We start from the raw sequence: 57,534 nt of genomic DNA on the forward strand, positions 1-57,534 counted from the left end.
CTGTCGGCCGCGGAGGAGATCTTCGAGGTGCTGGAGACCCCGTTGCCCGTGGGCGGTACCGGGGAGGTGCCGGCCTCGCTGCGGCTCGAGCTGGAGGACGTGACAGTACGTCGTCCCGGGCGTGCCGAACCGGCACTGGATGCTGCGTCCTTGGTCGTGGAAGTCGGAGAGACGGTCGCCGTCACCGGGCCGAGCGGCGCCGGGAAAACTACGCTGTTGCAGGTACTGCTGGGGCTGGTGACCCCGGACGAGGGCCGAGTACGCGTCGGACCGGTGGAGCTGGCCTCCCTGTCTGCGGAGCGGTGGCGGCAGCAGATCGCCTGGGTGCCGCAGCACCCGTATCTGTTCGCCGGCACGATCGCCGAGAACGTGCGACTGGCACGGCCGGAGGCAGCAGCGGGTGCGGTGGCGGATGCGTTGCGGGATGCCGGGGCGCACGACTTCGTCGCCGGCCTGCCCGGCGGGATGGACACGGTGCTCGGCGAGGGGGGCACGGGCCTGTCGGCAGGCCAGCGCCAACGGATCGCGCTGGCCAGGGCCTTCCTCGCGGACCGGCCGCTGCTGCTGCTCGATGAGCCGACGGCCGCACTGGACGGGGAGACCGAGGCCGGGATCGTCGAGGCGGTACGGAGACTGGCGGCAGGCCGCACCGTGCTGCTGGTGGTGCACCGGCCCGCGCTGCTGGCCGTGGCCGACCGGGTCGTCTCGCTCGCCGCACCGTCCTCCGGACCTTCCGCTTCCGCGGCCCCATCAGCGGCGGTGCCCGGATCGGCTGCCGGCCGAGCAGTCCACAGCGCGAGGCCCGAGGCTCCGCCGGCCGATGACTGGTCACCCCGCGACCGGGCACCCGATGATCGGCTCCCCGCCGAGTGGCTTCCCGCCGAGCCTGGGCGGGGCGGATCGCGGCATCCACTGGCGCGGTTGCGCGAGTCGGCGGGCGGACTGCGTGGACGACTGATGCTCGCCCTGCTGCTGGGGAGCCTCGCTCTCGGGTCGGCCGTCGGCCTGATGGCGACCTCCGGCTGGCTGATCTCGCGGGCCGCGCAGCATCCGCCGGTGCTCTACCTCATGGTCGCGGTGACCGCGACCCGGGCGTTCGGGACCGGTCGGGCCGTCTTCAGGTACGCGGAGCGACTGGTCTCGCACGACGCGGTGCTGCGGATGCTCGCCGATGTGCGCGTGGCCGTCTACCGCAGGCTGGAGCGCATCGCACCGGGCGGGCTGAGCCGGGTACGGCGCGGGGACCTGCTGTCACGGCTCGTCGCTGACGTGGACGCGCTGCAGGATTACTGGCTGCGGTGGCTGCTGCCGACAGCCGTGGCCGCAGTGGTGGGGGCGGCCGCGATCGGATTCACCTGCTGGCTGCTGCCTGCGGCCGGCGCGGTACTCGCCGCAGGTTTGATCATTGCCGGGGTGGGTGTGCCGGCCCTCAGTGGTGCTTTTGCCCGACGGGCCGAGCGGCACCTCGCTCCGGCACGTGGGGCGCTGGCCACCCAGGTCGCCGACCTGCTCTCCGGGACCGCGGAGCTGACGGTCGCCGGAGCGGTGCCGGGCCGCTTGCGGGCCACCCGTACGGCAGACCGGGCACTGACCCGGATCGCGGCCCGAGGCGCTGCCGCCACCGCGCTCGGCGGTGGTCTGACGGCGCTGGTGTGCGGGCTGACCGTCGTAGCCGCGGCGTTCGTCGGCGTCGCGGCCGTGCATGACGGGCGGCTCGCAGGGGCGGAGCTCGCGGTGGTGGTGCTGACTCCGCTGGCCGCCTTCGAAGCCGTCACCGGACTTCCGCTCGCCGTGCAGCACCGCCAGCGGATCCGCCGGAGTGCCGAGCGGGTCTACGAGGTCCTCGACGCGCCGGAACCCGTCCAGGAGCCGGCCCGGCCGACGCCCGCCCCGCGATCGCCGTTCCCCCTCGATATGCGGGGCCTGACCGCCCGCCATGCGGGACAGCGGCACCCGGCACTCGAGAGTGTCGATCTGCGCCTCGAGGCCGGCCGGCGGGTCGCTGTCGTCGGCGCATCGGGATCCGGCAAGACGACGCTGGCCCAGGTGCTTCTGCGCTTCCTCGACCCGACGGCGGGCTCCTACACGCTCGGCGGGGTCGATGCCGATGCGATGGACAGCGACGAGGTCCGGCGGCTCGTCGGGCTGTGCGCCCAGGACGCGCACATCTTCGACAGTTCGCTCCGGGAGAATCTGCGGCTCGCCCGCACCGACGCCACCGACGCGCAGCTGCGCGCCGCGCTGGCCGGAGCCAGGCTGCTCGACTGGGCGGACGGTCTGCCCGACGGACTCGACACCCCGGTGGGGGAGCACGGCGCCCGACTTTCCGGCGGCCAGCGTCAGCGTCTGGCTCTGGCCCGGGCGCTGCTCGCCGATTTCCGGATGCTCGTGCTGGACGAGCCGGCCGAGCATCTCGACCTGGTGACCGCCGACGCGCTCACGGCGGATCTGCTGACCGCCACCGAGGGCCGCACGACAGTGCTCATCACACACCGGCTGCGTGGGATCGAGGCGGTCGATGAGGTGATCGTGCTGGACGCCGGCCGGATCGTGCAGCGCGGGCCGTATGCGGAGCTCGCAGCGCTGGACGGGCCACTGCGACGGATGCTGGAGCGAGAACGGGACAGTGATCTGGCGGGAGCCGACAGAGTCTGACTTTCCACCCCAAACGGGACTTACTAGGCTCTGTGGTATGTCCTCGGATTCCGCGGATCCCCTCGGCGCCGCCGCTCGCGCAGCCTCCGGTCTGCACGGCCTCTCCGGCGAATTGTCGGCGCGGGTGCCGCGATTGCTTGCGGCGATGCGGTCGGTGGGTACCGGCCTGGACCTGCAGCCCACGCTGGACAGGATCTGCCGGACCGCCGCCGAACTGGTGGATGCCCGCTATGCCGCCATCGGCGTGCTCGATCAGAAGCGCACCGGCCTGACCGACTTCATCACCCATGGCGTGTCCACGGAGCAGGCGGCGGAGGCCGGGCGGAGACCCGACGGCCGCCGGGGGCTGCCGGGTGCGCTGATCCACGATCCTGGTGCGCTGCGGCTCGCCGATCTGACGGCCGACGCGCGGTCTCCCGGATTTCCTCCGCACCCTCCGACGTTGCGGACCTTCCTGGGCGTTCCCATCCAGGTGCAGGGGGAAGTCTTCGGCAACCTCTACGTGGCCGAGAAGCGGGGCGGGGGCGAGTTCGACGACAGTGACCTGCAGATGGTGCGGGTGTTCTCCGCGGAGGCCGGGATCGCGATCGGCAACGCCCGGCTGTACGAGGCGGCCCGTCGGCGCGAGCGGTGGATCGACGGCTCAGTGGCCGTCACCACGGCGCTGCTCTCCGGCGGCGACCCGGATGAGGCGCTTTCCGTGGTCGCCAAACAGGCGCGAAAGCTGGCGGACTCGGTGGCGGGGGTGGTCCTGCTGCCCGCTGCCCGCGGTGGGCTGGAGATCGTCGCTGTCTCCACCGATCACCCCGGTGACGCCCTCGGGAAGATCATCCCGGCGGGGAGCCCGGTGGTGCGGGCCCTGCTGTCCGGTCGGCCGGTGTTCGTGGACGACCCGGACACGGATCCGCGGCTCGTCACCGGCTTGGGACGCAGGTTCGGGCCGAGCATGATGCTGCCGCTGCACAGCGGCGGCCGGGTGCTCGGCGCGCTGGCTACCCCACGGGCGCGGGACGCCCGGCCGTTCACCGAGACGGAGCGGACCCTGGCGACCCAGTTCGCCTCACAGGCGGCGCTCGCTCTGATGATGGCGGACGCGCAGCGGGACAGGGAGCGCCTTGCCGTCTTCGAGGATCGCGACCGGATCGCGCGGGATCTGCACGATCTGGTCGTGCAGCGATTGTTCGCCACCGGGATGATGCTGGAGGGCGCTCACCGCCAGTCCGTGGTCCCGGACGTGCAGCGGGGTGTCGCCAGGGCCGTGGAGGAACTGGATGTGACGATCCAGGAGATCCGCACGGCCATCTTCGCCCTCCAGCGGAGCTCTTCCGAGACGCCGTCCGGGCTGCGCGTACGAGTACTGCGGGAGATCAACATGGCGGCCGTGCCGCTGGGGTTCAAACCGGGGCACCGCTTCCTCGGTGACGTCGACAGAACGGTGGGCGACCTCACCGGGAAGAACCTGATCGCAGCGCTGCGCGAGGCGCTCTCGAATGCCTTCCGGCACGCCGGGGCCTCCCGGATCGAGGTGGAGGTCGACGCGACGGCACAACTGGCCGACGGACGCCCGGCGGTGCGGCTCACCGTCTCCGACGACGGGGTGGGCATCCCGGCCGGCGGGCGGCGCAGCGGTCTGCACAATCTCAACCGGCGCGCCGAATCGCTGGGCGGCGCCAGCCGGCACGGTCCCGGACTCGGTGGCGACGGCGGTGGTACGTCGGTGGTGTGGGAGGTTCCGCTGTAGACCGCGTCGGGGAGGACGCCTCGGAAAACCTTGAGGACGCCTCGGAGAACTTTCAGGATCGGTCAGAGGGCTCCCAGGATCTGCTCGATGACGACCGCGACGCCGTCCTCGTTGTTGGCGACCGTACGACCCGAAGCGGCGGCCACCGCCAGGGGGTGAGCGTTGCCCATCGCATACGAGGTGCCCGCCCAGCTCAGCATCTCCACGTCGTTCGGCATGTCACCGAAGGCCACCACCTCGGCGGGGGCGACGCCGCGCTCGGCGCAGCACAGTGCGAGAGTGCCCGCCTTGGAGACGCCGGGGCCGCTGATCTCCAGCAACGCGGTCGGGCTGGACCGAGTGATGGACGCGCGGTCACCCACGGAGGCCCTGGCCAGGGCGAGGAAGTCGTCGGGGGACAGCTCGGGGTGGTGGGCGAGCAGCTTCAGCACGGGCTGTCCCGCGGCGTCCGCGTGCCGGGCGAGCAGCTTTTCGGCCGGGGCCACACTCGATGCCGGATCGAAGGTGAGAGGCGGGTAGCCGGGTTCATGGTGGATGCCGCCGGTGCGCTCGACGGCGAAGGACGTGCCGGGAGCGGCGGCCCGCACGAGGGAGATCACGTCGAGTGCGTCGATGCGCTCCAGTGGGAGCACCTTGACGAAGACGTGTCCGCCCTCGTCGCCGTGCAGATCGACCACTGCCGCGCCGTTGCCGCAGATGACAAGGCCGTGACCGTGCACGTGGTCCCTGACGACGTCCATCCACCGGGCCGGGCGCCCCGTGACGAAGAAAACGTCGATGCCGGCCTTCTCGGCGGCGGCGAGTGCCGCGATCGTTCGGGCCGACACGGTTTTGTCGTCGCGCAGCAGGGTCCCGTCCAGGTCGGTGGCGATCAGCCGGGGCGGAGGAATGGAAGCGGATGCGAGGCCGTTAGCTGAGGTCACCGACGTATTGTCCCGCACCGGGTGCACGGACGTGCGAAGGGGCGCACATGTGAGAGCTCACGCGGCCTCCGCGGTCCGGTCGGAGACGCCTAAGCTCGGACCATGCGTCTGAGCACCGTGATCCTTCCCGTCCGCCGCTGGTCCGATGGCGGCCGCGACCAGTGGCGGCGAGCCGAAAGCCTCGGCTTCGACACCGCGTACACCTATGACCACCTGTCGTGGCGCACCTTCCGCGACGGGCCCTGGTTCGGTGCCGTCCCTACGCTGACTGCCGCGGCGGCCGCCACGTCACGGCTGCGGCTGGGCACCCTCGTCACCTCACCGAACTTCAGGCATCCGGTGACGCTCGCCAAGGACCTCATCACGCTGGACGATGTCTCCGGTGGACGGATCACGCTGGGCATCGGCGCGGGGGGCAACGGCTTCGACGCCACGGCACTGGGCCAGGAGCCGTGGACCCCACGGGAGCGGGCGGACAGATTCGGAGAGTTCGTACCGCTGCTCGACCGGCTGCTGACCGAGGAATCGGTCTCGTACCGGGGCGCGCATTACTCCGCTGAGGAGGCGCGCAACATCCCCGGGTGTGTGCAGCGGCCCCGGCTTCCCTTCGCGGTGGCCGCCACCGGGCCCCGCGGGCTGAAGCTCGCCGCGCGGCACGGCCAGGCTTGGGTGACGACGGGCGACCCGAAGCTCTTCGAGGCGGGGACCCCCGAGCAGTCCGTGGCAGCGATCCGCGGACAGATCGGCAAGCTCGTTGCGGCTTGTGCGGAGATCGGCAGGGACGCCGCCGAACTGGACAAGGTGCTGCTCACCGGCTTCACGCCGGACCGGGCGCGGCCGATGGAATCCCTGGACGCCTTTGTGGACTTCGCGGGCCGCCACTTGGCGCTCGGTATCACCGACATCGCGATCCACGCGCCCATCCCCGGGTCGGATTTCGCGGCCGACGAGAAGGTGTTCGAGCAGATCGCGACCGAGGCGCCGGCGCAACTCCGGGGATAGCGCCTCCGGGAGAGCAGTGATCCACAGGCAGGCGGGGTTGTCCACAGGCTGAGGGACGAAACTGTGGACAAGTCAACGCCCTTGTAGTGCCTTTGGCCCTCATGGGGTCTTTGGGTCGTCGTCCCGGCTTCTGTGTCGAGGTGCGGTCAGTGCGTCCAACGTCCTTGCTTGCAGCTCTCGTTCGGTGGCCGCGGTGATGAACGCTGCCGCGTTCTCCCGGCCGACCAATTCCTCGACCGCGCTCAGGGTGCCGGCGGCGACGGGCACCGCGGGCTCGCCGGCATGCGCCGGCGGGGCCCCGTGCATGAGGTGCTGCTGGAGGTGTTGAGTGGCGAACAACCGCATGGCCCGGGCCAGTTCGGCGTCCACGCTCTGCTGGGCCAGCGGCCTCAGCCGGCGCACCAGCGAGGCCGCTTCGGCTGCTTCGCCCTCGGTGGGTGGGGGGTGCCCGAGATAGCGGGCGAAGACGTGCTCGGTGGTGAATTCGAGGAAGCGGGAGGCGATGTGCTCCACCTGCCCGCGCAGCTCGCGCAGGTGGCCGGTGATGGCCCGCAGTGGGACGCCGGCGGCATGCAGTTCCACGGCCACCGCGAGCTCCTGAGGACTGGGCACCAGAAATTCGTCCTCCCGGTCGGCGATGGGCTCCAGTACGCCCAGTGCCAGCGCATCGGCGACGGCGTCGTTGTCTGAGACACCGCCGAATCTCTCGTCCAGCTCGGCACGCGAGAGGCGGGCGGGTTCCTCGTCAGTCCACGGGCCGCTGACCTCGGCGACCAGGCCCAGCACTCCGCCGAGCCCGCGCCCCGCGTCCCAGGCCTCCAGCAGTTCCTTGATCGAGGCCAGGGTGTATCCGCGGTCGAGCAGATCGGCGATCTGGCGAAGCCGGGCCAGGTGGTTGTCTCCGTACACATTCGACCGGCCGCGCCGCTGCGGTCTGGGCAGCAGTCCGCGGTCCTGGTAGCCACGGATCGTACGGACGGTGGCGCCACTGTGATGCGCCAGATCCTCGATCCGGTATTCGGCGCCCGCCTGCCGGGGGTCGGGCCCGGATGCCGACACCTGTGCCGGCGCCGCCCGAGACCCCGCCTGTGCCGTTGTCTGCGACCCGGTCTGTGCCGCTGTCTGGCCGGACACGCTCACTCCCTATGCTGCCGGGCCTGCTCAGGCGCTTCGGTGCCCCGCCTACGACAGAGCCGCCCGTCCGATCGCACCGGCCGCCGCCCGGGCGGCGGGTGAGACCGCGAGGTACTCGACCGCCTTGCGCAGCGAGCCCTCCTGCGAGGGATGGTACGACCGCTTGAAGTAGCGGGGAATCGCCGACCCCAGTTCGCCCCAGCGCGGCAGCAGCCCTTTCGCAACGGCTCTGTTGTGCTCGCGCAGTGTGTAGCGGAGACCGCTGAGCTGAGGGTCGTTGCGTATCAGATACGAAGTGCCCCACACCCACAGCCACAGGAGCACCGGTGCGACGATGACCATCCCCTCGGCCCTCCGGGCGTAGCGCGAGAACCCCGTGCCACCGCAATGCTGGTACATGTCGAAGGCCACCGACCGGTGCTCGACCTCCTCCGCGCCGTGCCAGCGCAGCAGGTCCAGCATCACCTCGTCGGACCCTGCCAGGTCGAGGCCCTCCGCGCTCAGCACCCAGTCGCCGAGAATCGCGGTGAACTGCTCGATCGCGGCGACGACGGCGAGCCGGAAGCGAAGCCACTCCGGCTCCCGGACCGGTATCCCGAACGGCGGCTGCTCGCCGAGCAGCTTCTCGAAGAGATAGTCGACGTGCCGGGTGTACGGCTCGGTGGCGAGGTGCTGGGCCGCGAGGTGGTCGAGGACATGGGAGTGCTGCACGCTGTGCGTGGCTTCCTGGCCCATGAACCCCTTGACGTCCTTGAGCAGTCCTGCGTCCCTGACCAGGGGCAGGGCGTCCTTGAAGACCTTCACGAACCACCGCTCGCCCGCCGGGAGCAGCAGATGCAGCACGTTGATCACATGGGTGGCGGTCGGCTCATCCGGAATCCAGTGCAGCGGGGTGCGCTCCCAGTCGAAGGAGACGCGGCGCGGGGCGATCACATGCGTGTCGTCGGCCGGTTCGGGCGGGGTGGTCTTCCCGGTGCTCACAGCGGTGGCTCCAATCGGGCGATGGCACGAAGCGACGCGGGGGCGAAGCGAGAGAGCAGCAGGGCACCGCGGGCCTCGGGCGTGACCGGGACCACCGCCCGGTTCTGCACCACCGCGGCCAGGATCGCTTCGGCGACCTTCTCCGGCGGGTAGTTGCGCAGCCCGTAGAGCCGCGCCGTCTTCTTCTGCCGGCGCTTCTCCTCGGCCGCGGAGACCCCGGCGAAACGCGCGGTGGAGGTGATGTTGGTGTTGACGAAGCCGGGGCACATCGCGCTGACCCCGATCCCCTGTCCGGCCAGCTCCGCACGCAGGCAGGCGCTCAGCATCAGCACGGCCGCCTTGGACGTGGAGTAAGCGGGCAGGGCCCTCGAAGGCTGGTAGGCGGACGCGGAAGCGGTGTTGACGATGTGGCCGCCCTGCCCGCGGTCCGCCATCTGCTTGCCGAAGAGCCGGCAGCCATGGATGACGCCCCAGAGATTGACGTCGAGGACCTTCTGCCAGTCCTCACTCGTGGTGTCGAAGAAGGATCCGGAGAGACCGATCCCAGCGTTGTTGACCAGGACGTCGACGATGCCGTACTCGGCGGCGACCTTCTCGGCGAATTGCTCCATCGCCCGTTCGTCGCTGACGTCCACCGCCTCCCCCCACGCACCGGGAGCACCGATCAGCCGTGCCATCTCCGCCGTACGCGCCGCCCCTTCGGCGTCCCGGTCAACGGCCACGACCCGGGCCCCGGCCTCGGCGAAGCTGAAGGCGGTGGCCCGCCCGATGCCGCTGGCCGCGCCCGTCACGAGGACGAGAGCGCCGGCGAATCGCGCCGCGTACTTTCCGGTCGGCGCGGTGCGACGAACCGGGCCGGGATCCTCGTGGGCTGTCACGAACTCACCGATCCAGGCGGCCAGCCGGTCCGGCCGGGTCCTTGGCACCCAGTGCTTGACCGGCAGGGTTCGCCGCGTCAGCTGCGGTACCCACTGCTCCAGTTCGTCGTACAGATGCTCCGAGAGGAAGGCGTCCCCGGTCGGCGTGATCAGCTGGACCGGTGCGTGCGCATAAGCGTCCGCACGGGGTCGGCGGAGCCGCGCGCGTACGTTGTCCCGGTAGAGCCAGGCACCGTGCGCGGCGTCCGTGGGCAGTGAGGCCGTCGGGTAGTCACCCGGGGGCAGCTTCTCGGCGCGCTGGAGGATCTTCGGCCACCGCTTGCCGAGCGGTCCTCGCCAGGCGAGCTCCGGCAGCACCGGCGTGTGCAGCAGGTACACGTACCAGGACTTGGCGCCCTGGCCGAGCAGTTGGCCCACCCGGCGCGGGGTGGGCCGGGACAGCCGCTTCTTGATCCAGTGCCCGAAGTGGTCGAGTGAGGGCCCGGACATCGAGGTGAACGAGGCGATCCGGCCTTCGGTCCGGGACAGCGTCACGAACTCCCAGGACTGCACCGAACCCCAGTCGTGGCCGACCAGATGCACCGGCTTGCCGGGGCTCACCGCATCCGCCACGGCCAGGAAGTCATCGGTCAGCTTCTCCAGGGTGAAACCCCCGCGCAGCGGGGCGGGAGCCGTGGATCCGCCGTGGCCACGGACGTCGTAGAGCACCACATGGAAGCGGGGTGCGAGCCGGGTGGCGACCTGGGCCCAGACCTCCTTGCTGTCCGGGTAGCCGTGCACCAGCAGCACGGTGGGCCGGCCCGGGTCCCCCAGCTCGGCGACACACAGGTCGACACCGCCGGTGCGCACCCGGCGCTCGCGGGCTCCTTCGATGGCCCTGCTCATGTGGCTCTCTCCTCTGCCCAGCGCCGCACATGCGGCAGGTCGTCGTCCAGCCAGAAGGCGCTCTGCTCCGGGTCACGGGAGTCCGTGACCACCAGGATCTCCTCGAACTTCGCGCCGGTGCCCCGGAACCCGAGATGGGGCTCGACTGCCCACAGCCCTGCCCTCGGCGGGTGATCGGAGAAGCGGTGCGGGCTCCACAGCGGTGACCAGCCGTCCCGGTGTCCGTGCAGCGCGTCGCTCGCCAGCCCCTTCAGCGACTGGGTGCCGAAGCCGAACACCTGCGGCGAGCAGCGCCGCTCCCTGACCCGGTGCACTGTGTGGGCGATCACGCCGAAGGGGTAGGCACGGTGCCGGTTCGCATAGCCCTGCACAGTCATCAGCCGCTCCACGTCCTGATAGATCTCGCGCAGCGGGCGCCTTTCGCGCACCTCACGCAGGATCAGTGCCCGATGCGGCTCGAGGTCGGCGAGCAGCCTGTCGTGCAGCGGATGGAGACCGAGACACCCCGAATAGCCGACGTCCGCCGTGCAGCCCTTGAAGACCGGGGCCAGGTCGAGGATGAACGGCATCCCGGCTTCGAGGCGCCGACCGGTCGGGAAGAACTGCAGGGGCACCTTGAACCCCGCGAAGGCCGTGCGGTCACCGAACCACGCGAACGGCAGATGAAACCAGTCCCGCACGCCCCGCCGGTGCAGCCACTCGCGCTGCATCCGCGCCGCTTCCCGCTCGGTCACACCCGGCCGGAGCTGGGCGGCCACCGCTTCCGCGCAGGCGTAGGCGAGGCTCTGCACCTCTCTGAAGCCCCGCAGTTCTGCGGCCTGCCCGCTGAGCACCACCGAGGCCATGCGAACCGACCGTCCCCTCTGTGTGCGGTACGTGCTCGTAACATCACGCCGTAACCCTGCCACTGATGAATGTGACAATGTCCGCCGGCTGCGTCAAGAGGTCGGTCCGCGCCTGTGGACAACGGATCCCGGACCCGGCCGCCCCGAGGCCCGGGTCGTCCTCCCGTACCGGCCCCCTACGGGTCCGTACGCCTGGAGTCGGACAGGGATCCAGCCGTCTGGTCTGACGCTTCGATGTGGGGTGCGCCACTACCTTCGGAATGTGACTGTGATCGTGACCGAAAGCCTGAGCAAGCGGTTCCCGCGGGTAACCGCGCTTGACCGGCTCTCCTTGGACATCGGACCCGGTGTGACCGGACTGGTGGGCGCCAACGGAGCCGGCAAGTCCACCCTGATCAAGATCCTGCTGGGTCTGTCCCCCGCCACGGAAGGCCGGGCCGCGGTGCTCGGGCTCGACGTCGCCACCAGCGGTGGCGAGATCCGTGAGCGCGTCGGGTACATGCCCGAGCACGACTGTCTGCCGCCGGACGTCTCGGCCACCGAGTTCGTCGTCCACATGGCACGGATGTCCGGGCTGCCGCCCACCGCGGCGCGTGAACGCACCGCGGACACCCTGCGCCATGTCGGCCTGTACGAGGAGCGGTACCGGCCCATCGGAGGCTATTCGACCGGCATGAAGCAGCGGGTGAAGCTGGCGCAGGCGCTGGTCCACGACCCGCAGCTGGTGCTGCTCGACGAGCCGACCAACGGCCTCGACCCGGCCGGCCGTGACGAGATGCTCGGCCTGATCCGCCGTATCCATACCGACTTCGGCATCTCCGTCCTGGTCACCTCGCACCTCCTCGGTGAGCTGGAGCGCACCTGCGACCACGTGGTCGTCATCGACGGCGGTTCGCTGCTGAGGTCCAGCTCCACCAGTGACTTCACCCAGAGCACCACCACGCTGGCGGTCGAGGTCACCGACTCGGACAGCCACCCGGACGGCACCCACGCGCTGCGCGAGTCGCTGGCCGCGGCGGGTGTGACACTCGCCGCGAGCACCGAGGACGGTCTGCCGGGCGCCGGCCACATCCTGCTGGTCGAGGCCAAGGGCGAGGACACCTACGACCTGGTCCGTGACACGGTCGCCGACCTGGGCCTCGGTCTGGTCCGGATGGAACAGCGCCGTCACCACATCGCCGAGGTCTTCCACCCCGGTCAGCAGGCAGAGCGGACCCCGCAGGTACCCCCGTCCCAGCAGAACCCCCCATCCCAGCAGAAACCGCAGACCCAGCAGGAGGTGCAGGCGCGATGAGTACCGAGACCAGTCAGATCCACAACATCGGATACCGCGAGTACGACGGCCCGCGCCTGGGCCGTGCCTACGCCCGCCGCTCGCTCTTCTCGCAGTCCCTGCTCGGGGCGTACGGACTCGGCCGCTCGGCCAAGTCCAAGGTCCTCCCGATGATCCTCTTCGCGGTGATGTGCGTTCCCGCGGCGATCCTCGTGGCGGTCGCGGTGGCGACCAAGGCGAAGGACCTGCCGCTCGACTACACCCGCTACGCCATCGTCACCCAGGCTCTCATCGGCCTGTTCCTTGCCGCGCAGGCCCCGCAGTCGGTCTCCCGCGATCTGCGTTTCAAGTCCATCCCGCTGTACTTCTCACGGCCCATCGAGCGGGTCGACTACGTCGCGGCCAAGTTCGGCGCGCTGGCCTCGGCGCTCTTCGCCCTCACCGCGGCGCCGCTGGTGATCCTCTACGTCGGTGCGCTGCTCGCCAAGCTCGACTTCGCCGATCAGACCAAGGGATTCGGCCAGGGGCTGGTCTCGGTGGCGCTGCTCTCCGTGCTCTTCTCCGGTATCGCCCTGGTGGTGGCCGCGCTCACCCCGCGCCGCGGTTTCGGTGTTGCCGCCGTCATCGCGGTACTGACCATCACCTACGGCGCGGTCTCCACGGTCCAGGCCATCGCCTTCGAACAGGACGCGCCGGGCGCCGTGAAATGGCTCGGACTCTTCTCGCCGATCACCCTGATCGACGGCCTGCAGACCGCCTTCCTCGGCGCCACCTCCTCCTTCCCCGGCGGAGAGGGCCCGGGAACCGGGGCCGGCGTCGTCTATCTGCTCGTGATCCTCGCGCTCGTCGCCGGCTCGTACGCCGTCCTGATGCGCCGCTACCGGAAGGTCGGGCTGTGACCACGATCAACATCGACCACACTTCCCGCTGGTTCGGCAATGTGGTCGCCGTCAACGACGTCACCATGACCGTGGGCCCCGGCGTCACCGGCCTGCTCGGCCCCAACGGGGCGGGCAAGTCGACCCTCATCAACATGATGGGCGGCTTCCTCGCCCCCTCCACCGGCACCGTCACACTCGACGGTGCACCGATCTGGCGCAACGAGTCCGTCTACCGCAAGATCGGCATCGTGCCCGAACGGGAAGGGATGTACGACTTCCTGACCGGGCGCGAGTTCGTCGTCGCCAACGCCGAACTGCACGGCCTGGACGAGCGCGCCGCTCAGCGGGCCCTCGCCACGGTCGAGATGGAGCAGGCGCAGGACCGCAAGATCTCGACCTACAGCAAGGGCATGCGGCAGCGCGTGAAGATGGCGTCCGCCCTGGTCCACGACCCGAGCGTGCTGCTGCTCGACGAACCCTTCAACGGCATGGACCCCCGGCAGCGCATGCAGCTGATGGAGCTGCTGCGCCACATGGGAGCCGATGGCCGCACCGTTCTGTTCTCCTCGCACATCCTCGAGGAGGTCGAGCAACTGGCCTCGCACATCGAGGTGATCGTGGCGGGACGGCATGCCGCGTCCGGTGACTTCCGCAAGATCCGCCGCCTGATGACGGACCGCCCGCACCGCTATCTCGTACGCTCCAGCGACGATCGCGCCCTTGCCGCCGCGCTGATCGCCGACCCGTCGACCGCCGGTATCGAGGTCGACGTGACCGAGGGCGCGCTGCGCATCCAGGCGGTCGACTTCGGCCGGTTCACGACGCTGCTGCCGCGCGTCGCCCGTGAACACGGCGTCCGTCTCCTCACCGTCTCGCCCTCGGACGAGTCGCTCGAGTCGGTCTTCTCCTACCTCGTAGCGGCCTGAAAGGAGCTGTGACGTCCATGTACAACCCCACAGTCGCCCGGCTCACCTACCGGGCCCTGCTCGGCCGTCGCCGAGCCGCGATCCTGTTCGTACTGCCGGCCCTGCTGATCGTGATCGCCGCCGCGGTGCGTGCGTTCAGCGGAGCCGACGACCAGGTCGCCACCCATGTACTCGGCGGTTTCGCCATGGCGACCATGGTGCCGCTGATCGGTGTCATCGCGGGCACGGGTGCGATCGGCCCGGAGATCGACGACGGTTCGATCGTCTATCTGCTCGCCAAGCCGGTGAAACGCCCCACCATCATCTTCACGAAGCTCATCGTGGCGATCGCCGTGACGATGGCCTTCTCCGCCATCCCGACGTTCGTCGCCGGCATGATCCTCAACGGCAACGGCCAGCAGATCGCGGTGGCCTACACGGTCGCCTCGCTGGTGGCGTCGATCGCGTACGCCGCTGTCTTCCTGCTCCTGGGCACCGTCACCCGGCACGCGGTGGTCGCCGGTCTCGTCTACGCGCTGGTCTGGGAGACTCTCTTCGGCAGTCTGGTGCCCGGGGCGCGCACGCTCAGCATCCAGCAGTGGTCGCTGTCGCTGGCCGAGAAGATCGGAAACCCCGGAGCCATCAGCTCGGATGTCGGACTGCCGCTGGCCGTGGTGCTGCTCGCCGGCGTCACGGTTCTAGCGACCTGGTACGCGGGCCAGAAGCTGCGGCGCCTGACGCTCGCCGGCGAGGAGTGAGAACCCCCGGGGCCGAGGCTTCGCCCCGGCCCCGGGGTGGTGCACTCAGCGCCGGCGGTTACGGCCCCGCTGACGCGGCGCGTGCCGCAGTTGGCGCTTGATCTCCGCGACATCCTCGCCGAGGTGCGTGACCCGTACGCTCATCGCGCCGACGACCCGGTTGGTGGCGTCGAGCCGCTGGTCCAGCGACTCCAGCCGTTGGGACATCCGGAGCAGCACCGGACCCAGTTCCCGGAGCGCCGGGCCGACCTCGCCCATCGCCGACTCCAGCCGGGTGACCCGGTGGTCCAGGCCGTCGTAACGGGGGTCGAAGCCGAGCGCCGGCCGGTGCTGTGCCTCCGTGTCGAGGAGATACGAGCGGACCCGCCGGGCGACTTCGCTGTCACGCAGCAGCATGGCGACGTTGAGGACCGTGCGGCGGGTGAAGAGCCGCAGCCCCGAGCGGGGCTGTGGATAACTTTCCGACGCACAGGAATAGAGCGACAATGTGTCGCTCTTAAATCGCTCGAGGTCAGAGCCTCGTAGTACGCGCATCCCGTTCTCGGTCAGCTCCGCGCGATGGCGGTCGGTCAACCTTCTGACGGAGCTTGTGGATACGTCGAAGTACCGCGCCACGTCCTCCGTACGGACATGGATCCCGTCCGGCAGCAGGGCGAGGGCCTTGACCTTGTCCAGGACGTCGACGCGCCCCAGATGGTCCGCGCGCAGCGTGCGCGATTCGAGCAGGGCGATTTCGGATGGCATGGGTGAGCCTGCCGTTCATGGTCAGTGGTGCATGACTGGGACGGCCCTCTCCCCGGGCTTCAGGGGTGCAGGTCCGCTCATCTACGCCACTGGCTCCATGACCGGCCCGGTCTGTTCCGGAACCGGCACTCCCCGACTTCACATCAACTCGACGCCGCTCACTCCAGTTGCCTCCACGCGTCCGGGACAACGACCGCATAGTCCTATGAGTCACGCACCCCGCGCAGGATCCGGCGCCGGGAGGGCTCAGCCGCGGAGCAGCCGCTCCAGTACCACCGCGATGCCGTCGTTCTCGTTGGAACGGGTCACCTCGTCGGCCACGGCCTTGAGCTCGTCGTGTGCGTTGGCCATCGCGACCCCGTGCGCCGCCCAGCCGAACATCGGGATGTCGTTCGGCATGTCCCCGAACGCGATGGTGTCCGCGGCCCTCAGCTTCAGCCGCCGGGCCGCCAGCGAGAGACCGGTCGCCTTGCTCAGGCCCAACGGCAGGATCTCCACCACACCGGCGCCCGCCATCACCACGTCCACCAGATTGCCCACGGCCTGCCGTGCGACCTGGGCCAGTGCGTCGTCACTCATCTCGGGGTGCTGGATGTAGACCTTGTTCAGCGGCGAGGACCAGAGCTCGGCCCGGTCGTCGAAGGGCAGCACGGGCAGCGGGCCCTCCTGGACGTAGCCCGCACCCACCAGGACCTCGCCCTCCAGACCGTCGCGGCTCGCGGCCAGGGCGAGCGGTCCGACCTCGGCCTCGATCTTGGCGAGGGCGAGCGCCGCCAGCTGCCGGTCCAGCGTCACCGATGTGAGCAGCCGGTGTTCCCCGGCGTGATAGAGCTGCGCACCCTGCGCGCAGACCGCCAGACCCCGGTAACCCAGGTCATCGAGGATGTGCCGTGTCCAGGGGACGGCCCGCCCGGTGACGACGATGTGCGCGGCGCCCGCCGCGGTGGCCGCGGCGAGCGCGTCGCGGGTACGCTCCGAGACCGATCCGTCACCGCGCAGCAGTGTGCCGTCGAGATCCGTAGCGACGATCCGGTAGGGCAGGGCGGGGACGGTCACTTGGACGTGGGCGTCAGGAATTCCCTGCCACCGAGGTACGGGCGCAGCACCGGCGGGACCCGCACCGAGCCGTCGGCGAGCTGGTGGTTCTCCAGGATCGCCACGATGGTGCGCGGCACCGCGCAGAGTGTGCCGTTCAGCGTTGCCAGCGGCTGGACCTTCTTGCCCTCACGCATCCGGACCGACAGGCGGCGGGCCTGGAACCCGTCACAGTTCGAGGCGGAAGTCAGCTCGCGGTACTTGCCCTGGGTGGGAATCCACGCCTCGCAGTCGAACTTCCGTGAGGCGGACGCCCCGAGATCGCCGGTCGCCACGTCGATCACCTGGAACGGCAGCTCAAGGGCGGTCAGCCACTGCTTCTCCCACTCGAGCAACCGCTGGTGCTCGGCCTGCGCGTCCTCGGGGTGGACGTACGAGAACATCTCGACCTTGTCGAACTGGTGCACCCGGAAGATGCCCCGGGTGTCCTTGCCGTACGTGCCGGCCTCCCGGCGGAAGCACGGCGAGAAGCCGGCGTACCGCAGCGGCAGCTGGTTCGCGTCGAGGATCTCGTCCATGTGGTAAGCGGCGAGCGGTACTTCGGAGGTGCCGACCAGGTAGTAGTCGTCCTTCTCCAGGTGGTAGACGTTCTCGGCGGCCTGGCCGAGGAATCCGGTGCCTTCCATGGCGCGCGGACGGACCAGGGCGGGCGTCAGCATCGGGACGAACCCGGCCTCGGTGGCCTGCGCGATCGCCGCATTGACCAGCGCGAGTTCGAGCAGGGCGCCGATCCCGGTCAAGTAGTAGAAACGCGAGCCCGAGACCTTCGCGCCGCGTTCCATGTCGATGGCGCCCAGCGCCTCGCCGAGCTCCAGATGGTCCTTGGGGCTGAAGCCCTCGGCCCCGAAGTCGCGGATCGTGCCGTGCGTCTCCAGGACGGTGAAGTCCTCCTCGCCGCCGATGGGGACGTCGGGGTGCACCAGGTTGCCCAGCTGGAGCAGCAGGCGCTTGGTCTCCTCGTCCGCCTCGTTCTGCTCGGCGTCGGCCGCCTTGACGGCGGCCGAGAGCTGTCCGGTCCTCTTCAGCAGCTCGGCCTTCTCGTCACCGGAGGCCTTGGGGATCAGCTTGCCGAGCGATTTCTGCTCGGAGCGGAGTTCGTCGAAACGGATCCCGGACGACCTGCGCCGCTCGTCGGCGGAGAGCAGGGCGTCGACGAGGGCGACGTCCTCTCCACGGGCGCGCTGGGAGGCGCGAACACGGTCGGGGTCCTCACGGAGCAGGCGAAGGTCAATCACCCCACCAGGCTACCGGTGCCTGCTTCGGCCTATCGACTCGATATACATTCCTGGCGTTTTGTCCCAATTGAAGCGATATAGGAGCAATAAAGAATTGTCGAGTGTATCGCCGAACAATCGGCGGCCTCCTCGGGTGAGCGCCGTGCGCCGGGGTGGCCTGGCCCCCGTCTCTCCAGGGGACTTGCGTTCTGTTATCCACAGGAATCCAGTAACGCGAAAAGTTATCCACAGGCTGTGTGGAAGATCTGTGGACGGAGAAGTGGATCATTTATCAGGGCGGGAAGGAAAGGGACGGATTCTCCGGTAAACCCGACTCGCGCACTCATTCGGGTGGGAATTGACCGATCTCCGGAGTCGAGCAACGCGATCGAGGAACCGGCCGACCCGTCGCCCCGGGCCGGAGGTGCCATCACCAGGCCGATTTGTCGACCCGACGACCTCCCGCTGTCGACTTTTCCCCAGGCCCGGACCCACGCCTGTGGATAACTCGACGACTGGCCGGGAAATCCGCCAGCGGGGACGAGCGCCCGGCTCAGACCCGGCCGTCCTGGCTACGGGCCAGCCAGTCCGAAGCCTCCAGGAACTCCGCGTCCGACGTTCCGGCCCGCCGCCCCGATGCGTCCGGTGCTCCACTCGCCGCCCCGCTCTCCGCTCCGCCCGCCGTCCCGCTTCCGGCGCGCGGATACGAGCCCAGGAACCGCACCTGCGGGCAGCTCCGCTTCAGCCCCATCAAGGCCTCCCCCATCCGGCGGTCCGCGATATGACCCTCGGCGTCGATGGCGAAGCAGTAGTTGCCGATGCCCTCGCCCGTCGGACGTGACTGCAGCAGCATCAAGTTGACGCCGCGCACCGCGAACTCCTGCAGGATCTCGAGCAGCGCCCCCGGATGGTCGTCGCGCTGCCAGACCACCACCGACGTCTTGTCCGCCCCGGTGGGTGCGGACGGGCGCGCGGGCCGCCCCACCAGTACGAAACGCGTCTCGGCGTTCTGCGCGTCATGGATCTCGGTGATCAGCGGTACGAGGCCGTAGGTCGCGGCCGCGAACTCGCCGGCGAAGGCCGCGTCGTAGCGCCCCTCCTGGACCAGGCGTGCACCGTCCGCGTTGGAGGCAGCCGACTCCCACAGGGCCCCGGGAAGGTGAGCGCGCAGCCAGTTCCGGACCTGCGGCTGGGCGACCGGGTGCCCGGTCACCGTCTTCACGTCGGAGAGTTCGGTGCCCGGCCGTACCAGCAGCGCGAAGGTGATGGGCAGCAGCACTTCCCGGTAGATGGTCAGCGGTTCGCCGCCGGCGAGTTCGTCGAGGGTCGCGGTGACACCGCCCTCCACGGAGTTCTCGATCGGTACGAGCGCTGCCGCGGCCTCCCCGGTCCGTACCGCGTCCAGTGCGGCCGGCACGGACACCATCGGGACGAGTTCACGGGTTGCGGCCTCGGGGAGGGTACGCAGCGCGGCCTCGGTGAATGTGCCTTCGGGACCCAGGTAGGTGAAGCGTGTGGCTGACATACGGTCACCCTAATGCGCCGCCCGGCCGCGCACCCTGATGCGCCGAATGACCGCGACCCGGGGTTGCACGGGGCGGGGGGCCGGTTTCCGATGGGGTCAGGCGCCTTCCAGCAGGCGCTGTCCGACGTACTCGCCGGGCCCGGGCGCACCGGGTACGGCGAAGAGTCCGCTGGCCTCGTGGCGCAGGAAAGGGGAGAGCGCGTCACCGCGGTCCAGCTTCCGCTGCACCGGCACGAAGCCACGCAGCGGGTCCGCCTGCCAGCACACGAAGAGCAGTCCGGCGTCCGGCGTCCCGTCGGTGCCGATCCCGTCGTGGTACGAGAATCCGCGCCGCAGCAGCGCGGCTCCGCCGTTCTGTTCGGGGGCGGAGATCCGGGCGTGGGCGTTGTCCGGAATCACCGGCTTGCCGTCGTGGCCGAACTTCTCGAGGTCCATGGCGGTCGTCTCGGTGCCGCCGGTAAGGGGGGCGCCGTCCTTCTTGCGCCGTCCGATGACCTTCTCCTGCTGGGCGACGGGCAGCTTCTCCCAGTCGTCCAGGAGCATCCGGATCCGCCGCACGATCGCGTAGGAGCCGCCGGCCATCCACTTCGGCTGTGCGGGAGTGCGCTCACCTCCGTCTGCCGGGACGAAGATCCGCTGGTCGAAGTCGTCGTCGGAGGGTTTGGGGTTGCCCGTCCCGTCGACCTGTCCCATCAGGTTGCGTACGGTCTTCGGCGCCGCCGTCGCACCGGGCGTGCGGTTGAAGCCGGTCATCTGCCAGCGCACCCGCGCCGTGGAGCCGGCGTCGTTCTGCAGGGCGCGCAGCGCGTGGAAGGCGACCAGCGGATCGTTCGCCCCGATCTGTACCCAGAGGTCGCCGTTGCTCTTCCGGGGGTCCAGGTGGTCGGACGAGAAGTCCGGCAGCGGATCGAGCTGGGAGGGGCGCTGCGCAACCAGGCCGGTGCGGTCGAAGAAGGTCCGCCCGAAGCCGAAGGTGACGGTGAGGGAGGAGGGGCCGGCATCGAGTGCGATGTCGGTGTCGTGGTCGGCCGGTTCGCCCGCCATCATTTTCTGCGCACTCGCCGACCAGCGCCGCAGCAGCGCGGCGGCCCCGCCGCGTCCGGCACCGGCCGCCAGGTCGAAGGCGATCAGGTACCCGGTGGACTGCAACGGTGTGGTGATCCCTGCCTGGGGGGTGGCACGGCGGGAGGAGCGGAAGGCGACCTCGGTCGAGCCGACCGTGGTCAGGGCGGCGGGGTCCGCTTCGGTGGCGGCGTGCGCGGCGGCGCCGCCCGCGGCCCCCACCACCAGGCCGCCCGCGCCCACGGCGCCGGCGGTGGAGAGCAGTCGCCTCCTGGAGATGTCGTTCATGCTGGTCAGCCGATCTTCACAGTCTTGTTCACGGTGGTCTCGTCGATGTCGGAGGTGCGCACGGTGACGGCGATGTCCCAGGTGCCCGCCATCGGGATCTGGACGCCGGTCGCCCCCCAGTGCCCGGTGAAGAGGTGATCGGGGACGACGGGCAGCGGCCCGATCTTCTTGGCCTCGAGGGTCAGCGCGATTTTGATCTCCGGGACGTCGTAGGGCTTGCCCGAGGCATTGTTCACATACAGATGCAGGTCGTTGCTGCCGCTGCGGCCGGGACTGAGTTCCAGGGCGACGGTGCCCTTGCCCTTGGGGCCGCCGGTGTCGAAGGGCAGGGAGATGTTCACCGGGCCCGACGGCACGGTGGCCGCCGCCGAGGTGGCGCGGCCCGCCTCCTCCTCGGTCCTGGCGGGTTCGGTGGTGGTGAGGACGGTGGTCACGGCGAGCAGTACCACGGCCACTCCGGCCTCGGCGAACACCGATTTGCGCAGCCCGGTGCGGTGCGGATCGGCGTTGCGGATCCGCTTCTCCCGGACGGCGGACCTGGCGGCCCGCTGACGGGCGAGCTGGGCGGCGCGCTGAGGGTCGGGCGGTACGGTCACCGGTTCGTCGCTTCCGGCCCGATCGGTGTCGTCCGCGATGACGTCCTGCACCACGGAGGTCTCCGACAGCTGCGCCGTCCAGCGCCGGGAGAAGAAGGCGATGCACAGGGCCACCGCGACCAGGCCGACCTTCACCAGGAGCAGCCGGCCGTAACCGGTGGTGAGCAGTGCTGACCAGGAGCCGACCTGCCGCCAGGCCTGGTAGAAGCCGGTCGCGGCCAGCGTGCAGACGGCGCCGAAGGCGATCCGGGAGAAACGCTGCACGGCGGCGCGTTCGATGGCCGGTGACCGGAAGAGTGCGACCAGCAGCGCGGTGAGTCCGCCGAGCCAGGCGGCGACGGCGAGCAGATGAACGATGTCGACGGGCATCGCGATGCCGGGCTGGATGCCGACCGAGGCGTGCTCGGTGAGGGCCCAGGTGGCCGCGATGCCGGCGGCGACCACCGCGCCGCCGACGGCCAGTCCGAAGGTGAGGTCCTTCTTCTCCTTCGCCGCTGTCTCCGCTGCTTCCGGGTCCGCGTCAGGGGACGCGTCCCGCTTGGCGTACGCCCCGAAGAGGACGGCGACGAAGAGGGCGGCGGCGCCCAGCAGCAGCAGCCTGGAGACGAGGGAAGCACCGGCCTTGGTCTGCAGGACCGCCTTGAGCGCGCTGAGATCGAGGGCGTCGGAGAGGTGCCCCGATCCGGTGTACGGGGCCCTGAGCAGCAGGAGCACCAGGGTGGCCGCGGTCAGCGTGAGCCAGCCGCGGACGACGAGCTTCTGCAGCGGTTGTTCGCTCGCGCCGCGCTGCCAGCACGCGAGGATGAAGGCGGCGCCGCCGACGAGCACGATGAATCCGCCGTAGGCGGCGTACCGCGCGGCCCCGTAGAGGACGCCGACGAGTCCGCCGCCGACGTTCTCCCCGGTGGCGGAGACGCTGGTCCTGGACGGGGCGCCGATGGAGAAGGTGAAGGCGCCGGACACCGGGTGGCTGTCGGCGGAGATGGCCTGCCAGGCGACGGTGTAGGTGCCGTTGGCGAGGCCGGGGCGCAGATCGACGCCGTAGGTGACGGCGCCGCCCTTGGACAGGTCGCGGAGTTCGGCGGTGTCGGCGCGTTTGCCGTGCGGGTCGAGGACGCGGATGGACTTGTCGTCCATGGCGACCTGTTCGGAGAAGGTGAGGGCGACGTCGTCGGGGGCCTGCGCGACCACCGCCCCGTCTTTCGGGTTGCTGCCGAGCAGCGCCGCGTGCGCGGACGCGGGAGCGGCCGCGGCGAACAGCGCGCCGAGGAGTGCCACCGCGACGAGCAGCAGACGTGCGAGCGGGAGCCCGAAGCGGGGTGGGGCGGTGATCGCCTTCATGGGTCTCAGTCCCTTATCCGTGCTTCGGGTTGTAGGTGGGCTCCTTGACGGGAAGTTCGGCCTTCAGCGTGCCGCCCTTCTCGAAGTGCAGCTGGACAGCTACTTTCTCGCCGGGCTTGGGCTGCTTCTTGAGGCCCATGAACATGAGGTGGTTCCCCCCGCGTTCCAGGTCCAGTTCGCCATGGGCGGGGACCGGGAGCGAGGTGACCTCCCGCATCTGCTGGTTCTTGGTGGTGTGCAGGGTGATGTTGTCGGAGAGGCTGCTGGTGACGGAGGTGAGCCGGTCCGCGGTGGAGCCGCTGTTGGCCACGGTGACGAATCCGGCCGCCATGCCGCTGCCGCCGACGGGTTCGGGCATGAAGGACGCGGTGACCTTCAGCTCGGGCTTGCCGTCGGCGGCGGTGGAGGCGGAGCCGCTGGACGACGAGCACCCGGCCAGTGCCAGGGCCGCGGTGGCGGCCATGGCACCGGTGAGGGCCGCGGAGCGGCGTATCACGGGTTCTCCCCCTTGACGATCTTGGGGAGGTCCTTGGTGTAGTCCTGCACGGTGGTGTCCTCGCCGTACAGCAGGTAGCCCTTGTTCGTCTTCGGAGAGAAGGCGATGACCTGGGCCCCGTGCATCGAGACGATCGTGCCGTCCTTCTCCTTCTTCGTCGGGGAGATGCCGATGCCGATCGACCGGGCGCCGGCCTGGATGGTCTTGAAATCGCCGGTGAGGCCGATGAAGGACGGGTCCTGGGCCTTCAGCCACTTGCCGAGTTCGGACGGGGTGTCACGGCCCGGGTCGGTGGTGACGAAGACGACCTGGAGCTTGCTCTGCTCCGCCTTGGGCAGCGCCTTCTTGGCGACGGCGATGTTGCCCATGGTCAGCGGGCAGATGTCCGGGCAGTGCGTGTAGCCGAAGTAGATCAGCGTCGGCTTGCCCTTGGTCCGCTCGCGGAAGTCGAACTTCTTGCCGTGGGTGTCGGTCAGTACGAAGTCCGGCTTGGTGAACGGTGTGTCGAGCACCGTCGCGGCCTGCGTCTTGGCAGGAGCTGAGACGTCGGCGACCGGGCTCTTGCCCGAGCTGCCGCCGTCGTCGGCGCCGCAGGCCGTGAGGGAACAGGCTGCCGCCACCGCGAGGGCGGCGGCTACCAGGGACTTCTTGTACGTGCTGTGCTTGAGCGTGCTGTGCATGGAGGAACATCCCAGTTGCTGTGGGTCGGGTCGGCGGTGCGGCGGTCAGACGGCGCGACGACGACCGGCGAGCAACCCGAAGGCCACCCCCGCGACGCCGATCAGGATGCCGATGATGCCGAGAACGCGGGCGGTGTTGTCACTGGTGCCGGCTGCGGACGACGCGGTGTCCGGCGTACTGCTCCCGTCGCCGGCCGCCTTGTCCGAAGAGGCCGTGTCCGAGGTGGCACCGGTGCTGCCCTCCGTGTCGGCCGCCGGGGTCAGTTTGAGTACCGGCGCCGGGTTCTCGGGCTCGTCGGCGCCCGGCTTCTGCTCCTCGATCCACCGCACGACCTCCTTGTTGGAGTAGGTCTGCAGTGTCTTGAAGGTCAACTGGTCGGCGTCGGTGGGCAGCTGGCCGACGGAGAGCGGGAACTGCTCGAACTGACCCGGCTCGATCCTCCCGCCGGTCCAGGTGACCTTGGATACCGCCTTGTCGATCTTCTTGCCGTGGACGGTCAGCGGCTTGGCGAGCTTGGACGTGGTGACCTCGGCGTGCCAGCCGGGGACGGGCTGCACCGAGACCGAGGCGAGCGGGTGGTCGGTGGGGAAGTGGACCTCGACCGCGGTCGTCGATGCGTTGTCGCGCTCGTTGGGGACCTTGAAGTCGATGACGGCGTATCCGCCCTGGGCGGCCGCGCCCTCCGGCTGGACGGTGACATGCGCGAAGGCGGTGCCCGATACCAGCAGGACGGTGGTGGCGGCGACACCGCCGACCACGGCGATACGACGGGTGATGCTCATACGGAACACACTCCACGGTGCGATACGGAACGGTGGCAGCCCGCGCACCGGTGCGCACGGGCAGCACGACACCGCTCCGTGAACGCGCGGGCGGCGCCGTGTCAGGCTGCGAGTACGTATACGGGCGGCGGCCCGCGTCTGATCAACGTGTGCTGAAGTGCCTGGCCGGCTCTCCAGCGGGGGGCGGAAAGTGGTGCGTACCCGGCGCGCGGTTGCCGGGCGGGCGCTCCGGGAAGCCCCGCTCGCAGGGCGCGTACCAGCGCGAGCGCGGCGCGCAGACTCCTGACCAGTGCGCCCTCGGCGACGCCGTGCGACAGTCGGCTCAGCCGGAGGAGGGCGGTCTCGCCGCGGCGCAGCAGCCAGCCGGTGATCAGCGCGGCGAGCAGATGACCGAGCACCATGGACAGCGTGGGCAGCATCACGGTGCAGGTCGGAGCCGTGGCCATCCGGTGCGACGCGGCCTCGGAGGCCGCTGAGGGATCGAGGCCGGCGGCGGTGACGATGTGGTGGGCCCGGGCCAGGCTGAGCGGGGCGGCGCCGGCTCCGCAGACGAGCTTCCCGGCGAGTGCCAGCAGCGCGGAACGGTCGGCGGCCGGATGTCCGGTGGTCGTGAGTGGCCCCAGCAGGTTCATTCCGCTCATGCCGCGCATCGACCCCATGGAGCCCATCGCACCGCTGGCCAGGGAACCCTGCTGGCCGAGCCCGAAAAGTATGTGCAGGCCGAGCTGACCGACGGTCAGTGCGGTGGCGATGGTCGGCAGGGAACGCCGCCGCCCGGCCAGTGGCGCGGCCAGCACGAAGAGCCCGAAAAAGCCCAGTGACAGCGACCACCAGGGCACCGGGGCTCCGGAGGCCAGTGCATGTCCCACTCCGGCCAGCACAACGCAGACCGCGGTGAACACCGCGGTCCTCAGTAGCCGTGGACCGGCTCCTGTGCGTACGGCAGAGGTAAACATGGCCGGGCCATCATCGCACCGGTCCCATGGCCCCGGTACGGCAGGTCCGAAAGGTCACCATCCGTCCCACGCGTTCCGGACATCCGGCCCGTCCACGGGTCTGCCCCCTGCCGGCTCCACCGGCCATATACCGGCGCCCGTGCCACCCGCGTCCGCCGAATGAGCGCTATCACATCAACTGGGCGCTTACAACGCCGGTCTTGCGGCAATAGGTATCCGTATGTCGAGCCGCAGCCAGGAGGCTGGTTCATGAGCATCTGGTGGTCTCTCCATTTGCGGCGCGAAGCCGCGAGCGTTCCGCTCGCACGTCGTCTTCTGCTCGGCGCCATGGAGACCGCGGGCGTCGACCCGGAGATCTCCTTCGACCTGTCGGTCGCGCTCAGCGAGGCGTGCGCGAACGCGGTGGAGCACGGGGGATACGAGGAGCCGGGCTCCGCCCCCGGGGCGGCGGCCAAGGGCTTCCGGGTGACCGCGTTTCTGGACGGCGAGCGATGCCGTATCGAGGTCACCGACTCCGGGCCGGGTTTTCCTGTACGGCGGGGGCGCCGCGCCGCTGCGCAACAGATCCGCATGCAGACCTCGGCCTCGGCCGAGAACGGCCGGGGGCTCGGGCTGATCGAGGAACTCGCCGACCATGTCGATTTCCGTAACCGGCCAGGCCGGGGCGCGATGGTGCGCTTCGACAAGGTCCTGAAGTGGCGCGAGGACGCGCTGCTCGGCGCGGGCTGAGCAGCGCGTCCCCGGGGCGGAGTTCCGGTGGTCAGGACTGCTTGACCGCGGCCATCCAGGCCTCGACCTCGTCGGACCGGCGGGGCAGCGCCGCCGAGAGGTTCCGGTTGCCGTCCTCGGTGACGATGATGTCGTCCTCGATGCGGACACCGATGCCGCGGTACTCCGCGGGCACCGTGAGATCGTCGGCCTGGAAGTACAGCCCCGGTTCGACCGTCAGGCACATGCCCGGTTCGAGGGTGCCGTTGACGTAGGCCTCGGTGCGGGCCGCCGCGCAGTCGTGGACGTCGAGGCCCAGCATGTGGCCGGTGCCGTGCAGGGTCCAGCGGCGCTGCAGGCCGAGTTCGAGCACCCGCTCCACGGGTCCTTCGACCAGGCCCCACTCGACGAGCTTCTCGGCGAGCACCCGCTGCGCGGCGTCGTGGAAGTCGCGGTAGGCGGCGCCGGGCTTGACCGCGGCGATGCCGGCTTCCTGGGCTTCGTAGACCGCGTCGTAGATCTTGCGCTGAAGGTCGCTGAAGTGTCCGCCGATGGGGAGCGTGCGGGTGACGTCGGCGGTGTAGAGGGTGTGGGTCTCCACGCCCGCGTCGAGCAGCAGCAGCTCGCCGGGACGGACGTCGCCGTCGTTGCGCACCCAGTGCAGGGTGGTGGCGTGCGGGCCCGCGGCGCAGATGGAGCCGTAGCCGATGTCGTTGCCCTCGACGCGGGCGCGCAGGAAGAAGGTGCCCTCGATGTAGCGCTCGGAGGTGGCTTCGGCCTTGTCGAGGATCTTCACGACGTCCGTGAAGCCGCGGACCGTGGAGTCGACGGCCTTCTGCAGTTCGCCGATCTCGAATGCGTCCTTGACCGCGCGGGCCTCGGACAGGTGAACGCGGAGTTCCTCGTCGCGCTCCGCGGTGACCTTGTCGGTCAGCGCGGCTTCGATGCCGGCGTCGTGGCCCCGCACGTTGCGGACGGGGCCGGTGGCCTCGGTGAGCGCGGCGGGCAGCTCGCGGACGTCCTTCGCCGGGATGCCGAGGAGTTGTTCGGCCTCGGTGAGGGAGTGCCTGCGGCCGACCCACAGCTCGCCCTGGCCGTCCAGCCAGAACTCGCCGTTCTCCCGGTCGGAGCGCGGCAGCAGATGGATCGTCGCCAGGTGTCCGTCAGCGGTCGGCTCCAGGACGAGGACACCGTCCGGCGTCTGGTCGCCGGTCAGGTAGGCGTATTCGGTGGAGGCCCGGAAGGCGTATTCGGTGTCGTTGGAGCGGGTCTTGAGCCGGCCGGCGGGGATCACCAGCCGCTCGCCGGGGAAACGCGCGGAGAGTACGGCGCGGCGCTCGGCGGTGCGGTCGGCCTGCGGGATCGGCCGCAGGTCGTGCAGTTCGGTGTCGGCCCAGCCGGACTTCATGTTCGCGGCGAGCTCGTCGGAGACGCCCGGGTACAGGCCGTTCTTCCGCTGCTTGATGGGCTCTGTCTCTTCGGGGTTCTCCGGGGTCGCCGGGTTCTCCGGGGTGAGCTCCTCTGACACGTTCTCTCCTTGGTACGACACGGGCCTGGGTGCGGCACGGGCCGTGATACGACGCTGGACCGTCTTCATCGTACGTCTGTACGGAAGGGGGCCCAGGGCCGAAAGGCCTCTTACCGCAGCGCGGCCGGGGCCAGGAGCGCGCTAGCCGAAGCGAGCCGCGAGGATCACCACGTCCTCCGGGTCCTCCGCCTGGTCGCGGCCGTCCGGCAGCATGGTCCGCAGTACGTGGTCGGCGATGGCCGCCGGGTCGTCGCGCAGCGTCCGCGGCACATCGGCAGCGGCCGAGTGGAGCCGCGCGAAGGCCCGGTCCATGGAGTCGCCTGTGCGGCGCAGCAGACCGTCGGTGCACAGCAGCACCGTTTCTCCGGGGTCGGCGGAGAATTCCACACTCGGCGCCTCCCAGCAGGCGAGCATGCCCAGCGGCGCCGACAGCGAGGTTTCGACGAATTCGGTGCGTCGCTCACCGATGATCAGCGGCGGGGTGTGACCGGCACCGGCCAGCACCACCTTGCCCTGTGCGGGCTCGCAGTAGGCGAAGAGTGCGGTCGCCGAGCGGGCCGGTTCGGTCAGTCGGAGCAGGAGCTCCAGATCGGAGAGCACGGCGACCGGATCCTCGCCCTCCATCACGGCGTAGGCGCGCAGGCCGGCCCGCAGTCGGCCCATCGCGGCCATCGCGCCGGGCCCCGAGCCGGTGACCGAGCCGACAGCCAGACCGAGCGCCCCTTCGGGCAGCGGAAGGGCGTCGTACCAGTCGCCACCGCCGGAGGTGCCGGTGCGGTGGCAGGCGGCGAGCTGGACGCCGGGTACCCGGGGCAGCCGGCTCGGCAGCAGTTCCTCGGCGAGGGCCGCCATCCGGGCGCGGGTCCGGTGCAGTTCGACGAGCCGGGCGAGATGTTCGCCGGCATAGCGCGCGTAGAGCCCGATGAGACGGCGCTGGCGGCCCCCGGGTTCGGCGGGCTCGTCGTAGAACCAGACAGCCGCACCGAGCAGCCCGGCGGCTGCGGTGGCCAGGGGGATGGCATAACTGGCCGCGTAGCCGAGGCGGGATGCGACCTCGTGGTGGCGGGGGTCGAGTTTCTTGTCGGCGAGCAGGTCGGGGGTGGCGATGCCCTCGCTGATGCCCTCGGAGGTCGTGGTGCTCGCGGCCTCACCGTTCAGGATCCGGCCGTACGAGGTGGCGCTGCGCGGCACGGTTTCCAGGTGGCCCAGTTCGGCGTGGGCCAGTCCGAGCCCGACCATGGCCGTGGGGCCGTGTCTGCCGGCCGGGTGCTCGGGGCCTGTGGGGTCGGCCGGTTCCAGTATCACCAGGCCGCGGCGGGCGCCCACGAGCGCGGCGCCGGCTCGTAGAAGCTCCTCGAGCGCATCGTCCAGACCTGAGGTGGCGGTCAGCCGTTCGGTGAGTTCATGGAGGGTCGTGAGGTCGAAGACCCAGCCGGCCAGCCGGTCCTGAATCATGGCGACCGGGGCGGCGACCGGGGCCGGGGTGGACGTGGAAGGCGCCGCATTGTGCGCGGGGGCCGGCACAGCAGAATCGATTCCAGCCACTTTCGGCAGGTGAGGTGCGCTCATGGCAGCCGACTTTCTGACTGGTGCGTCTCGCTCAATAGCATCGCAAACCCCCATGCCGTGTTGCGCGGCTACCAATAGATCCACATGTACACGCAGAAGTAAGGGGATGTCCAGCATTGTCCTGGCGGGATTCCTGGTGTCCATGCGATAGTTGTGTGGGCACCATTAGACAACCAACTTGGCTGGAAAATGTCCCCCCGTGCAGCTATTTGATGTCGACTGAAGTCGTTCGGCAGAGCGTCATAGCGAGTGCGGTGGGTACGTAGTCGATGATGGCCAGGGGCATTTGATGCAGCCCCGGAACCTGGCGGCAGGCCTGGGCGTCCTCACCGCTGAAGGTCGCGCCACACCCCGCACGGCGGGGTTCGCACAGTGGAACAGCACGGACAGCACGGGGCGAGTACGCGCCAGTCGCGCCACCCCTCGCCCTGCTCGAGCAAATGAACTCGGACCAGGCTCCGCCCTGCTGGTAATCCACACCGCAGGCCCAGAGTTCGCGTACGCACAGTGATGTGGGTAGGCATGGCGCGATGTGGACCCCGGCCTCAACGGAAAGGAACGAGCGCTCATGCGCGAGATCCCCGGAAGGCGACGCGGGCTCCGGTTCCGGCGCAGCGGGAGGCACGCACAGCTGGAAGCGGCGCTGACCTGCGCTACGAGCTGGCAATGGCCGGTACTCCCCGGCGTGGGGCACACCGCCCCCGGTGCCAGGGACTGCGGCTGCCCCAATCCCGACTGCGCCGTACCCGGCGCACATCCGTTCGACCCCGACCTGCTCGCAGCGACCACCGACGAGCGGATGGTGCGCTGGTGGTGGACGAACCGTCCCGGCGCGCCGCTGATCATGGCCACCGGCGGCCGGGCGCCCTGCGCGGTCAGCCTTCCTGCCCTCGCGGGCGCCCGCGCCCTGGTGGCTCTCGACCAGATGGGCGTACGGCTCGGCCCGGTCGTGGCCACCCCCACCCGGTGGTCGCTGCTGGTGGCTCCGTACTCCCTGGAGCGGCTCGGCGAAATGCTGCACGCCAAGGACTGGGTGCCGAGCTCGCTGCGTTTCCACGGCGACGGGGGCTATCTGGTGCTGCCCCCCTCCGAGACCGGCAGCGGCCCGGTCTGGTGGGAGCGGGGCCCCGCCCCGAGCCCCCGGCCCGGTTCGCCCGGTGCGGACCCCGCGCCCGGTACGGCCCCGCCCTGGCTGCCGGATGTCGGAGCGGTGGTGGACGCGCTGGTCGAGGCGAGTACCGGGGCTCCCGGCGGCGGTAGCAGACTCGCCTACTGACGGGATGCGGCGCGGCCGGCTCACTCGTACGGGTTGAGCCCGCGGCTGTTCTGCGGGAATCGGGCGCGCGGTCGACCGCGCGCCCGCTTTCGGTGGATATCTTCGGCCCATCGTTCGGAGCAGCCGACAGGTGGACCGCGTCATGAACCTTCGCACGACCGGACTCGCAGCCATGGTGGTCCTCGTCGTCATGCTCCCGGCGGCAGCCGCCGCCGGCCCGGCAACCGGTCTCTTCGCCCGCCCCGCCCCGTCCGGAGCATCCGCCCCGTCCGGCGCTGATCGGGCGGGTGCACGGGAGCGGTCCGCAGTTGTGTCCGGAACAGGTGCCTCCACGACGGCCTCCGGCGCACTCCCGCACACCGCGGCAGTGTGCGGGCCCGAGGTGACGTCCCCGGACGGGGTCGAGGCGCAGACCTGCGTGCTGACCGCACGGAGCGAAGCCGGCCCGCCGGGCGCCACTTGGGCGCGCACCTATTACCGCAACGAGACCGGCACGGAACTGGATTCCGTACTGGTTCTCCTCGCGCCCGGCGGCCGGACCGTGGAAATGCACTGCGTGATCGGTACGGAGGACGAGCCGGGGACGTGCGAGACCCCGCGCGACGCGGTGCGCGGAAAGCCGGCTCAGTACACGGCCGTGGCGGAGTTCGCACGGGCGGGCGATGGCGGGGACGGCCCGCTGCTGCTCCGTTCCGGAAGCAACTCGCCGGTGCCGACGGGCCGTTGACGGTCCGGGCAAAGAAAGGGCCCGGCCGTTGGCGACGGGGGATGCACCAACGACCGGGCTTCTAGAACGGTAACAAGAGATCGGCGGTTCGCAAATTCGATCTCACGTATTCGGACAGCGATTTACCTGAGGCCGCAGGTGGTTGTGACCGGATTCACCTACCTCCCCACCTGCGCCGTCACTCTCAGCTGAGGGTGACCTGACGATTGGTGAGGCCACCGCGCGCCCGGCGCTCCTCAGGGGTGAGCGGGGAGTCGTCGGCGAGCGCCCCGGCCAGCCGTTCGGCGAACTCGGCCGCCGGCTTCTCGCACTCCCCGGCGCCCATGGCGCTCGGCAGATCCCACACCGGCACGGTCAGCCCGTGCGCTCGGAAGGAACCGACCAGCCGGGTGCCGACACCGAGCGAGGAGGAACCCGCCGCCTGCAGCCGGGCGAGCGCGTCCAGCAGCCGCTCCTCGGGGTGCGGCATGACCCAGCGCAGGTGGTTCTTCTCCGGTGTCTCGCACCAGTAGGCCGCGTCGGCCGAGGCGAGCTTCACGGTGGGGATGGCGGCCTCGTTCGCCCGCTCCAGGGAGGCGGTGACCTCGGGGGTGGCGTTCTCCGAGTCCGGTACCCAGAATTCGAAGCCGGAGTGCACGACCGGTTCGAAGGCAGCACCGGGATCCAGCAGGTCCTGCAGTCGCGGCCCGTCCGCGGCTGCCTTCTGCGCGGTGACCGGGGTGCCGGGTGCGGCCGTCAGTGCCCGCTGCAACGTGTCGGCCAGGTCCCGGCTCAGGTCGCCGGACGGCGTGTCGTTCTGCAGACCCAGCAGTACAGAGCCGTCGTCGCGGCGCAGCGCCGGCCACGCCATCGGCAGCACGGTCGCCAGCGTCACGGACGGCACGCCCTCGGGCAGCCCGCCCTTCAGGGTCAGCTCGACCGTCGCCGCCGGAACCAGCTCGCGCAGGGCTACCCAGTCCGCCTCGCCGGTCAGTCCCTCGAACGGCCGCTGGATCAGTTCGGTCACGGCATGCGCCGCGGCCCGCCCGTGGCAGGCCTTGTAACGGCGGCCGGAGCCACACGGACAGGGCTCACGCGCCCCTACCACCGGAACTTCTCCGCCGGTGGCCTGCGGGGCCTTCGTCTGGGGACGCTTCTTCGCCATGGTGCGGCTCTCTCCCGACTGCGCTGATGCTGTGTCGGCGCGAGCCTATGGGATCTCCGGCCGGTCGTGCCGGGCTCCGGGCCGGGCGCCGCCCGGCCGTCACCGGGGTGGACCCGGCCGATCTACTGCTCGACTTCGTCGAAGACGTCGCTGAAGTCCCCGAATTCCGGCCCGCGTCCGGCCATCTGTGCGGCGAAGTCCGCGCGCCTGCGCCCCGTCACGAGGACCCAGACGGTGACCTCGCCGGAGGCGTCGTCCCGTACACCCCACTCCTGTGCCAGCGCGCTGATGATGTGCAGGCCCCGGCCGCCGCGCGCGGTGACCGACGGAGTGGCCGGAACCGGTCGGGTGGGCCCGCCGCCGTCGGTCACCTCCACGGTCAGCCGGCCTGCCTTGTCCACTCGCCAGGCGGCGCGGACATCGCCGTCGCCGGCCTCCGACCGGCCCAGCGGCCGACCGTGGCGGCAGGCGTTGCTCAGCAGTTCGGAAAGGATCAGTACAGCGTCGTCGACGACCGTTTCGGACACACCGTTCCTGCGCAACTGATCACGCATACGGTGTCGAGCTTCACCCACGCCCGCAGGACCGTGGGGTACGGCCATGCTCGACGACGTGGGCACTTCCTGTGCCACCACCAACGCCACCCCCGAGACCTCCTTTGCCCCACGCCATCGAGTGGATGCCCCATTGAACTGGGCCGGAAACCGGCCACGGGAGGGCCGGTGACGCACTCGTAACGATCAACCACGTACCGAATGCGCCGGAGCACTCCCTGTGACGGTGGGTGAGGTGGTCGTTCTAAAGGCGGCCCAGTTGGGACAAGACCTGTTTCGGGCGGTTGGTAATGATTGCCTCTACGCCCAGTTCCGCGCAGAGTTCGACATCGGCCGGATCATTCACCGTCCACACGTGCACCTGGTGTCCCGCCCCGTGCAACCGCTCCACGTATTCGGGGTGGCCGCGGATGATCCGCATACCGGGCCCCGCGATACCGGCACCCGCGGGCAGCCGGCCCTCGCGCAGGCGCGGCGAGAGGAACTGCATCAGGTAGACGGTGGGGACGGTGGCGGCGGCCGCCGCGATCCGGTGCAGTGAGCGGGCCGAGAAGCTCATGATCCGTACGGGCGAGGCCTCGCCGGCCGAGGGCCGGTCCAGACCGAAACGGGCCAGCATGGTCAGGAGCCTCTCCTCCACCTGGCCGGCCCAACGCGTCGGATGTTTCGTCTCGATCGCCAGCTCCACCCGCCGGCCGGAATCGGTGACGAGTTCCAGGAGCCGCTCCAGGGTCAGCACGGAGGTCCTCTCCCGGTCCCAGTCCGGGGACTCGTCGTTGTCGGTCCACTCCCGCCAGGATCCGAAATCCAGGGCCGTCAGGGCGGACAACTCCAGCGCGGACACCGCCCCGCGGCCGTCGGACGTACGGTTGACGCGGCGGTCGTGTACACAGACGAGATGGCCGTCGGCGGTGAGCCGCACGTCGCATTCCAGGGCGTCCGCGCCGTCGTCGATGGCCCGCATGTATGCGGCCAGGGTGTGCTCGGGGGCGTCCTCGGACGCTCCCCGGTGGGCGACGACCTGAATGCTGTGCTGTCGTACATGGGTCACCGCGTCATGGTGCCACCGCGAACGGGTAGGCGCAGGTATGCGAGTGCCTGGAGGTGCGTCCCCTTCGCCCGGCATATGCGTCCGAAGTAAGAATGAGGGGCCGATGCACAGCTCCCGCTTACAGTGCCCCGACGTGCTGTGGGAAAAGCTGTCCACAGAAACTTGCACGACACTTGCGCGCAGGCCGTGCAGGCAGACACTTGCACAGCGGGACCCTTACCGAAGACGACGTGGAACCGAGGAGAAAGAGCTGTGAGCACCGAGAACGAGGGCACCGAGGGCGCCGCGGCCGAGCCCGCACGACCCGCACCACCTGCCCCGTCCGCACCTCCCGTGCCGGTTGCCGCGCCCGAAGGCATGCCCGCTTCCGCGCCCGAGGACCCCGCCTCCGACAACACGGCACAGCTCCCGCCCGTGCCCCCGGGTGAGCCCGTAGCGGCTCATTCCGGCGGCGCCGGATGGCCGCCGCCGTCGCACCCCGGCTACGGGGGCGGCGGAGGCGGTCCGGTCTGGGGTGCGCCGCCGCCTCCCCCGCCGCCTTCCGGCAAAAGGCGGGCGGGCGGCCTGGTCGCCGCGGTGATCGTGGCCGCGCTGGTCGCGGGCGGCATCGGGGGCGGCATCGGATACGTCGCCGAGAAGAACAGCGACAACGCGACGGGCTCGACGACCGTCTCCGCGCCGGGCAACGGCCACGAGGTCAAGCGCGCGCCCGACACCGTCGCCGGGGTCGCCGCCAAGGCGCTGCCCAGCGTGGTCACCATCGAGGCGAAAAGCGGCAACGGCCAGGGCGGCACGGGCACCGGCTTCATCTACGACACCCAGGGCCACATCCTCACCAACAACCACGTCGTGGCGGACGCGGCCAACGGCGGTTCCCTGACGGCGACGTTCTCCAACGGCAAGAAGTACGACGCCGAAGTGGTGGGCAGGGCCCAGGGTTACGACGTGGCGGTGATCAAGCTGAAGAACGCGCCGTCCGGGCTGAAGCCCCTGTCCCTCGGCGACTCCGACGAGGTGGCCGTCGGCGACTCGACCATCGCGATCGGCGCTCCCTTCGGACTGTCCAACACGGTGACGACCGGCATCATCAGCGCGAAGAACCGCCCGGTCGCATCGGGCGACGGTTCGGGCAGCAAGGCCTCCTACATGAGTGCCCTGCAGACCGACGCCTCGATCAACCCCGGCAACTCCGGCGGCCCGCTGCTCGACGCCCGCGGCGCGGTCATCGGCATCAACTCCGCCATCCAGTCGGCGAGCAGCGGCGGCCTCGGCGATTCGCAGGCGGGTTCGATCGGCCTGGGCTTCGCCATCCCGATCGATCAGGCGAAGACGGTCGCCGAGCAGCTCATCAAGACCGGCCAGCCGGTCTACCCGGTGATCGGCGCCACCGTGTCCATGGACGACCAGGGCAACGGCGCGAAGATCTCCGACCAGGGCGCCAACGGCGGCACGGATCCGGTCACCCCCAACGGCCCGGCGGCCAAGGCGGGCCTCAAGGCCGGTGACGTCATCACCAAGCTCGACGACACGGTGATCGACAGCGGCCCGACCCTGATCAGCGCGATCTGGACCCACAAGCCGGGAGACGAGGTCAAGCTCACCTACAAGCGCGACGGCAAGGAGCACACGGTCGAGGTCACCTTGGGCCAGCGCAAGGGCGACAGCTGACACGCTAGGCTGTTCCTGCCGCGTCCCGGACCAGGACGCGGCAGGGTGGGTTGCCCGAGCGGCCTAAGGGAACGGTCTTGAAAACCGTCGTGGCGAGAGTCACCGTGGGTTCAAATCCCACACCCACCGCACAGGTTGAAGGCCCCTGACCAGCAATATCGGTGAGGGGCCTTCGTCATGGGCGTTGCCTCTTGATGACCGCGATTCCCCATGAGTTCCCGGTCGATCGGGCACGGATGGGGCACGGGCTTCAGTCGCCCTGGAACCACAGATAGCTGCCCGGGGTGGTGACGAACCGTCGCACTGGCTGAATCGTTACGCACGACCATTGGGGTATACGTGCAGCAATGCGCACCGATGGGGCACGGCGGGGTTTGACCGGCCCGGGGAGGCGCTCGAAACTGAGCCGCCACCTCCCACGGTCCATAGGTACTCCTGAAGTTGGTGATCCATGCGCATCCTCACCTCGGCGTCTCTGGTGACGGCGGCGACAGCCGCGTCGCTGCTGCTCGGCCCTGCCGCGTACGCGACGCCCCCCGGTGACAACGGGACCGTGAAGATTCACGACGCCAAGACCGGCGAAGAACTTCACAAGAACGAGCCACACGTCTGCACCTTCTATCTCGACGCCTTCGGATTCGACGGCGGCCAGAAGGTGGACTGGTCGATCGTCGCGATGCCGCCGACCGGCAGCAAGGGCGCCGAGGCGGACAAGGGTTCCCTGACCCTCGACGGGGCAGGGCACGGGCGAACCGGGAACCTGTCGTTGCCGGACGGTCATTACAAGCTGATCTGGAACTTCGACGGCGAGCACGGCCGGGCGAAGCACAAGGTCTTCTGGACCGACTGCAAGAGCGAGGGCGGGACGCCGGGCGGTAAGCCGAGCGGGAAGCCGTCGGCGGAACCGAGCTCGACGGCCTCGCAGGAACCCTCCCAGAAGCCTTCGGGCGCACCGGCCGATACGCCGTCGGATGAGCCGTCGGTGAGCGCTTCGGCCAGTGCGGTGGCGCCTGCTCCCTCGTCGAACGGCGGCGGCGGGAACCTCGCCGAGACCGGCACCTCCGTGGTCGGCATCTCCGCGGCCGCCGCACTGCTGCTGGGCGTCGGCGGCGCGCTGACGCTGCGACGCAGGACGCGCGGCCAGGGCTGACACCCCGTACGGTGGCGCCGGCCCGCACGCGTGGTCGGCGCCCCCGCTCCGCTCGGCCGCCGGGGCGGAGGATCAGTGAGGCCGCAGAGTTTCAGCGGGCGTAGACCGCGACGAAGTCCCGGGTCGCCGTCGTGTAGTAGCGCTCGGGCGGGTTCTCGAAGTCGAGGATGTTGGCCGGCTTCGGGTTCGCCGGGTCCCGTGTGCCGTCGTAGCTCATGAAGGACGGCCACGCCCGGTTCATGTCCAGTGGCATCGCACGGACCGCGCCCGCGCGCTGCATCAGCTCGGCGAGCGTACGCGCCGACAGGGCCTGGCCGACCACCATGATGATGTCGCCCTTGGCCGTGACGCCGACGCCGGAGCGCTCCACGAACATCCGGCTCTGATCGGTCGCACCCCACTTGGAGTCGATTCCGATGCCCGGAACGACCTGTCCGCCGTCGACCATCAGCTCGAGGCACTGACGGACGCCCACCACATCGCCGGTCATCCGCACATCACGCCCCCAGACGCCGATCCTGAGGGAACCGTCCCGGTAGAAGACCTCGGAAGCGGCGCCGTCGCGGAGTGTGCCCACGGTGCGGCCGTCGAGGTAGAAGCCGCCGTGCGAGCCGCCGTCGCTGACCTTGAACCCGCCGTTCCAGGTGGCGACGAGTCCGGTGCGGCTGCCCTTGGGGACCGTCGGTGGGACGGAGAAGCTTCCACCCGGCTCGCGGACGCCCGGGTGCAGTTGGAAGCGTGCGTGCCCGGCGTCGATCCAGGCGACCGCCGCTTCGTACGAAGTGTGGCTCGCGTCCGGGCGTACGTAGGTGCCCTGCACGATCGGCACGCCGTTTCCGGCCGAGGCCAGGGCCCGGTACACGCCTTCGCCGTCGAGCGCCGGGGTGACCAGAGGGCGCACGGGGGCGTGCAAGGCGGTCCGGGCGCCGTGGGTGTGGGGCGGAACCGCCGCTTGCCGCATCCGGGCCAGCGCGTCGGCGGGCAGGGTGCCGCCGACCTTCGGCGGATCCAGGTCGTACTTGATGTTCTCCAGTTTGTCGACCACAGGGCCCAGCTGGTGCTCCCGCGCCCAGCCCGCGAGCCGCGCCGCTGTGCTGTCGTCGCCCGGGTAGGTCAGCGCGCCGGCGACGGACCATCCCAGCGCTGCGCTGCAGATCAGGGCGAGTGCGAGGAGGCCGCGGGTGGTCCTGCGGTCCGGGAATCGCAGGCGTCGGCGGGGCCTGGCATCCGCTTCCTCGGGCATGGCGCTCCTCCGGGTGATGAGCCGTCAGGTGACCCTCCAGCGGATCGCAGCTGACGGGTTCGCGCACGCCGGGAGGGCCATCCGAGTGGTGTTGATCCGAAGAACGCCGGTTTGTGTGGGTTGGTCATACACCATCCCGTGCTGATCCGCATCATGTGAAAAGTACGCAGAACCTTCCATTCGAAAAGTCGCTGTACATCCCGGAGATGAGGCTCGTCATGACCAGCCAGGCCATGAAGGCGTGGACCGCCTTCACCACCGCGTTCTTCGCGCTCGTCGCGATGCTCGGGTTCGCCACCCCGGCCAAGGCCGCCGCCCGCGTTGCCGCCCGGCCGGCGCCCGCCGACCGGACGGGGCTCTCGGGTCGCACCCCGGGGATCCCCGCCGTGCGGACGTCTCCGGAATCGGAATCGAGCCCGGCGTCGAAATCGGCGTCGAAACCTGCGTCGAAATCGGCGTCGGCATCTGCGTCGGCAGCCGAAAAGGCCGACCCGGCTCCGGTGATGCCGCTGGCCTGGTGGGCGCTGCCCAAGGCCCGCTCGCTGCCGCCCACGATCAAGCAGCGCATCCGCGCCGAAGCGCACGGCTCCACGCCCAGTACCCGCCGCCTCCCGCTCGACTCCGAGGCCGGCTCGGACGAGGCGGCCATGGACGCGGCGGTCGGCGAAGCGGTTCTTCAGCCCGCCTGATCCGTGCGGTCGATACGCAGCGACCGCGGAGGCGGAATCGTCAGGCGGGCTGCCGAGGCGATGGTGGCACGAGCTTCCTGCTCGGTGAGTCCGGTCCGCACCGCCGCATCGACGAGAGAGCCGGCGAGATCCTCGCCGAAGCCGTTCTCGTAGGCACGGCAGGCAGCCCAGAACAGACGGGTGTTGCGCTGCCCCTGATGGGCGGCGAGTACGAATTGCACCAGGCCATGCCCCTGTACGGGCCGGCCGGTGGAGTACCGGGGACGCGCGGGAGGCGTGAGAAGACGGAGCAGAGCGCGAGGACAGGGCGCCGGCGCGAGATGCGCCGTGCCGGGTGCGAGGCGGTAGATACCGTGGGCCGTGAGTGAACCGGGCCCCACGAGATAACCGCCGGCGCCACGAATGTCGATGCCGGGAGCGAGCCGGCTCGCCGAGTTGGGGACGACCCTGTCGGGTGGTCCGGTCAGCCAGAGATGGCTCCCCCCGCTCGGAGTGAGCACGACGACGGTCTCCGGGATCGTGAACAGATGCTTGAGTGCGAGGCGTTGCAGAGCGGCCGCTGAGTCGGTCTCTGCCTTGGTGTCGAGGTCGATGCCGATCAGATGGTGTGGTGACCGGCCGCAGGCGATGCCGTAACCGGTGGCCCAGGGCGCCGCCGCGAACAGGGTGCGCACGGTGGCGGGATCCGTGGTGGCGTCATGGACGCCGTGGCCGGGACGGCCGCATTCGCCGCGGCAGAGGACCGTCGGGCCGGGCTCGTCGCGGTGCGGTGAGGGGAGCGCCGGGAGTTTGGTGCGGGACAGCGGGATGACGGGGAGCCCGCGCTCCGCGGCGGACAGCGCATGGGCGAGGGCCAGGGTGGCGGAGTGCCGGTCAATGGCGGCCATGGATTGAGTATCGTACGGTCGTTCGAATAAAGGAAGGGCGGCAGCTGCGGAATCGCCCGTTCCGGAGAAAGGGGCGGAGCGCTCGGCCTTTGGGGCGCCTCGGATCCGGCGGGGCGAGCGGGCGGACCCGCGGGTTCCGTCGCGGTGAGGGTTTATCGACTTAACGTCACGCTTGCGAGGGAATCAGACCTTCCAGGCTGGTTCGCCGGGGGTTCGGTGGGCAACTCTGATCTTGCGACAGTCGTGAACCACCACCGGAGCGGTCGGCCAACTGCCCGGAACGCAGCCGTACTTCTGGTTCCTGGAGGAATTGACATGGCAGACATCCGTACCGCTCGCACCCTTGCCGCTGTCGCCGCGCTGCCCTTGGCGGCCGCCCTCTTCACCGGCGTGGCCTCCGCGGACAACGGCGCCATCGCGGGCAGCGGATCCAACGCCAGTGTGGCCACCATCAGTGGCAGCGGCGTCGGGCACGACAACAACGGCAACTCGACCACCACGCAGCAGGTCGCCACGGGACCCGGAGCATCGAACCAGAACAACACCGCGAGTATGAACGGCTTGGGATTCACCAGCGTCAACCAGGGCACCTACACGGTGAACTTCACCAACCTCTGGTGACCCACGAACCGATCGGAGCGGAAAGGCGGGGGGTGCGCGGGGACGAACGGAGACGCGTGAGGGGTGAATGACGATCCGGGCGGCGGCGCCGAGGTGCCGCCGCCCGGACGGCTCCGGTGACCCTGGCCCGCGGACCCTGACGCGGGCGGGCCGTCCTCCACCTTCAGGATGTGCAGGTACCTCCACCCCTACAACCTGAGGGGGACCCGCCTTCGGCACCTGTGGCCGATCTGCTGACCGGGGTTCGACTTCTAGCGTGGACCTATGACCACGCCAGTCTGTACCAGCGCAGCGAAAGCCATGGCGCCGTACCCGTCGTTCGCCAGCTATGTACGGGTCCGGGGGCCCGTGCTGCTGCGCACGGCCCGTTCCCTGACCGCCAATGCGAGCGACGCCGAGGATCTCCTGCAGACCGCGCTCACCAAGACATACGTCGCGTGGGAGCGGATCGAGGACCATCGCGCCCTGGACGGCTATGTGCGCAGAGCCCTGCTGAACACCCGCACCTCCCAGTGGCGCAAACGCAAGGTCGACGAGTTCGTCTGCGAAGACCTGCCCGAACCGGCCCCGGTGGCCGCACCCGACGCGGCGGAACAGCAGGCGCTGCGGGACGCGATGTGGCACGCGGTGATGAAGCTCCCCGACCGGCAGCGCGCGATGCTGGTGCTCCGGTACTACGAGGACCTCAGCGAGGCGCAGACCGCCGAAGTGCTCGGCGTCTCGGTCGGCACCGTCAAAAGCGCGGTGTCCCGGGCTCTCGGCAAGCTCCGTGCGGACCCGGAACTCTCGCCGGACGCACTCACCGGCTCCTGACATGCACTGATCACTGTGAGGCGGCGCAGCGGATTTCCTGCGGCGGGTAGTGACATACCAAGCGGTATGTGCGCAGAATTGCGCCAGATTACCCATGCGTAGGCAATGCCGCCCCGGGAGGACGCCGTGCTGAGCACGATGCAGGACGTACCGCTGACAGTGACCCGCATGCTCGTCCACGGCACGCTGGTGCACGGAACATCCCGGATCACCACCTGGACCGGGGACTCGCGGCAGCCCCAGCGCCGCTCCTTCGCCGAGACCGGAGCGCGGGCGGTCCAGCTGGCCAACGCCCTGCGCGACGAGTTCGGGATCGACGGCGACCAGCGGGTCGCCACGTTGATGTGGAACAACGCCGAGCACGTCGAGGCCTACTTCGCGGTCCCGGCCATGGGAGCCGTACTGCACACCCTCAATCTGCGCCTCCCTGCCGAGCAGCTGGTGTGGATCGTCAACCACGCCGCGGACCGCGTGATCATCGTCAACGGTTCGCTGCTGCCGCTGCTCGCACCACTGCTGCCCGATCTGCCCACCGTCGAGCACCTGGTGGTGAGCGGCCCCGGTGACCGTGCGCTGCTGGAGGGGTGTGAGCCGGCCGTCCATGAGTACGAGGAACTGATCGCCGGCCGACCCACGACGTACGACTGGCCGGAGATCGACGAACGGCAGGCCGCGGCCCTCTGCTACACCTCGGGCACCACCGGTGAGCCCAAGGGCGTGGTCTACTCCCACCGTTCGATCTACCTGCATTCCATGCAGGTCAACACGGCCCAGTCGATGGGGCTCACCGACACGGACACCTCGCTCGTCGTCGTGCCCCAGTTCCACGTGAACGCCTGGGGGCTGCCGCACGCGACGTTCATGTCGGGCATCAACATGCTCATGCCGGACCGGTTCCTGCAGCCCGCTCCGCTCGCCGACATGATCGAGCAGGAGAAGCCCACACACGCTGCGGCGGTCCCCACCATCTGGCAGGGCCTGCTCGCCGAGGTGACCGAGCGCCCGCGCGACCTCAGCTCCATGAAGCGGGTCACCATCGGGGGTTCGGCCTGTCCGCCCGCGCTGATGGAGGCGTACGACAAGCTGGGCGTGCGCCTCTGCCATGCCTGGGGTATGACGGAGACCTCCCCGCTGGGCACCAACTCCAACCCGCCCGCCGGTCTCACCCCGGAGGAGGAGTGGCCCTACCGCGTCAGCCAGGGCCGCTTCCCGGTCGGCGTCGAGGCGCGGCTGGTCGGCCCCGATGGTGTCATCGCCCCCTGGGACGGCAGGACTGCCGGGGAGCTCGAGGTGCGCGGTCCATGGATCGCCGGTGCCTACTACGGAGGGGCCGGCGGCGAGGACTTCAGGCCGGCGGACAAGTTCAGCGCGGACGGCTGGCTGAAGACCGGTGACGTCGGCACCATCAGCCAGGACGGCTACCTGACGCTCACCGACCGGGCCAAGGACGTCATCAAGTCCGGCGGTGAATGGATTTCGAGCGTCGACCTGGAGAACGCGATCATGGCCCACCCGGCCGTGGCCGAAGCCGCGGTGGTCGCCGTACCGGACGAGAAGTGGGGGGAGCGCCCGCTGGCGACCGTGGTGCTCAAGGAAGGCGTGAGCGTCGGATGCCAGGACCTGAGGGAGTTCCTCGCGCGGTCCGTGGCCAAGTGGCAGCTGCCCGAGCGGTGGGCGATCATTCCGTCGGTGCCCAAGACCTCGGTCGGGAAGTTCGACAAGAAGGTGCTCAGGAGGCAGTACGCGGACGGGGAGCTGGACACCACCACGCTCTGACCTGCGGGCCGCCCGCGGTCCGTTCGATCCGGTCAGCCGTCAAGGGTGGTCGCGCGAGGTCCGCGCGGCCACCCTTGGGGGTGCGTTCACCCAGGACCGCTCAGTTGGTGCCGATCTTCGCGAGGAGATCCACGATCCGCCCCTGGACCTCGGTGCTGGTGGACCGCTCCGCGAGGAACAGGACGGTCTCGCCCGAGGCCAGCCGCGGCAGATCGGCCTGGTTCATACCTGCCGAGGTGTAGACGACCAGCGGGGTGCGGTTCAACTGGCCGTTCGCCCGCAGCCAGTCGACGATCCCGGCTCGCCTGCGCCGGACCTGCAACAGATCCATGACCACCAGATTCGGCCGCAGCTCAGCGGCCAGCGTGACCGCTTCCGCGTCCGTCGCCGCCCGCGCCACCTGCAGTCCGCGCCGCTCCAGAGTCGCTGTCAGGGCCTGCGCGATCTCCTCGTGCTCCTCGATCAGCAGTACCCGCGACGGGTGCTGCTCGCTGTCCCGCGGGGCGAGAGCCTTGAGCAGTACGGCGGGATCGGCGCCGTAGGCGGCCTCCCGGGTGGCCTGGCCGAGACCGGCCGTCACGAGTACGGGCACCTCGGCGGCCACCGCGGCCTGACGCAGGGACTGCAGCGCCGTACGGGTGATCGGACCGGTCAGCGGATCCACGAAGAGCGCCGCCGGGAAGGCCGCGATCTGCGCGTCGACCTCCTCGCGGGAGTGCACGATCACCGGGCGGTAACCGCGGTCGCTGAGCGCCTGCTGGGTGGAGACATCGGGCGCCGGCCAGACCAGCAACCGGCGTGGGTTGTCCAGCGGTTCCGGGGGCAGCTCGTCGTCAACCGGCTGTGGCTGCGGCCGGTTCGCCACCTCGACCGCTCCGCCCGGGCCGTCCAGCGGCTCGGGACCCTCCGCCGCCCCCTCGTCCGGCGCGCCTATGGCGTAGGAGCGCCCCGCGGTCCGGTGGGAGAGCCGCTGCTGGGCCGGCGGCGTCGGCTGCTGGGCCTGCGGGTCCTGAGGCCGAGCCTGGGGGCTCTCCCCGCCCGCGACCTCCGGTGTATCGGCGGGCAGCTCAGCCGCGCCCTGCGGGTGCGGAAGCGCGGCCTCGGCACGCTCGCCTTCCGGGGGCGCGGCAAGCCTGCGGCGCCGACCGGAACCCAGCGACTGCGGCGCCTGCTGCTGCGCCGCGATCTGCTCCGCGAAGGGGACACCCTGACCGAGGGTGCGCACGCTTATCGCCCGTCCCTGCGTGCCCTCCGCAGGCAACTCCTCGGCCGGCAGCGGCAGCGGCAGCGGCTGCCCTGCGGGCCGCGAGGGCGCGGGAGCCGCGGCGGGCGACGGGTCGGCGGCCGGCCCGGTGACCGAGGGCCACCCCTCCGGCGACGAGAACAGCGTGCCGTGCTGGACCTGTTCGTCGCCCGCACCCGGGTGGTGCGGCGGGCGGCTGCCTGGATCCACCGGTTCGGACCCGGGGCGCTCGGCCGACCGTACGGACTCGCGATGACCCGGCAGCGAATCGTCGGGCGCACCGGCCATCGGCGGTATCGGCGCCGCGACCGGCCGTGCCCGGTCGGCGTCGGCCGGCGGGAGCGCGAACGCGGTGCGCGGACGTTCGGCCTCCGCGGCCGCGGCCGCGGAAGCGGACGCGGTCGCCAGAGCCCGCCGGGCACGCCGCCCGGGAGGCGGCGTCTGGCCCTGCGGTTGCTGCGCCGGGGCCTGGTGCTCGGGTGCCTCCTGGGGAGCCGGCACGGGTCGCGCGTTCTCGATCTCGCGCATGCCTTCCGCACGCCGTGCGCGTCGCCCGCTGGGCACCGGCTCGCCCGCCGGCACACCCTGGGGCGGCACGGTGGCCCCGCGCGGCGCCCGGCCGGTGTTCTGCGAACCCTCGGCCGCAGTGACCACGGCCCCCTCGGAAGGAGCCGTACGCCCATGCCGTCGCCCGGTCCCGCCGTCGCCCGCGCCGGACTCCTGTGCCGGGATACTCACCGAAGGCCCGGCCACTGAAGGCCCGGCCGCCGAAGGCCCATCCGCCGATGCGGTGTTCTCTTCGCGGCGTGCCCGGCGGCGCCCCGTCGGCGGCTCGGCGGCGTTGCCGGTCTCCGCACCGGAGCCCGGCTCCTCCCCGCCGGGGCCGTCCAGGAAAGCATCGGTGGAGGAACGCCGTCCGCGCCGCCGTCCGCCGCCCGCCGTACCGCCCTGCTGGGCGGGCAACGCGAGTGCGGTCTCGCCGGGCGGCGGGAGGGTGCCCGCCCCCGCGCCGAGCGGCACCTCGAGGACGTACGCGCTACCGGTCGTCCCCGGCACCTCGTGCGTCTGCAGTACTCCGCCGTGCACCCGTACGATTCCGCGCACGATCGGCTCGTGCACCGGGTCTCCGCCGCTGAACGGTCCGCGCACCTCGATCCGTACCACGTCACCGCGCTGGGCGACGGCCACCACGATGGTGGAATCCCCGTAGGCGACGCCCGGGACCACGCGGGCCTTGCCCGTCGCGTCCACTCCTGCCACATCGGCGATGAGATGAGAGAGCGCCGTCGCCAGCCGGGCGCCGTCCACCTCGGCCTCCATGGGCGGCGCGTGCACCGCGAACTGGGCGCGGCCGGGTCCGATCAGCTCGACCGCACCGTCCACCCCGGCCGCCACGACGGCGTCCAGCATGACCTTCGACTTGGCCAGTTTCTCGGTCCCCGCGTCGAGGCGCTGGAAGCCGAGCACGCTGTCGACGAGGGTGGTCATCCGCGCGTATCCGGCGGTCAGGTGGTGCAGGATCTGGTTGGCCTCGGGCCACAACTGCCCCGCCGGATCGGCGGCCAGGGTGCCGAGCTCGCCCCTGAGTTCCTCGAGCGGGCCACGCAGGGCGTCGCCCAGCACCGCGGTCAGCTGCTGATGCCGTCCCGCGACGGCGTCGTACCGCTCCCGGTGCGCCTGCAGTTCCGCCGCGTGCCGCTCCTCCTGGGCGCGCAGCTCCGCGGTGTGCCGTTCCTCGGTCTCGGCGTTGCGCTCGTCCTTGGCCCGCAGTTCGTCCGCGTGCTGCTTGGCCTGCTTCTCGTACGGGCGGCGGTCCGCGAACGTCAGCACCGCACCGACGAGCTGCTCCCCGTCCCGTACCGGCGCGGTGGTCAGGTCGACCGGTACCGCGCTGCCGTCCTTCGCCCACAGCACCTGCCCGCGCACCCGGTGCTTGCGCCCGGACCTGAGGGTGTCGGCGAGGGCGCTCTCCTCGTACGGGAACGGCTCACCGTCGGCGCGCGAGTGCTGCACCAGCGGATGCAGCTCCTTGCCGCCCAGATCACTCGCCCGGAACCCGAGGATCTGTGCGACCGAGGGATTGACGAGGACCACCCGGCCGTCGGTGTCGGTCCCCACGACCCCCTCGGACGCCGCGCGCAGGATCATCTCGGTCTGCCTCCGCGACCGGGCCAGTTCGGCCTCGGTGTCCACGGTTCCGGACAGGTCCCGTACGACGAGCATCAGCAGCTCGTCGCCCGTGTAACCGCCGCCGTGCGAGTCGTAGGCCTCCCGGCCGTCCTCCAGACTCGCACTCGTCACCTCGACCGGGAACTCGCTCCGGTCGGTGCGCCGGGCGAGCATCCGGGTCGGTTTGGTCCTGCCCTGCTCGTCCGCACCCTCCGGCCTCCGCATCGAGCCCGGGATCAGCCGGGAGTCGAACTCCGGGAGCAGATCGAGCAGCCCGCGTCCGACGAGCGCCGTGCCCGGCGCTTCGAAGGTCTCAAGGGCGATGGTGTTGGCATTGACGACCGTGCCGTTGCAATTGACGAGCAACAGCCCGTCCGGGAGGGCGTCAAGTATGGCTGCGAGGCGAGCAGCGCCTCGGGATGGCCTGCTGCTCACGATGACGCTTCCTCCCTGAACTACTGCATCTTGCTGACAACCGGCCCCATTTTGCCCCTCGGGCCATGGCGTGTCACTGCATGGAGTCTAAAGGCGGGCTCACACCCGTGGCGGCGGATGAGGGGGAGCTCTCACCAAGGTTATGTGGACGGGGCACGCCGGAGCCGCTCAGGGCGCGGCGTGCGGGAGCACCGGAACCAGATTGTTCCACCGGGAGATCTCGCACCCGTTGGTGCGCCGGAAGGTCGCGTCGACGGGTTGTCCATGCCAGGTGCCCGTGATGTGGGCGGTGGCCGGCCCGCCGTACTGCATGGTGCACATCAGCCCCTTGGGGACCGGTGCGAAGGGCTGCTTTCCGTCGGCGGCCAGCGCTGCCAACCGGTCGCAGGCCTCCTGCGGTGAGCGGTGTGTCCCGGTCGCCCCGTCCGGCCCGCACTGCAGCTGGTACGTCCCTTCGGCGGTCCGGACGCCCGAATTCGTGACGGTGACGGTGAGCCGATCGGGTGCCTGCCGGGTGGGAACCTGCGCGACGGGCTGCGGCCCGTCGGCGAACGCGGCGCCGGAAACGGCGGCCAGTGCGGCAAGGGAGACGGCGGCGGTAAGAGCGAAGCGGCGCAGCATGGACAGATCTCCTCGGCTGATACGGACCCGGGGCGGCGCCCCTGCCGTACTTAACGCTGCTACGCCTCTGGCGTTGCGCAACACGAAGGGCTTTGCCCTGCCACCCACCTGCCTAGTACCGTGGGCGGCGATTGGTGACAGCCCGCTGGGCTGTGTCATCATCTGCACGCACCACTTCGCGCTCGCGCGTCTGTGCCGGTGTGCTGGAGGCGTCGCCTAGTCCGGTCTATGGCGCCGCACTGCTAATGCGGTTTGGGTTTTACGGCCCATCGAGGGTTCAAATCCCTCCGCCTCCGCCAGTTGGAACGACTGAAGCCCCGTCCGCGAGGACGGGGCTTCAGTCGTTCCTGAGGGGCGTTTTCCCACCTCAGCATGGGTGCGGCTAATGGATTTCACCTGACGCCGCAGGTCATGTAATGTTGTCCTCGCAACGCCGACGGGGCACACAGAGCCTCACACGCCAAGCACTCGTAGCTTAACGGATAGAGCATCTGACTACGGATCAGAAGGTTGCAGGTTCGAATCCTGCCGAGTGCACGCGGTCAAGAGGCCCCCGGAGAAGTCCGGGGGCCTCTTGCGTTACCCGTACAGCAGCGAAGTACAGCAGCGGGGTCTCGGAGCCTCGGTCGAAGAGTCCGCCCAGCCGGCGGAGTGCTTCGCGGAGCCGGTCACGTGTGCGTCCGGGGCCGGGAGCTGTCCAGGGTGCCTTTCGACCGCGGTCTTCGAGGGACTCGTGCGCGAGCAACGGTGTAGCAACGCTGAAGTGTGCGCGAAGAATTGATTGCTTGTGCTGAACGCCGGGTCTCTTCGATGATGGCCGCATGATCGGAACGCACGCGGTTCTCGGCGTATCGGCGGTGGCACTCGGCATGGTGCTCACCCCCGGCCCCAACATGATGTACCTCGTCTCCCGGAGCATCACCCAGGGCCGACGCGCCGGAGCGGTCTCGCTGGGCGGGGTCGCCGTGGGGTTTTTGGTCTATCTCAGCGCCGCCAACCTCGGTCTCTCCCTGGTCTTCCTGGCGGTTCCCGGGCTGTATCTGGCGGTGAAGCTCGCCGGCGCCGGCTACCTCGCCTGGCTAGCCTGGAAGGCGCTCAAGCCGGGCGGCGTATCGGTCTTCTCCCCGCAGGAGCTGACGCCGGACTCGCCGCGGCGGCTGTTCTCCATGGGGCTGCTCACCAATCTGCTGAATCCGAAGATCGCGGTCATGTATCTGTCGCTCATCCCGCAGTTCATCGACCTGCACGCCGGCAGCGTGCTGGTTCAGGGGTTCGTCCTGGGCGGCATACAGATCGTCGTCAGCCTGGCCGTCAACCTGGTCATCGTGCTGGCTGCCGGATCCATCGCGGTCTTCCTCGCGCGCCGTCCCGTGTGGCTCCGGGTCCAGCGGTATGTCATGGGCACCGTGCTGGGAGCGCTGGCCGTCAAGCTGGCCACCGACCGGGCGTCGGCGGCTCCGGCCTGATACGTCCCCCTGATACGCGTGGTGGCTCGGCTAGCGCCGGGTGCTGCCGGGCGTTAGCTTCGGAAGGCGGCTTCCCGCCTCCAGGGGACTGATCACCCCCGCCCCGGACAGACGGCACGAGGAGCGCCCGGATGCCGGGCCGCCGTACGTGCGAGGGCCTCGGCCGTGCAGCCGCCGGGGGCGAGCAGGAGGAGACACGGACATGAAGGCGATCACGGTGGTACCGGGCAGCCCCGACCAGGTCGAGGTCGGTGAGGTCGACGAACCGGACGTGGCCGAAGGTTCGCTGCTCGTCGAGGGGCAGTTGCTCGGCATCTGCGGCACCGACGCCGACATCGTGGAGAAGGGCTACGGCTGGGCACCGCCCGGCAGCAACCGTCTGGTGGTCGGGCACGAGTCGCTGGGGAAGGTACTGGAGGCGCCCGAGGGCAGCGGCTTCTCGCCGGGGGATCTGGTCGCCGGCATCGTGCGGCGGCCCGACCCGGTCCCCTGCGAACCGTGCGGGCGCGGCGAGTGGGACTTCTGCCGGAACGGCCAGTACACCGAGCGCGGGATCAAGGAGATCAACGGCTTCGGCGCGGAGCGCTGGCGGACCGAGCCGGAGTACGCGATCAGGATCGATCCCGCGCTCGGCGACTGCGGGGTGCTGCTGGAACCGGTCTCGGTGGTCGCCAAGGCGTGGGAGCAGACGGACCGGATCTTCGCCCGGTCGTCCTGGCGCCCGAAGGTGGGCCTGGTGACGGGGGCCGGTCCGATCGGGCTGTTCGCCACCCTGCTCGGGGTGCAGCGCGGTCTTGACATGCATGTGCTGGATCTCAACGACCGCGGCCCGAAGGCGAAACTGGTCGCCGACCTGGGAGCCACCTTCCATGTCGGTGACGTGCACGACCTCAAAGTGGCGCCCGATGTGGTGATCGAGTGCACCGGACAGGGGCCGCTGGTCTACTCGGTGACCCGGATCGTCGCTCCCGACGCTGTCATCTGTCTGACCGGGATTTCCTCCGGGACGCGGAAGATCGCCGCGGGTCTGGACGAGCTCAACAAGGAAATGGTGCTGGAGAACACCGTGCTGTTCGGTTCCGTCAACGCGGGCCGCCGCAATTACGAGCAGGCCGGCGCGGCCCTGGCGGCGGCGGACCGGGGCTGGCTGGAGCGGGTCATCACCCGGCGGGTTCCGATGAGCGGGTTCGGTGACGCGCTGCACAAGGAGAGCGACGACGTGAAGGTGGTCGTCGACCTGCGCGCCTGAGGTGGTGGCCGGTCGGCCCACGCCGCGTCCACGACGGCGTGAGCATGCTGGTCAAGTGCGGCCGCATGCGCCGGACCGGCTGCGCAGCCGGACGGTGCGCCGGTCTGCGTACTCCCCTGACGCGGCCGCTCACCCGGCAGCCTGCTGATGTCAGTGGTGGCTGGCATCCTGCAAAGGACGGCGAAAACGTCGCTCGTGGGAGAGGGGGTGCGGCGCGGATGTGGCGTTCCGGTGGGTTGCGGTGGGGAGCCGAGGGGCCGCGCCTGGTGTGGGAGGGGCGCGGGCGGGCCAGCGCGCTGGTGTATGGCGGAGACATCGCCTTCCGGGTGGCGGACGTGGGGGAGCGGACGTGCGTGGGGGCGCGGAGGAATGCCTGCCCGGTGCGAGCCCCGGTGCCCGGACGCGGCACGCAGGCGCGGTGCGCCGAGTGTGCGCGGCTGGACCGGGCGCATTCGGTGGCTGCCGACACGATCGCCGATGACCCGCAGACGTATCGGGTCTACCTCGCCTGGTTCGGGCCCGGACTGGTCAAGGTGGGGATCACCGCCGAGGCGCGCGGGTCGGCGAGGCTGTTGGAGCAGGGGGCGGTGGCCTTCGGCTGGCTGGGGCGCGGTCCGCTGATGGCCGCGCGGCGGACCGAGGAACTGCTGCGTTCGGCGCTGGGTGTGCCCGACCGGATTCCGTACGCGAGCAAGCGGGCGGTGCGATCCCGGCTGCCTGCTCCGGAGCAGCGCGCGGCCGAGGTGCGGGAGGTGCACGGGCGGGCCGTCGCGCTGCCCGGCTGGCCCGGGTCGCTGGAGCGGATGGCGGGCGAAGTGGTCGATCACGCCGAGGTGTTCGGGATAGCGGGGCTGACGGACGCCACCGCGGCGGTGAGCGAGTTGGTGGCCGGTGGTGTGGTGTCCGGACGGCTGGTGGCCGCCGCCGGTCCGGATCTGCATCTGGCGGGCGCCGACGGGGAGTTGACGGTGCTCGATACGCGGCTGATGGCGGGTTGGGGGATTACCGCGACCGAGCCCGGCGGGGAAACGACCGTGCCGGTTCGGCGGCTCGCGACGGGAACGGAGGCGCGGCAGGAGGGCCTGTTCTGAAACGGTGGGCGGGCAACCGGCCGGCGCATCGTGGATGAGGGGCACCACGGCGGGGGAAAGGCGTTTCTCAGGATATTCACAGGTGAGGAAAAGGGGTCTCTCAGAGCCTGCTCACAAGGTGGGCCCATGACTACGACCTCGCCCCAGGGGCGTACCGAAATGCTCAGGCTCGATGGCAGCCCCGTGCGGGTGCTGGTGGTCGACGACGAGGCCTCGCTGGCGGAGTTGCTGTCCATGGCGCTGCGCTACGAGGGGTGGCAGGTGCGCAGTGCCGGTGACGGAGCCGGCGCCGTGCGCACCGCGCGGGAGTTCCGGCCCGATGCCGTGGTGCTCGATGTGATGCTTCCCGACATGGACGGCATCGCGGTGCTCGGGCGGATGCGCCGTGAGCTGCCTGACGTGCCGGTGCTCTTCCTCACCGCCAAGGACGCGGTGGAGGACCGGATCGCAGGTCTGACGGCGGGCGGCGACGACTACGTCACCAAGCCGTTCAGCCTGGAGGAGGTCGTGGCCCGGCTGCGTGGGCTGATCCGCCGTTCGGGTACGGCAGCCCAGCGGAGCGAATCGGTACTCGCCGTCGGCGATCTGACCCTGGATGAGGACAGCCACGATGTGACCCGGGGCGGGACGAACATCCATCTGACCGCGACCGAGTTCGAGCTGCTGCGCTTCCTCATGCGCAACCCCCGGCGGGTGTTGTCCAAGGCGCAGATCCTCGACCGGGTGTGGTCGTACGACTTCGGCGGGCAGGCCAATGTGGTCGAGCTCTACATCTCGTACCTGCGGCGCAAGATCGATGCGGGAAGGTCACCGATGATCCACACCCGGCGCGGGGCCGGTTATCTGATCAAGCCCGGGGAGTAGCGGTGTCGGCGCGGCGGCGCTGGTCGCTGCGGACGCGTCTGGTCGTGTCGGCGGTGACCCTGATCGCGGTGGTCGCATCGGTGATCGGCACCGTCACCACGATCGCGTACAAGGACTACATGTACGGCAAGCTGGACAGCCAGCTGACCAGTGTCACCGGCATCGTGAAGCATGCCCGGGGCCCCAGGGCCATGCCGGAGAACCAGGCCGGGCCGCTGGGCGGTACTGCCGACGGGGGCGATGACAACCGCCTGCAGTTTCTGGGCGGCGGCGGGCAGCCCTGGGGCACGGTCGGCGCGGTGGTGACTGATGGGCAGATCACCGACGGGAAGTACACCCAGCAGAACAGCACCCCCACGCCCTGGGACGACGCCAAGCCGCTCAGCGGTGCCCAGGGGAAGGCACTGCTCTCCGTATCGCTGGACGGGCAGATCCACACGGTCGAGCTGCCCGGGCTCGGTGAGTACCACGTGCAGTCGGTGGCGATGAACGACGGGAGCATGACGCTGGTCGGCGTCCCGACCACCGACGTGCACAAGGCGATCAGTACCCTGGTCCTGGTGGAGGTGCTGGTCACCGCATCCGGCCTGCTGGCCGCCGGGATCGCCGGCACTGCGCTGGTCGGGATCGCGCTGCGGCCGCTCAGGCGGGTCGCGGCCACCGCCACCCGGGTCGCCGAACTGCCGCTGCACAGTGGCGAGGTCGCCCCACTGGAACGGGTCCCCGATGCGGAGGCGGATCCGCGCACCGAGGTCGGGCAGGTCGGCGCCGCGCTCAACCGGATGCTCGGCCACGTCGGTTCGGCGCTCGCGGCACGACAGGAGAGTGAGACCCGGGTCCGGCAGTTCGTCGCCGACGCGAGCCACGAGTTGCGTACCCCGCTGGCTTCGATCCGGGGGTATGCCGAACTGACCCGGCGTGGTCGTGAGCAGACCGGGCCCGACACCCGCCACGCACTGGCCCGTATCGAGTCCGAGGCCGGTCGGATGACCGGCCTGGTGGAGGACCTGCTGTTGCTCGCCCGGCTCGATGCCGGGCGGCCGCTCTCGTACCGGAGCACTGATCTGTCCCCGCTAATCGTCGATGCGGTCAGCGACGCCCGGGCCGCGGGCCAGGACCACGAGTGGCGTCTGCGGCTGCCCCAGGAGCCGGCCGCGGTGTCGGCCGACGGCGCCCGCCTCCACCAGGTACTGGTCAATCTGCTGGCCAACGCACGCACCCACACCCCGCCCGGCACCACCGTCACCACCGGCGTGCGGTGCGAGGGCGCCTGGGTGGTGGTGGAGGTCGAGGACGACGGCCCCGGGATTCCGGCCGATCTGCTGCCGCACGTCTTCGAGCGGTTCGCGCGCGGCGACGCCTCCCGCTCCCGTCATGCGGGGTCGACCGGCCTCGGGCTGGCCATCGTGCAGGCCGTGGTCACCGCGCACGGAGGCACGGTGACCGTGCGGAGTGATCCGGGGCGCACGGCCTTCGCCGTACGGCTTCCGGCCCTGCGGGACGCTACGTCGCCAGGTGCTCCCCAGCAGGGTGCTCCCCGGCAAAGCGCTCCCCCGCAGGTCGAGCGGCTCGGCACGGTCGGCAGGGCGAGCGTGCCCGAGCTCGCCCCCGGCCGCCAACTCGCCGTGCGGGAAGGCCCGTCGGGGACCCACAGGCCGGGCACAGGCTGACCACACAGCGGTGACAGCGCGCCCGGCAAATGTTTGCGCCATGCGAACCGAATCATCTCCGGGCACCTTGCCGGCGCGGGATCACCTTCCCGTGGCGACGGCCGCTGCCCCCGTGCTCGACGTGGTGATCCCCGTCTACAACGAGGAGAAGGACCTCGAACCCTGTGTGCTCAGACTCCACGACCACCTGGCCCGCACCTTTCCGTACACCTTCCGCATCACGATCGCGGACAACGCGAGCACCGATCGAACTCCCGTGGTGTCGGCGGGCCTTGCCTCGCTGATCAGCGAGGTGCGGACGTACCGGCTCGAGGAGAAGGGGCGCGGACGGGCATTGCGTACGGTGTGGTCGGCTTCCGACTCCCCGGTCCTCGCCTACATGGACGTGGATCTCTCCACCGACCTCAACGCCCTGCTGCCCTTGGTGGCACCGCTGATCTCCGGGCATTCGGACCTGGCCATCGGCTCGCGGCTGTCCCGCAGTTCGCGGGTGGTGCGCGGCACCAAGCGAGAGTTCATCTCGCGTGCCTACAACCTGATTCTCCGCTCCTCGCTCTCCGCTCGCTTCAGCGACGCCCAGTGCGGCTTCAAGGCCATTCGCGGAGATGTCGCGGAGCGGCTGCTGCCGATGGTCGAGGACACCGGCTGGTTCTTCGACACGGAGATGCTGGTGGTCGCCGAACGGGCCGGGCTGCGCATCCACGAGGTGCCGGTGGACTGGGTCGATGATCCCGAGTCGACCGTGCACATCGTGCGGACCGCCGTCGAGGACCTCAAGGGCGTCTGGCGGGTGGGGCGCGCGCTGGGGGTCGGCGGGCTGCCCCTGGACCGGCTCGCGCGCCCCTTCGGCGATGATCCACGGGACCGTGAACTGCCCGGGGTGCCGGGGGGGCTGGCGCGTCAACTGGTCGGTTTCTGTGTGGTGGGCGCCGCCTCCACGCTGTTCTATCTGCTGCTGTACTCCCTTTTCCGTACCGGGCTGAGCCCCCAGCTCGCCAATGCCGGCGCCCTCCTGGTGTCCGCCGTGATGAACACCGCGGCGAACCGGAGGCTCACCTTCCGGGTGCGCGGCCGGGACAGCGCCGTCCGCCATCAGGCGCAGGGCCTGGTCGTCTTCGCGATCGGCCTGGCCCTCACCAGCGGGTCCCTCGCGGCGCTCGACGCGGCGTCCGCCGATCCCGCGCACAGCACCGAACTCGCCGTGCTGATCGCGGCCAACCTCGCAGCGACGGTGCTGCGTTTTCTGCTCTTCCGCGCCTGGGTCTTCCCCGAGCGGCGTACCGATGAGGCAAGGACTGCACGATGACCACCCTCGACCATCACCCGATGCGGGCCGCGGCCGAACCGCCCGCCCGGCACCGGTCCAGCGCCGGTCTGTGGCGCGGCAGGGCCGACGACCCCGGCTGGGCACGGCCCGCGTTCCTGACCCTGCTGCTGCTCACCCTGGTGGCGTATCTCTGGAACCTCAGCGCCTCCGGTTACGCCAACTCCTTCTATTCGGCAGCCGCCCAGGCCGGCAGCGAGAGCTGGAAGGCGCTGTTCTTCGGCTCGCTGGACTCGGCGAACGCGATCACCGTCGACAAGCCGCCGGCAGCGCTCTGGCCGATGGGCATCTCGGTGCGGATCTTCGGGCTGAGTTCCTGGGCGATCCTCGTCCCTCAGGTGCTGATGGGCGTCGGTACGGTCGCGGTGCTGTACGCGGCGGTACGGCGCAGGTTCAGCGCGACCGCCGGTCTGCTGGCCGGGGTGGTCTTCGCGCTGACGCCGGTCGCCGCGCTGATGTTCCGCTTCAACAACCCCGACGCGCTGCTCGCGCTGCTGATGACCGTCACCGTGTACTGCGTGCTGCGCGCCCTGGAGGACGGGCGGACCAAGTGGCTGGTGTGGGCGGGCGTCGCGGTGGGTTTCGCGTTCCTCGCGAAGACGCTGCAGGCGTTCCTGATCCTGCCGCCGCTGGCGGTGATCTACGCGGTGTTCGCGCCCACCACGGTACGCAGGCGGCTCGGTCAACTCGGCCTGGCCACCCTTGCGCTGGTCGTTTCCGGTGGCTGGTGGACCACGATCGTCGAGCTGTGGCCCGCGTCGTCCCGTCCGTACATCGGCGGTTCGCAGAACAACTCCTTCCTCGAGCTGACCTTCGGCTACAACGGTCTCGGCCGGATCAACGGTGAGGAGACGGGCAGCGTCGGCGGCGGTGGCGGCGCGGGCCAGGCCGGGCACTGGGGGACGACCGGGATCAGCCGGATGTTCGGCGCCGAGATCGGCAGCCAGATCTCCTGGCTGCTGCCGGCCGCACTGATCCTGTTCGTGGCGGGCATCGTCATCACCTGGCGGGCCGGGCGGACGGACACCGTCCGCGGTGCCTTCCTGGTGTGGGGCAGCGCGCTGCTGATGACCGCCGGGATCTTCAGCTTCATGGCGGGAATCTTCCACCAGTACTACACGGTGGCCCTCACCCCGTACATCGCCGCGCTGGTCGGGATGGGCGTCACGGTGCTGTGGGAGGAACGCGGCAGGTTCGTGTGGTCCTCCGTACTGGGCGTGACGGTGGCCGCGACGGCGATCTGGGCGTACGTGCTGCTCGGCCGGACGCCGGACTATCTGCCGTGGCTGCGCTGGGCCGTACTGATCGCGGGGCTCGCCGCGGCGGTGGGCCTGGCGGTGGCCGGCCGGCTGAACCGACGGATGGCGCTGAGCGCGGCCGGGATCGGTCTTGTGGCCTCGCTCGCGGGTCCGTTCGCCTACACCATGACCACTCTGAACAGCGCGCATACCGGGTCGATCGTGACGGCGGGCCCTGCCGGGGCGAGCACGATGGGCGGGGGCCCGCGTGGCGGCCCCGGTGGTGGTGGCTTCCCCGGCGGCGGCAAGGCCGGGCGGGCCGCCGGTGGGCAGATGGGCCTGCCGCCGACCGGCCAAGGGGGTCAGGCGGGCCAGGCAGGTCGGGCCCCGGCCGGCGGGGCGGCAGGTCAGGCGGGCCAGGCACCGGCCGGCCGGGCGGCGGGTTCGGCCGGTGGGGCTCCGCGGGGCGGCATGCCGGGTGGCAGCATGGCCAAGATGCGCGGCGGTGGCGGCGGTATGGGCGGCCTCCTCGGCGGGGCTTCGGTCAGCGCCGCGGTCAGGACCAGGATCAGCGCTAACGCCGACGACTACCGGTGGATGGCGGCGGCCATCGGCTCGCAGAATGCCGCCAGTTACCAACTCGCCACGGAGAAGCCGGTGATGGCGATCGGCGGGTTCAACGGAAGCGATCCCTCGCCGACCCTGGCGCAGTTCACGTCGTACGTGGCCGCTGGAAAGATCCACTACTTCATCGCGGGTGGCGGGATGGGCGGCGGCGCGGGAGCCGCCGGCTCGGCCTCGTCCATCACGTCCTGGGTGGAGGCGCACTACACGAAGGTGACGGTGGGGAGCACGACGCTGTACGACCTGACACAGCCCAAGAGCTGAGCGGGCTACCGTCGCAGTGACACGTCGGCCACGATCGGGCGATGGTCCGAGGCCAGCGTGTCGGGCACCGCCGAGTCCCGCACGGTCACACCCGCCGAGACCGCGACGTAGTCGATCCGCTTCACCGGATTCAGTGCCGGAAAGGTCGGCGCCCCCGGCTCCACGTCCCGGAGCTCGCGCCACAGCGGTGCGAGCTCCGGCGCGTCGGGCTCGGCGTTGAAGTCGCCGAGG

General features: G+C 70.4%; 48 protein-coding genes and 3 tRNA genes (2 of these 51 only partly in view). 26 read left to right on the plus strand and 25 right to left on the minus strand.

What is annotated here, in order from left to right; all coding sequences use genetic code 11:
- Together cydD and AB0M87_RS17830 are read left to right on the plus strand one after the other, a co-directional pair.
- Positions 1-2,655, plus strand: partial view of a thiol reductant ABC exporter subunit CydD gene (cydD, locus tag AB0M87_RS17825; RefSeq protein WP_365853832.1) — the 3' portion only. It extends 912 nt beyond the left edge of the window; 2,655 of the gene's 3,567 nt are visible here — the last part of the coding sequence; its start codon lies beyond the left edge, outside the window; it ends in the stop codon at positions 2,653-2,655.
- A 37-nt stretch (positions 2,656-2,692) separates the two neighbouring features.
- Positions 2,693-4,396, plus strand: coding sequence for a GAF domain-containing protein (locus AB0M87_RS17830; protein ID WP_365853834.1), 1,704 nt, complete (start codon positions 2,693-2,695; stop codon positions 4,394-4,396).
- A gap of 62 nt (positions 4,397-4,458) precedes the next feature.
- Here AB0M87_RS17830 and AB0M87_RS17835 read toward each other — a convergent pair whose 3' ends face one another.
- Positions 4,459-5,319: an HAD-IIB family hydrolase gene (locus AB0M87_RS17835; protein ID WP_365853836.1), complete on the minus strand. Its 861-nt coding sequence runs from the start codon at positions 5,317-5,319 to the stop codon at positions 4,459-4,461.
- A 102-nt stretch (positions 5,320-5,421) separates the two neighbouring features.
- On the opposite strand from AB0M87_RS17835, the gene AB0M87_RS17840 reads away from it, so the two are divergent.
- Entirely contained in the window at positions 5,422-6,321 is a 900-nt protein-coding gene (locus tag AB0M87_RS17840; protein ID WP_365853838.1) for an LLM class flavin-dependent oxidoreductase, read from the plus strand.
- 99 nt (positions 6,322-6,420) lie between these two features.
- On the opposite strand, the gene AB0M87_RS17845 is transcribed toward AB0M87_RS17840, so the two are convergent.
- The 4 genes from AB0M87_RS17845 to AB0M87_RS17860 form a co-directional block, all read right to left on the minus strand.
- Positions 6,421-7,380, minus strand: a complete 960-nt coding sequence (locus tag AB0M87_RS17845) for a MerR family transcriptional regulator (RefSeq protein WP_365854131.1) — start codon at positions 7,378-7,380, stop codon at positions 6,421-6,423.
- 123 nt (positions 7,381-7,503) lie between these two features.
- Positions 7,504-8,436, minus strand: a complete 933-nt coding sequence (locus AB0M87_RS17850; RefSeq protein WP_365853840.1) for a metal-dependent hydrolase — start codon at positions 8,434-8,436, stop codon at positions 7,504-7,506.
- Positions 8,433-10,199, minus strand: a complete 1,767-nt coding sequence (locus AB0M87_RS17855) for an SDR family oxidoreductase (RefSeq protein ID WP_365853843.1) — start codon at positions 10,197-10,199, stop codon at positions 8,433-8,435. The genes AB0M87_RS17850 and AB0M87_RS17855 overlap by 4 nt, the downstream gene beginning before the upstream one ends.
- The gene (locus tag AB0M87_RS17860; protein ID WP_365853845.1) at positions 10,196-11,044 is read right to left on the minus strand and encodes a M24 family metallopeptidase; all 849 of its coding nucleotides are present in this window, start codon (positions 11,042-11,044) and stop codon (positions 10,196-10,198) included. Before AB0M87_RS17860 ends, AB0M87_RS17855 begins: the two co-directional genes overlap by 4 nt.
- A 268-nt stretch (positions 11,045-11,312) precedes the next feature.
- Here AB0M87_RS17860 and AB0M87_RS17865 point away from each other — a divergent pair, with 268 nt between their 5' ends.
- Genes AB0M87_RS17865 through AB0M87_RS17880 form a run of 4 tightly spaced genes read left to right on the plus strand, consistent with a single transcriptional unit; the run spans position 11,313 to position 14,861 of the window.
- Entirely contained in the window at positions 11,313-12,338 is a 1,026-nt protein-coding gene (locus tag AB0M87_RS17865; protein WP_365854133.1) for an ABC transporter ATP-binding protein, read from the plus strand.
- Positions 12,335-13,216 carry an ABC transporter permease gene (locus AB0M87_RS17870; protein WP_365853847.1) on the plus strand — a complete coding sequence of 294 codons (882 nt, stop codon included), beginning with the start codon at positions 12,335-12,337 and terminating at the stop codon, positions 13,214-13,216. The genes AB0M87_RS17865 and AB0M87_RS17870 overlap by 4 nt, the downstream gene beginning before the upstream one ends.
- Positions 13,213-14,124, plus strand: a complete 912-nt coding sequence (locus AB0M87_RS17875; RefSeq protein ID WP_365853849.1) for an ABC transporter ATP-binding protein — start codon at positions 13,213-13,215, stop codon at positions 14,122-14,124. Before AB0M87_RS17870 ends, AB0M87_RS17875 begins: the two co-directional genes overlap by 4 nt.
- A 17-nt stretch (positions 14,125-14,141) precedes the next feature.
- Positions 14,142-14,861: an ABC transporter permease gene (locus AB0M87_RS17880; RefSeq protein ID WP_365853851.1), complete on the plus strand. Its 720-nt coding sequence runs from the start codon at positions 14,142-14,144 to the stop codon at positions 14,859-14,861.
- Positions 14,862-14,906: 45 nt separating this feature from the next.
- Here AB0M87_RS17880 and AB0M87_RS17885 read toward each other — a convergent pair whose 3' ends face one another.
- The 10 genes from AB0M87_RS17885 to AB0M87_RS17930 all read right to left on the minus strand — a co-directional run bounded on the left by AB0M87_RS17885 (position 14,907) and on the right by AB0M87_RS17930 (position 25,641).
- Positions 14,907-15,605 (minus strand): hypothetical protein, encoded by a 699-nt coding sequence (locus tag AB0M87_RS17885; protein WP_365853853.1) that lies wholly within the window; start codon positions 15,603-15,605, stop codon positions 14,907-14,909.
- A 246-nt stretch (positions 15,606-15,851) separates the two neighbouring features.
- Positions 15,852-16,661 carry an HAD family hydrolase gene (locus tag AB0M87_RS17890; RefSeq protein WP_365853855.1) on the minus strand — a complete coding sequence of 270 codons (810 nt, stop codon included), beginning with the start codon at positions 16,659-16,661 and terminating at the stop codon, positions 15,852-15,854.
- A complete protein-coding gene (serS, locus tag AB0M87_RS17895; RefSeq protein WP_365853857.1) occupies positions 16,658-17,935 on the minus strand; it encodes a serine--tRNA ligase in 1,278 nt (425 codons plus the stop codon). The genes AB0M87_RS17890 and serS overlap by 4 nt, the downstream gene beginning before the upstream one ends.
- Before the next feature lie 532 nt (positions 17,936-18,467).
- Entirely contained in the window at positions 18,468-19,439 is a 972-nt protein-coding gene (gene pheA / locus AB0M87_RS17900; RefSeq protein ID WP_365853860.1) for a prephenate dehydratase, read from the minus strand.
- A 96-nt stretch (positions 19,440-19,535) separates the two neighbouring features.
- Complete coding sequence (gene efeB, locus AB0M87_RS17905) at positions 19,536-20,789, minus strand: iron uptake transporter deferrochelatase/peroxidase subunit (RefSeq protein ID WP_365853862.1); 1,254 nt, start codon at positions 20,787-20,789, stop codon at positions 19,536-19,538.
- A gap of 5 nt (positions 20,790-20,794) precedes the next feature.
- Complete coding sequence (locus tag AB0M87_RS17910) at positions 20,795-22,726, minus strand: copper resistance protein CopC (RefSeq protein ID WP_365853864.1); 1,932 nt, start codon at positions 22,724-22,726, stop codon at positions 20,795-20,797.
- A 13-nt stretch (positions 22,727-22,739) separates the two neighbouring features.
- On the minus strand, positions 22,740-23,189 hold the full coding sequence (locus AB0M87_RS17915; protein WP_365854135.1) for a copper chaperone PCu(A)C: 450 nt from the start codon (positions 23,187-23,189) through the stop codon (positions 22,740-22,742).
- A 29-nt stretch (positions 23,190-23,218) separates the two neighbouring features.
- Positions 23,219-23,902 (minus strand): SCO family protein, encoded by a 684-nt coding sequence (locus AB0M87_RS17920; protein WP_365853866.1) that lies wholly within the window; start codon positions 23,900-23,902, stop codon positions 23,219-23,221.
- A gap of 45 nt (positions 23,903-23,947) precedes the next feature.
- Positions 23,948-24,685, minus strand: a complete 738-nt coding sequence (locus tag AB0M87_RS17925) for a YcnI family protein (RefSeq protein WP_365853868.1) — start codon at positions 24,683-24,685, stop codon at positions 23,948-23,950.
- Positions 24,686-24,786: 101 nt separating this feature from the next.
- Positions 24,787-25,641 (minus strand): hypothetical protein, encoded by an 855-nt coding sequence (locus AB0M87_RS17930; protein ID WP_365853870.1) that lies wholly within the window; start codon positions 25,639-25,641, stop codon positions 24,787-24,789.
- 249 nt (positions 25,642-25,890) lie between these two features.
- On the opposite strand from AB0M87_RS17930, the gene AB0M87_RS17935 reads away from it, so the two are divergent.
- Positions 25,891-26,370, plus strand: coding sequence for an ATP-binding protein (locus tag AB0M87_RS17935; protein ID WP_365853872.1), 480 nt, complete (start codon positions 25,891-25,893; stop codon positions 26,368-26,370).
- A 31-nt stretch (positions 26,371-26,401) separates the two neighbouring features.
- On the opposite strand, the gene AB0M87_RS17940 is transcribed toward AB0M87_RS17935, so the two are convergent.
- Entirely contained in the window at positions 26,402-27,877 is a 1,476-nt protein-coding gene (locus AB0M87_RS17940) for an aminopeptidase P family protein (protein ID WP_365853874.1), read from the minus strand.
- 141 nt (positions 27,878-28,018) lie between these two features.
- Positions 28,019-29,563, minus strand: a complete 1,545-nt coding sequence (locus tag AB0M87_RS17945) for a PP2C family protein-serine/threonine phosphatase (protein WP_365854137.1) — start codon at positions 29,561-29,563, stop codon at positions 28,019-28,021.
- A 451-nt stretch (positions 29,564-30,014) separates the two neighbouring features.
- Here AB0M87_RS17945 and AB0M87_RS17950 point away from each other — a divergent pair, with 451 nt between their 5' ends.
- Both AB0M87_RS17950 and AB0M87_RS17955 read left to right on the plus strand, forming a co-directional pair.
- On the plus strand, positions 30,015-30,722 hold the full coding sequence (locus tag AB0M87_RS17950) for a bifunctional DNA primase/polymerase (RefSeq protein ID WP_365853876.1): 708 nt from the start codon (positions 30,015-30,017) through the stop codon (positions 30,720-30,722).
- A gap of 142 nt (positions 30,723-30,864) precedes the next feature.
- Positions 30,865-31,449: a hypothetical protein gene (locus tag AB0M87_RS17955; protein ID WP_365853878.1), complete on the plus strand. Its 585-nt coding sequence runs from the start codon at positions 30,865-30,867 to the stop codon at positions 31,447-31,449.
- A 184-nt stretch (positions 31,450-31,633) separates the two neighbouring features.
- Here the strand turns inward: AB0M87_RS17955 and AB0M87_RS17960 are convergent, their stop codons facing one another.
- From AB0M87_RS17960 to AB0M87_RS17970, 3 genes are all read right to left on the minus strand, one after another.
- A complete protein-coding gene (locus AB0M87_RS17960) occupies positions 31,634-32,593 on the minus strand; it encodes a DUF5926 family protein (RefSeq protein ID WP_365853880.1) in 960 nt (319 codons plus the stop codon).
- A 122-nt stretch (positions 32,594-32,715) separates the two neighbouring features.
- Positions 32,716-33,324, minus strand: a complete 609-nt coding sequence (locus tag AB0M87_RS17965; RefSeq protein ID WP_365853882.1) for an ATP-binding protein — start codon at positions 33,322-33,324, stop codon at positions 32,716-32,718.
- Between the two features lie 67 nt (positions 33,325-33,391).
- Positions 33,392-34,198: a glycerophosphodiester phosphodiesterase gene (locus tag AB0M87_RS17970; RefSeq protein WP_365853884.1), complete on the minus strand. Its 807-nt coding sequence runs from the start codon at positions 34,196-34,198 to the stop codon at positions 33,392-33,394.
- Positions 34,199-34,450: 252 nt separating this feature from the next.
- Between AB0M87_RS17970 and AB0M87_RS17975 the strand changes: the two genes are divergently transcribed.
- The 3 genes from AB0M87_RS17975 to AB0M87_RS17985 all read left to right on the plus strand — a co-directional run bounded on the left by AB0M87_RS17975 (position 34,451) and on the right by AB0M87_RS17985 (position 37,016).
- Positions 34,451-35,866 carry a trypsin-like peptidase domain-containing protein gene (locus AB0M87_RS17975; protein WP_365853886.1) on the plus strand — a complete coding sequence of 472 codons (1,416 nt, stop codon included), beginning with the start codon at positions 34,451-34,453 and terminating at the stop codon, positions 35,864-35,866.
- Between the two features lie 44 nt (positions 35,867-35,910).
- Positions 35,911-35,995: transfer RNA gene (locus AB0M87_RS17980), tRNA-Ser, on the plus strand.
- Between the two features lie 322 nt (positions 35,996-36,317).
- The gene (locus AB0M87_RS17985; RefSeq protein WP_365853888.1) at positions 36,318-37,016 is read left to right on the plus strand and encodes a hypothetical protein; all 699 of its coding nucleotides are present in this window, start codon (positions 36,318-36,320) and stop codon (positions 37,014-37,016) included.
- A gap of 91 nt (positions 37,017-37,107) precedes the next feature.
- On the opposite strand, the gene AB0M87_RS17990 is transcribed toward AB0M87_RS17985, so the two are convergent.
- Positions 37,108-38,259 (minus strand): phosphodiester glycosidase family protein, encoded by a 1,152-nt coding sequence (locus AB0M87_RS17990; protein WP_365853890.1) that lies wholly within the window; start codon positions 38,257-38,259, stop codon positions 37,108-37,110.
- Positions 38,260-38,477: 218 nt separating this feature from the next.
- Here AB0M87_RS17990 and AB0M87_RS17995 point away from each other — a divergent pair, with 218 nt between their 5' ends.
- On the plus strand, positions 38,478-38,948 hold the full coding sequence (locus AB0M87_RS17995; RefSeq protein ID WP_365853892.1) for a DUF6344 domain-containing protein: 471 nt from the start codon (positions 38,478-38,480) through the stop codon (positions 38,946-38,948).
- Here AB0M87_RS17995 and AB0M87_RS18000 read toward each other — a convergent pair.
- Positions 38,936-39,835, minus strand: a complete 900-nt coding sequence (locus AB0M87_RS18000; RefSeq protein WP_365853894.1) for a bifunctional DNA primase/polymerase — start codon at positions 39,833-39,835, stop codon at positions 38,936-38,938. The two genes, AB0M87_RS17995 and AB0M87_RS18000, sit on opposite strands and share 13 nt — an antisense overlap.
- A 315-nt stretch (positions 39,836-40,150) precedes the next feature.
- Between AB0M87_RS18000 and AB0M87_RS18005 the strand changes: the two genes are divergently transcribed.
- The 3 genes from AB0M87_RS18005 to AB0M87_RS18015 all read left to right on the plus strand — a co-directional run bounded on the left by AB0M87_RS18005 (position 40,151) and on the right by AB0M87_RS18015 (position 43,045).
- Positions 40,151-40,456, plus strand: coding sequence for a hypothetical protein (locus tag AB0M87_RS18005; protein ID WP_365853896.1), 306 nt, complete (start codon positions 40,151-40,153; stop codon positions 40,454-40,456).
- Positions 40,457-40,720: 264 nt separating this feature from the next.
- Positions 40,721-41,269, plus strand: coding sequence for a SigE family RNA polymerase sigma factor (locus tag AB0M87_RS18010; protein WP_365853898.1), 549 nt, complete (start codon positions 40,721-40,723; stop codon positions 41,267-41,269).
- A 126-nt stretch (positions 41,270-41,395) separates the two neighbouring features.
- Complete coding sequence (locus AB0M87_RS18015; protein WP_365853900.1) at positions 41,396-43,045, plus strand: long-chain fatty acid--CoA ligase; 1,650 nt, start codon at positions 41,396-41,398, stop codon at positions 43,043-43,045.
- Positions 43,046-43,145: 100 nt separating this feature from the next.
- Here AB0M87_RS18015 and AB0M87_RS18020 read toward each other — a convergent pair whose 3' ends face one another.
- Entirely contained in the window at positions 43,146-46,892 is a 3,747-nt protein-coding gene (locus AB0M87_RS18020; RefSeq protein ID WP_365853902.1) for a PAS domain-containing protein, read from the minus strand.
- Between the two features lie 168 nt (positions 46,893-47,060).
- Entirely contained in the window at positions 47,061-47,513 is a 453-nt protein-coding gene (locus AB0M87_RS18025) for an SSI family serine proteinase inhibitor (protein ID WP_365853904.1), read from the minus strand.
- 205 nt (positions 47,514-47,718) lie between these two features.
- On the opposite strand from AB0M87_RS18025, the gene AB0M87_RS18030 reads away from it, so the two are divergent.
- The 9 genes from AB0M87_RS18030 (at position 47,719) to AB0M87_RS18070 (ending at position 57,303) form a co-directional block, all read left to right on the plus strand.
- Positions 47,719-47,812, plus strand: a tRNA-Ser gene (locus AB0M87_RS18030).
- 165 nt (positions 47,813-47,977) lie between these two features.
- Positions 47,978-48,050: transfer RNA gene (locus AB0M87_RS18035), tRNA-Arg, on the plus strand.
- Positions 48,051-48,334: 284 nt separating this feature from the next.
- Positions 48,335-48,979, plus strand: coding sequence for a LysE family translocator (locus AB0M87_RS18040; RefSeq protein WP_365853906.1), 645 nt, complete (start codon positions 48,335-48,337; stop codon positions 48,977-48,979).
- Positions 48,980-49,181: 202 nt separating this feature from the next.
- Positions 49,182-50,228 (plus strand): glucose 1-dehydrogenase, encoded by a 1,047-nt coding sequence (locus AB0M87_RS18045; RefSeq protein ID WP_365853908.1) that lies wholly within the window; start codon positions 49,182-49,184, stop codon positions 50,226-50,228.
- Between the two features lie 218 nt (positions 50,229-50,446).
- Positions 50,447-51,319, plus strand: a complete 873-nt coding sequence (locus AB0M87_RS18050; RefSeq protein ID WP_365853910.1) for a DUF2797 domain-containing protein — start codon at positions 50,447-50,449, stop codon at positions 51,317-51,319.
- A gap of 126 nt (positions 51,320-51,445) precedes the next feature.
- Positions 51,446-52,183 carry a response regulator transcription factor gene (locus AB0M87_RS18055; RefSeq protein ID WP_365853912.1) on the plus strand — a complete coding sequence of 246 codons (738 nt, stop codon included), beginning with the start codon at positions 51,446-51,448 and terminating at the stop codon, positions 52,181-52,183.
- A gap of 2 nt (positions 52,184-52,185) precedes the next feature.
- Positions 52,186-53,853, plus strand: a complete 1,668-nt coding sequence (locus tag AB0M87_RS18060) for a HAMP domain-containing sensor histidine kinase (protein ID WP_365853915.1) — start codon at positions 52,186-52,188, stop codon at positions 53,851-53,853.
- A gap of 40 nt (positions 53,854-53,893) precedes the next feature.
- The gene (locus tag AB0M87_RS18065; RefSeq protein WP_365853917.1) at positions 53,894-55,159 is read left to right on the plus strand and encodes a bifunctional glycosyltransferase family 2/GtrA family protein; all 1,266 of its coding nucleotides are present in this window, start codon (positions 53,894-53,896) and stop codon (positions 55,157-55,159) included.
- A gap of 20 nt (positions 55,160-55,179) precedes the next feature.
- Complete coding sequence (locus AB0M87_RS18070; protein ID WP_365854139.1) at positions 55,180-57,303, plus strand: glycosyltransferase family 39 protein; 2,124 nt, start codon at positions 55,180-55,182, stop codon at positions 57,301-57,303.
- 5 nt (positions 57,304-57,308) lie between these two features.
- Here the strand turns inward: AB0M87_RS18070 and AB0M87_RS18075 are convergent, their stop codons facing one another.
- Positions 57,309-57,534 carry the end of an endonuclease/exonuclease/phosphatase family protein gene (locus tag AB0M87_RS18075; RefSeq protein WP_365853919.1) on the minus strand. Its footprint extends 584 nt past the window's final position, so 226 of the gene's 810 nt are visible here — the last part of the coding sequence; its start codon lies beyond the right edge, outside the window — the gene reads right to left on this strand; its stop codon occupies positions 57,309-57,311.

The sequence above is a fragment of the Streptomyces sp. NPDC051320 genome, assembly GCF_040682175.1.
In the GTDB taxonomy this organism is placed as follows: domain Bacteria; phylum Actinomycetota; class Actinomycetes; order Streptomycetales; family Streptomycetaceae; genus Streptomyces.

Coding starts and splice junctions, on each gene's coding strand:
- AB0M87_RS17830 (WP_365853834.1), top strand. CDS start 2,693: ATGTCCTCGGATTCCGCGGATCCCCTCGGCGCCGCCGCTCGCGCAGCC.
- AB0M87_RS17840 (WP_365853838.1), top strand. CDS start 5,422: ATGCGTCTGAGCACCGTGATCCTTCCCGTCCGCCGCTGGTCCGATGGC.
- AB0M87_RS17855 (WP_365853843.1), bottom strand. CDS start 10,199: ATGAGCAGGGCCATCGAAGGAGCCCGCGAGCGCCGGGTGCGCACCGGC.
- AB0M87_RS17860 (WP_365853845.1), bottom strand. CDS start 11,044: ATGGCCTCGGTGGTGCTCAGCGGGCAGGCCGCAGAACTGCGGGGCTTC.
- AB0M87_RS17870 (WP_365853847.1), top strand. CDS start 12,335: ATGAGTACCGAGACCAGTCAGATCCACAACATCGGATACCGCGAGTAC.
- AB0M87_RS17880 (WP_365853851.1), top strand. CDS start 14,142: ATGTACAACCCCACAGTCGCCCGGCTCACCTACCGGGCCCTGCTCGGC.
- AB0M87_RS17885 (WP_365853853.1), bottom strand. CDS start 15,605: ATGCCATCCGAAATCGCCCTGCTCGAATCGCGCACGCTGCGCGCGGAC.
- pheA (WP_365853860.1), bottom strand. CDS start 19,439: ATGTCAGCCACACGCTTCACCTACCTGGGTCCCGAAGGCACATTCACC.
- efeB (WP_365853862.1), bottom strand. CDS start 20,789: ATGAACGACATCTCCAGGAGGCGACTGCTCTCCACCGCCGGCGCCGTG.
- AB0M87_RS17910 (WP_365853864.1), bottom strand. CDS start 22,726: ATGAAGGCGATCACCGCCCCACCCCGCTTCGGGCTCCCGCTCGCACGT.
- AB0M87_RS17915 (WP_365854135.1), bottom strand. CDS start 23,189: ATGGCCGCCACCGCGGCCCTGGCACTGGCCGGGTGCTCGTCGTCCAGC.
- AB0M87_RS17920 (WP_365853866.1), bottom strand. CDS start 23,902: ATGCACAGCACGCTCAAGCACAGCACGTACAAGAAGTCCCTGGTAGCC.
- AB0M87_RS17925 (WP_365853868.1), bottom strand. CDS start 24,685: ATGAGCATCACCCGTCGTATCGCCGTGGTCGGCGGTGTCGCCGCCACC.
- AB0M87_RS17930 (WP_365853870.1), bottom strand. CDS start 25,641: ATGTTTACCTCTGCCGTACGCACAGGAGCCGGTCCACGGCTACTGAGG.
- AB0M87_RS17935 (WP_365853872.1), top strand. CDS start 25,891: ATGAGCATCTGGTGGTCTCTCCATTTGCGGCGCGAAGCCGCGAGCGTT.
- AB0M87_RS17945 (WP_365854137.1), bottom strand. CDS start 29,563: ATGCTGGACATCCCCTTACTTCTGCGTGTACATGTGGATCTATTGGTA.
- AB0M87_RS17950 (WP_365853876.1), top strand. CDS start 30,015: ATGCGCGAGATCCCCGGAAGGCGACGCGGGCTCCGGTTCCGGCGCAGC.
- AB0M87_RS17955 (WP_365853878.1), top strand. CDS start 30,865: ATGAACCTTCGCACGACCGGACTCGCAGCCATGGTGGTCCTCGTCGTC.
- AB0M87_RS17960 (WP_365853880.1), bottom strand. CDS start 32,593: ATGGCGAAGAAGCGTCCCCAGACGAAGGCCCCGCAGGCCACCGGCGGA.
- AB0M87_RS17985 (WP_365853888.1), top strand. CDS start 36,318: ATGCGCATCCTCACCTCGGCGTCTCTGGTGACGGCGGCGACAGCCGCG.
- AB0M87_RS17990 (WP_365853890.1), bottom strand. CDS start 38,259: ATGCCCGAGGAAGCGGATGCCAGGCCCCGCCGACGCCTGCGATTCCCG.
- AB0M87_RS17995 (WP_365853892.1), top strand. CDS start 38,478: ATGACCAGCCAGGCCATGAAGGCGTGGACCGCCTTCACCACCGCGTTC.
- AB0M87_RS18000 (WP_365853894.1), bottom strand. CDS start 39,835: ATGGCCGCCATTGACCGGCACTCCGCCACCCTGGCCCTCGCCCATGCG.
- AB0M87_RS18005 (WP_365853896.1), top strand. CDS start 40,151: ATGGCAGACATCCGTACCGCTCGCACCCTTGCCGCTGTCGCCGCGCTG.
- AB0M87_RS18010 (WP_365853898.1), top strand. CDS start 40,721: ATGACCACGCCAGTCTGTACCAGCGCAGCGAAAGCCATGGCGCCGTAC.
- AB0M87_RS18025 (WP_365853904.1), bottom strand. CDS start 47,513: ATGCTGCGCCGCTTCGCTCTTACCGCCGCCGTCTCCCTTGCCGCACTG.
- AB0M87_RS18040 (WP_365853906.1), top strand. CDS start 48,335: ATGATCGGAACGCACGCGGTTCTCGGCGTATCGGCGGTGGCACTCGGC.
- AB0M87_RS18045 (WP_365853908.1), top strand. CDS start 49,182: ATGAAGGCGATCACGGTGGTACCGGGCAGCCCCGACCAGGTCGAGGTC.
- AB0M87_RS18050 (WP_365853910.1), top strand. CDS start 50,447: ATGTGGCGTTCCGGTGGGTTGCGGTGGGGAGCCGAGGGGCCGCGCCTG.
- AB0M87_RS18055 (WP_365853912.1), top strand. CDS start 51,446: ATGACTACGACCTCGCCCCAGGGGCGTACCGAAATGCTCAGGCTCGAT.
- AB0M87_RS18065 (WP_365853917.1), top strand. CDS start 53,894: ATGCGAACCGAATCATCTCCGGGCACCTTGCCGGCGCGGGATCACCTT.
- AB0M87_RS18070 (WP_365854139.1), top strand. CDS start 55,180: ATGCGGGCCGCGGCCGAACCGCCCGCCCGGCACCGGTCCAGCGCCGGT.